46 protein-coding genes, 1 tRNA gene and 2 pseudogenes (1 of these 49 only partly in view) are annotated in these 57404 nt (G+C 73.2%); 32 read left to right on the top strand and 17 right to left on the bottom strand.

Annotation, left to right across the window (positions count from 1 at the left end; translation table 11 throughout):
- Positions 1 to 49 precede the first annotated feature (49 nt).
- A complete protein-coding gene (locus ACIQFU_RS13995) occupies positions 50 to 1072 on the bottom strand; it encodes a Gfo/Idh/MocA family oxidoreductase (RefSeq protein ID WP_402551341.1) in 1023 nt (340 codons plus the stop codon).
- 129 nt (positions 1073 to 1201) lie between these two features.
- Between ACIQFU_RS13995 and ACIQFU_RS13990 the strand changes: the two genes are divergently transcribed.
- The 13 genes and pseudogenes from ACIQFU_RS13990 to ACIQFU_RS13930 all read left to right on the top strand — a co-directional run bounded on the left by ACIQFU_RS13990 (position 1202) and on the right by ACIQFU_RS13930 (position 17842).
- Complete coding sequence (locus ACIQFU_RS13990) at positions 1202 to 1939, top strand: GntR family transcriptional regulator (protein ID WP_402551401.1); 738 nt, start codon at positions 1202 to 1204, stop codon at positions 1937 to 1939.
- 204 nt (positions 1940 to 2143) lie between these two features.
- Entirely contained in the window at positions 2144 to 3148 is a 1005-nt protein-coding gene (locus tag ACIQFU_RS13985; protein WP_402551339.1) for a sugar ABC transporter substrate-binding protein, read from the top strand.
- Positions 3145 to 4185: an ABC transporter permease gene (locus ACIQFU_RS13980; protein ID WP_402551337.1), complete on the top strand. Its 1041-nt coding sequence runs from the start codon at positions 3145 to 3147 to the stop codon at positions 4183 to 4185. Before ACIQFU_RS13985 ends, ACIQFU_RS13980 begins: the two co-directional genes overlap by 4 nt.
- Complete coding sequence (locus ACIQFU_RS13975) at positions 4182 to 4973, top strand: ATP-binding cassette domain-containing protein (protein ID WP_402551335.1); 792 nt, start codon at positions 4182 to 4184, stop codon at positions 4971 to 4973. The genes ACIQFU_RS13980 and ACIQFU_RS13975 overlap by 4 nt, the downstream gene beginning before the upstream one ends.
- Before the next feature lie 140 nt (positions 4974 to 5113).
- On the top strand, positions 5114 to 6262 hold the full coding sequence (locus ACIQFU_RS13970; protein ID WP_402551334.1) for an ROK family glucokinase: 1149 nt from the start codon (positions 5114 to 5116) through the stop codon (positions 6260 to 6262).
- Positions 6259 to 6840 (top strand): sugar kinase, encoded by a 582-nt coding sequence (locus ACIQFU_RS13965; protein WP_402551332.1) that lies wholly within the window; start codon positions 6259 to 6261, stop codon positions 6838 to 6840. Before ACIQFU_RS13970 ends, ACIQFU_RS13965 begins: the two co-directional genes overlap by 4 nt.
- Before the next feature lie 115 nt (positions 6841 to 6955).
- On the top strand, positions 6956 to 9868 hold the full coding sequence (locus ACIQFU_RS13960; RefSeq protein WP_402551330.1) for a DEAD/DEAH box helicase: 2913 nt from the start codon (positions 6956 to 6958) through the stop codon (positions 9866 to 9868).
- 1742 nt (positions 9869 to 11610) lie between these two features.
- Positions 11611 to 12912 (top strand): annotated as a pseudogene (locus ACIQFU_RS13955) (SWIM zinc finger family protein); the annotation flags it as partial.
- A gap of 105 nt (positions 12913 to 13017) precedes the next feature.
- Entirely contained in the window at positions 13018 to 14187 is a 1170-nt protein-coding gene (locus tag ACIQFU_RS13950; RefSeq protein ID WP_402551328.1) for an NAD(P)/FAD-dependent oxidoreductase, read from the top strand.
- Complete coding sequence (locus ACIQFU_RS13945) at positions 14184 to 14438, top strand: (2Fe-2S)-binding protein (protein ID WP_402551326.1); 255 nt, start codon at positions 14184 to 14186, stop codon at positions 14436 to 14438. The genes ACIQFU_RS13950 and ACIQFU_RS13945 overlap by 4 nt, the downstream gene beginning before the upstream one ends.
- Positions 14431 to 15945, top strand: a complete 1515-nt coding sequence (locus ACIQFU_RS13940) for an NAD(P)/FAD-dependent oxidoreductase (RefSeq protein WP_402551324.1) — start codon at positions 14431 to 14433, stop codon at positions 15943 to 15945. Before ACIQFU_RS13945 ends, ACIQFU_RS13940 begins: the two co-directional genes overlap by 8 nt.
- Positions 15942 to 16838 carry a dihydrodipicolinate synthase family protein gene (locus tag ACIQFU_RS13935; protein ID WP_402551323.1) on the top strand — a complete coding sequence of 299 codons (897 nt, stop codon included), beginning with the start codon at positions 15942 to 15944 and terminating at the stop codon, positions 16836 to 16838. The genes ACIQFU_RS13940 and ACIQFU_RS13935 overlap by 4 nt, the downstream gene beginning before the upstream one ends.
- A gap of 2 nt (positions 16839 to 16840) precedes the next feature.
- Positions 16841 to 17842, top strand: a complete 1002-nt coding sequence (locus ACIQFU_RS13930) for a proline racemase family protein (RefSeq protein ID WP_402551321.1) — start codon at positions 16841 to 16843, stop codon at positions 17840 to 17842.
- On the opposite strand, the gene ACIQFU_RS13925 is transcribed toward ACIQFU_RS13930, so the two are convergent.
- Entirely contained in the window at positions 17832 to 18512 is a 681-nt protein-coding gene (locus ACIQFU_RS13925; protein WP_402551319.1) for a GntR family transcriptional regulator, read from the bottom strand. The genes ACIQFU_RS13930 and ACIQFU_RS13925 overlap by 11 nt on opposite strands.
- A gap of 175 nt (positions 18513 to 18687) precedes the next feature.
- On the opposite strand from ACIQFU_RS13925, the gene ACIQFU_RS13920 reads away from it, so the two are divergent.
- Together ACIQFU_RS13920 and ACIQFU_RS13915 are read left to right on the top strand one after the other, a co-directional pair.
- The gene (locus ACIQFU_RS13920; protein WP_402551317.1) at positions 18688 to 20589 is read left to right on the top strand and encodes an ABC transporter ATP-binding protein; all 1902 of its coding nucleotides are present in this window, start codon (positions 18688 to 18690) and stop codon (positions 20587 to 20589) included.
- Positions 20590 to 20716: 127 nt separating this feature from the next.
- Positions 20717 to 21868: an enolase C-terminal domain-like protein gene (locus ACIQFU_RS13915; RefSeq protein ID WP_402551315.1), complete on the top strand. Its 1152-nt coding sequence runs from the start codon at positions 20717 to 20719 to the stop codon at positions 21866 to 21868.
- Positions 21869 to 21917: 49 nt separating this feature from the next.
- On the opposite strand, the gene ACIQFU_RS13910 is transcribed toward ACIQFU_RS13915, so the two are convergent.
- Genes ACIQFU_RS13910 through ACIQFU_RS13895 form a run of 4 tightly spaced genes read right to left on the bottom strand, consistent with a single transcriptional unit; the run spans position 21918 to position 25179 of the window.
- Positions 21918 to 22397, bottom strand: a complete 480-nt coding sequence (locus ACIQFU_RS13910; RefSeq protein WP_402551313.1) for a thioesterase family protein — start codon at positions 22395 to 22397, stop codon at positions 21918 to 21920.
- A complete protein-coding gene (locus ACIQFU_RS13905; protein ID WP_402551312.1) occupies positions 22394 to 23368 on the bottom strand; it encodes a 3-hydroxyacyl-CoA dehydrogenase NAD-binding domain-containing protein in 975 nt (324 codons plus the stop codon). The genes ACIQFU_RS13910 and ACIQFU_RS13905 overlap by 4 nt, the downstream gene beginning before the upstream one ends.
- A gap of 28 nt (positions 23369 to 23396) precedes the next feature.
- A complete protein-coding gene (locus ACIQFU_RS13900) occupies positions 23397 to 24290 on the bottom strand; it encodes a 3-keto-5-aminohexanoate cleavage protein (protein WP_402551311.1) in 894 nt (297 codons plus the stop codon).
- 31 nt (positions 24291 to 24321) lie between these two features.
- Positions 24322 to 25179, bottom strand: coding sequence for a TetR family transcriptional regulator C-terminal domain-containing protein (locus tag ACIQFU_RS13895; RefSeq protein ID WP_402551310.1), 858 nt, complete (start codon positions 25177 to 25179; stop codon positions 24322 to 24324).
- A 232-nt stretch (positions 25180 to 25411) separates the two neighbouring features.
- Here ACIQFU_RS13895 and ACIQFU_RS13890 point away from each other — a divergent pair, with 232 nt between their 5' ends.
- The 3 genes and pseudogenes from ACIQFU_RS13890 to ACIQFU_RS13880 all read left to right on the top strand — a co-directional run.
- The gene (locus ACIQFU_RS13890; protein ID WP_402551308.1) at positions 25412 to 26386 is read left to right on the top strand and encodes a DUF6215 domain-containing protein; all 975 of its coding nucleotides are present in this window, start codon (positions 25412 to 25414) and stop codon (positions 26384 to 26386) included.
- Positions 26387 to 26545: 159 nt separating this feature from the next.
- On the top strand, positions 26546 to 27898 hold the full coding sequence (gene selA, locus ACIQFU_RS13885; RefSeq protein ID WP_402551399.1) for an L-seryl-tRNA(Sec) selenium transferase: 1353 nt from the start codon (positions 26546 to 26548) through the stop codon (positions 27896 to 27898).
- A 4-nt stretch (positions 27899 to 27902) separates the two neighbouring features.
- Positions 27903 to 29669, top strand: a pseudogene (locus ACIQFU_RS13880) (SelB C-terminal domain-containing protein); the annotation flags it as partial.
- Between the two features lie 35 nt (positions 29670 to 29704).
- Here the strand turns inward: ACIQFU_RS13880 and ACIQFU_RS13875 are convergent.
- Positions 29705 to 29797 (bottom strand) — tRNA-Sec (locus tag ACIQFU_RS13875).
- A 75-nt stretch (positions 29798 to 29872) separates the two neighbouring features.
- Here ACIQFU_RS13875 and selD point away from each other — a divergent pair.
- A complete protein-coding gene (gene selD / locus ACIQFU_RS13870) occupies positions 29873 to 30898 on the top strand; it encodes a selenide, water dikinase SelD (protein ID WP_402551306.1) in 1026 nt (341 codons plus the stop codon).
- A 9-nt stretch (positions 30899 to 30907) separates the two neighbouring features.
- Here selD and fdh read toward each other — a convergent pair whose 3' ends face one another.
- From fdh to ACIQFU_RS13850, 4 genes are all read right to left on the bottom strand, one after another.
- Positions 30908 to 34168 carry a formate dehydrogenase gene (gene fdh / locus ACIQFU_RS13865; protein WP_402551304.1) on the bottom strand — a complete coding sequence of 1087 codons (3261 nt, stop codon included), beginning with the start codon at positions 34166 to 34168 and terminating at the stop codon, positions 30908 to 30910.
- Between the two features lie 77 nt (positions 34169 to 34245).
- Positions 34246 to 35256, bottom strand: a complete 1011-nt coding sequence (gene nrfD / locus ACIQFU_RS13860) for an NrfD/PsrC family molybdoenzyme membrane anchor subunit (protein ID WP_402551303.1) — start codon at positions 35254 to 35256, stop codon at positions 34246 to 34248.
- Entirely contained in the window at positions 35253 to 36287 is a 1035-nt protein-coding gene (locus ACIQFU_RS13855) for a 4Fe-4S dicluster domain-containing protein (protein WP_402551302.1), read from the bottom strand. Before ACIQFU_RS13855 ends, nrfD begins: the two co-directional genes overlap by 4 nt.
- Positions 36288 to 36358: 71 nt before the next feature.
- Positions 36359 to 36913 carry an RNA polymerase sigma factor gene (locus ACIQFU_RS13850; protein ID WP_402551301.1) on the bottom strand — a complete coding sequence of 185 codons (555 nt, stop codon included), beginning with the start codon at positions 36911 to 36913 and terminating at the stop codon, positions 36359 to 36361.
- Positions 36914 to 36966: 53 nt separating this feature from the next.
- Between ACIQFU_RS13850 and ACIQFU_RS13845 the strand changes: the two genes are divergently transcribed.
- Both ACIQFU_RS13845 and ACIQFU_RS13840 read left to right on the top strand, forming a co-directional pair.
- On the top strand, positions 36967 to 38355 hold the full coding sequence (locus ACIQFU_RS13845) for a serine/threonine-protein kinase (RefSeq protein WP_402551300.1): 1389 nt from the start codon (positions 36967 to 36969) through the stop codon (positions 38353 to 38355).
- Positions 38356 to 38510: 155 nt separating this feature from the next.
- Positions 38511 to 39227: a DUF4232 domain-containing protein gene (locus ACIQFU_RS13840; RefSeq protein WP_402551298.1), complete on the top strand. Its 717-nt coding sequence runs from the start codon at positions 38511 to 38513 to the stop codon at positions 39225 to 39227.
- 184 nt (positions 39228 to 39411) lie between these two features.
- Here ACIQFU_RS13840 and ACIQFU_RS13835 read toward each other — a convergent pair whose 3' ends face one another.
- Complete coding sequence (locus ACIQFU_RS13835; RefSeq protein WP_402551297.1) at positions 39412 to 40476, bottom strand: GNAT family N-acetyltransferase; 1065 nt, start codon at positions 40474 to 40476, stop codon at positions 39412 to 39414.
- Positions 40477 to 40506: 30 nt separating this feature from the next.
- Here ACIQFU_RS13835 and ACIQFU_RS13830 point away from each other — a divergent pair, with 30 nt between their 5' ends.
- The 5 genes from ACIQFU_RS13830 (at position 40507) to ACIQFU_RS13810 (ending at position 44609) form a co-directional block, all read left to right on the top strand.
- Entirely contained in the window at positions 40507 to 40983 is a 477-nt protein-coding gene (locus ACIQFU_RS13830; protein ID WP_402551296.1) for a MarR family winged helix-turn-helix transcriptional regulator, read from the top strand.
- A 277-nt stretch (positions 40984 to 41260) separates the two neighbouring features.
- On the top strand, positions 41261 to 42616 hold the full coding sequence (locus tag ACIQFU_RS13825; RefSeq protein WP_402551294.1) for an alpha/beta fold hydrolase: 1356 nt from the start codon (positions 41261 to 41263) through the stop codon (positions 42614 to 42616).
- A gap of 43 nt (positions 42617 to 42659) precedes the next feature.
- Positions 42660 to 43295: an MBL fold metallo-hydrolase gene (locus ACIQFU_RS13820; protein ID WP_402551292.1), complete on the top strand. Its 636-nt coding sequence runs from the start codon at positions 42660 to 42662 to the stop codon at positions 43293 to 43295.
- 54 nt (positions 43296 to 43349) lie between these two features.
- Positions 43350 to 44129 (top strand): exodeoxyribonuclease III, encoded by a 780-nt coding sequence (locus ACIQFU_RS13815; protein ID WP_402551290.1) that lies wholly within the window; start codon positions 43350 to 43352, stop codon positions 44127 to 44129.
- Positions 44130 to 44201: 72 nt separating this feature from the next.
- On the top strand, positions 44202 to 44609 hold the full coding sequence (locus ACIQFU_RS13810; RefSeq protein WP_402551289.1) for a DUF6278 family protein: 408 nt from the start codon (positions 44202 to 44204) through the stop codon (positions 44607 to 44609).
- Between the two features lie 266 nt (positions 44610 to 44875).
- On the opposite strand, the gene ACIQFU_RS13805 is transcribed toward ACIQFU_RS13810, so the two are convergent.
- Complete coding sequence (locus ACIQFU_RS13805) at positions 44876 to 46483, bottom strand: amidase family protein (protein WP_402551287.1); 1608 nt, start codon at positions 46481 to 46483, stop codon at positions 44876 to 44878.
- Positions 46484 to 46723: 240 nt separating this feature from the next.
- Here ACIQFU_RS13805 and ACIQFU_RS13800 point away from each other — a divergent pair, with 240 nt between their 5' ends.
- Positions 46724 to 47464, top strand: a complete 741-nt coding sequence (locus ACIQFU_RS13800) for a lytic polysaccharide monooxygenase (RefSeq protein ID WP_402551397.1) — start codon at positions 46724 to 46726, stop codon at positions 47462 to 47464.
- Between the two features lie 77 nt (positions 47465 to 47541).
- Here ACIQFU_RS13800 and ACIQFU_RS13795 read toward each other — a convergent pair whose 3' ends face one another.
- A complete protein-coding gene (locus tag ACIQFU_RS13795) occupies positions 47542 to 47844 on the bottom strand; it encodes a hypothetical protein (RefSeq protein WP_402551285.1) in 303 nt (100 codons plus the stop codon).
- Between the two features lie 122 nt (positions 47845 to 47966).
- A complete protein-coding gene (locus tag ACIQFU_RS13790; RefSeq protein ID WP_402551283.1) occupies positions 47967 to 48728 on the bottom strand; it encodes a hypothetical protein in 762 nt (253 codons plus the stop codon).
- Between the two features lie 152 nt (positions 48729 to 48880).
- Here ACIQFU_RS13790 and ggt point away from each other — a divergent pair, with 152 nt between their 5' ends.
- Complete coding sequence (ggt, locus tag ACIQFU_RS13785; RefSeq protein WP_402551281.1) at positions 48881 to 50710, top strand: gamma-glutamyltransferase; 1830 nt, start codon at positions 48881 to 48883, stop codon at positions 50708 to 50710.
- On the opposite strand, the gene ACIQFU_RS13780 is transcribed toward ggt, so the two are convergent.
- Positions 50711 to 53239 carry an ATP-dependent Clp protease ATP-binding subunit gene (locus ACIQFU_RS13780; RefSeq protein WP_402551279.1) on the bottom strand — a complete coding sequence of 843 codons (2529 nt, stop codon included), beginning with the start codon at positions 53237 to 53239 and terminating at the stop codon, positions 50711 to 50713.
- A gap of 165 nt (positions 53240 to 53404) precedes the next feature.
- Positions 53405 to 54181 (bottom strand): type I methionyl aminopeptidase, encoded by a 777-nt coding sequence (map, locus tag ACIQFU_RS13775; RefSeq protein WP_402551277.1) that lies wholly within the window; start codon positions 54179 to 54181, stop codon positions 53405 to 53407.
- A gap of 63 nt (positions 54182 to 54244) precedes the next feature.
- Here map and ACIQFU_RS13770 point away from each other — a divergent pair, with 63 nt between their 5' ends.
- The 4 genes from ACIQFU_RS13770 to ACIQFU_RS13755 all read left to right on the top strand — a co-directional run.
- Positions 54245 to 54496 carry a helix-turn-helix domain-containing protein gene (locus ACIQFU_RS13770; protein WP_402551275.1) on the top strand — a complete coding sequence of 84 codons (252 nt, stop codon included), beginning with the start codon at positions 54245 to 54247 and terminating at the stop codon, positions 54494 to 54496.
- Positions 54497 to 54652: 156 nt separating this feature from the next.
- Positions 54653 to 55495 carry a nitrilase-related carbon-nitrogen hydrolase gene (locus ACIQFU_RS13765; RefSeq protein ID WP_402551273.1) on the top strand — a complete coding sequence of 281 codons (843 nt, stop codon included), beginning with the start codon at positions 54653 to 54655 and terminating at the stop codon, positions 55493 to 55495.
- Positions 55492 to 56775 carry an aspartate aminotransferase family protein gene (locus tag ACIQFU_RS13760; protein ID WP_402551271.1) on the top strand — a complete coding sequence of 428 codons (1284 nt, stop codon included), beginning with the start codon at positions 55492 to 55494 and terminating at the stop codon, positions 56773 to 56775. The genes ACIQFU_RS13765 and ACIQFU_RS13760 overlap by 4 nt, the downstream gene beginning before the upstream one ends.
- Positions 56776 to 56806: 31 nt before the next feature.
- Positions 56807 to 57404 carry the start of a PucR family transcriptional regulator gene (locus tag ACIQFU_RS13755; RefSeq protein WP_402551270.1) on the top strand. Its footprint extends 1055 nt past the window's final position, so 598 of the gene's 1653 nt are visible here — the first part of the coding sequence; the start codon lies at positions 56807 to 56809; its stop codon lies off the right edge, out of view.

Genomic DNA, 57404 nt, shown 5'->3' with positions numbered 1-57404 from the left:
CCCGCGAGACGAGGAGAGAGGGCCCCGACGGCCCGTGCCGTGCCCTTCGCTACCCCCGCACGGGGGCCGTGGCCCCGGGCACCTCCGCCAGCCGTACGGGCCGGCGTTCGCGGCGGGAGATGTCGCAGGCCTCCGCGATGCGCAGGGCCTGGAGGGCCTCGCGGCCGTCACAGGGGTTGGCCCGCTCGCCGCGCACGACCTGCACGAACGTGGTCAGCTCGGCCTCGTAGGCGGGGCCGAAGCGCTCCACGAAGCCGGTCCACGGCTTGTCCGCGGCCGGGGGTCCGGTCGGCTCGGTGGACGCGATCGGCGTACGGTCGTCCAGGCCCACGACGATCTGGTCCAGCTCCCCGGCCAGCTCCATGCGGACGTCGTACCCCGCCCCGTTCAGCCGCGTCGCCGTCACCGTGGCCAGGGTCCCGTCGTCCAGGGTGAGCAGCGCGGCGCCGGTGTCCACGTCGTCCGCCGCGCGGAACATCGGCCCACCGGCGTCGGACCCGGCGGCGTACACGTCGACGACCTCCCGCCCGGTCACCCAGCGCAGCACGTCGAAGTCGTGGATGAGCGTGTCCCGGTAGAGCCCGCCGGACTGCGGCAGGTACTCGGCCGGGGGAGGCGTCTGGTCGCTCGTCACCGCGCGGACGGTGTGCAGGCGGCCGAGCCGCCCCGAGCGCACCGCCTCCCGGGCCCCCGTGTAGCCGGTGTCGAAGCGGCGCTGGAAGCCCATCTGGAGGATCGTCCCCGCGGCCTCCACCTCGGCGATCGCCTGTAACGTGCCCGGCAGGTCCAGCGCGATGGGTTTCTCGCAGAACACCGGGAGCCCCGAGCGGGCCGCCCGGCCGATCAGTTCCGCGTGGGCCGGCGTCGCCGTGGTGATCACCACCGCGTCCACGCCCCACTGGAAGATCTCGTCCACTCCCGGTGCCGCCGTCTCGCCCAGCCGGTGGGCCAGGTCCTGGGCCCGCGTGATGTCGGCGTCCGTGAGGATCAGTGATCCGACGTCGCGGTGGCGGCTGAGCGTGTTGGCGTGAACGGTGCCGATGCGGCCCGTACCGATGACCCCGATGCGCATGGAATCAAAGTGGGCTCACAGCCCGCGCCCTGTCAATCCGTATGTCCGGACAATCGAACCGCGCAACTTCCCGTCACCTGCGCACGGAGCTACGCTCGGCGCGTGCCGAAACCAGAAGTGGATCCGACCGTGGCGCTGGACCTCAGCGTGGATCGCGGCAGCCCCGTGCCGCTGTACTTCCAGCTGTCGCAGCAGCTGGAGGCGTCGATCGAGCACGGCGCGCTGACCCCCGGCAGCCTGCTCGGCAACGAGATCGAGCTGGCCGCGCGGCTCGGTCTGTCCCGGCCCACCGTCCGCCAGGCCATCCAGTCTCTGGTCGACAAGGGCCTGCTCGTGCGCCGCCGGGGAGTCGGCACCCAGGTCGTGCACAGCAAGGTCCGGCGCCCGCTGGAGCTCAGCAGCCTCTTCGACGACCTGGAGGCGGCAGGACAGCGCCCGGCCACGAAGGTCCTGGTCAACACCGTCGTCCCCGCGACCGCAGCGGTCGCCGCCGCGCTCGGCGTGGCCGAGGAGAGCGAGGTGCACCGCGTCGAACGGCTGCGGCTGACGCACGGGGAGCCGATGGCGTACATGTGCAACTACCTGCCGCCCGGCCTCCTCGACCTGGACACCGCACAGCTGGAGGCCACCGGCCTCTACCGGCTGATGCGCGCCGCCGGGATCACCCTGCACAGCGCCCGTCAGACCATCGGCGCCCGCGCCGCCACCGACGGCGAGGCCGAGCGGCTCGGCGAGGAGCCGGGCGCCCCGCTGCTCACCATGGAGCGCGCCACCTTCGACGACACGGGACGCGCGGTCGAGTTCGGCACCCACACCTACCGGCCGTCACGCTACTCCTTCGAGTTCCAGCTGCTCGTGCGGTCCTGATCGGGGCTGCCCGGCGGCGCCCACCGGCGGCGCCCGCCGTGCGGGTTCGTCGCAATGTCCGGACAATGTGACCGTCGGCCGATCCCCGGAGGCGAGCGCTCCGCTTGTGTGTCGGACAATGGGGCGTTTGGGGTTTCCAGAACCCGGCCGGGGCCTGGAGTGCCCCGCACGCACAGCACGGCACAGCAAGAAGGGCACGGCCTCGTGGCACGGTTTCGGACATGGGTGGGCATCGCGCTGGCAGGGGCACTGTCGGTGTCCCTGGCCGGCTGCAGCAGTACCGGCGGCAAGCGCGCCGAGGACGCCCGCAAGGCCGCGTCGGCGGAGGGCAGGGCGGCGGTGAACACCCCGCGCTGGACCTTCGCGATGATCACCCACTCGGGCGACGGAGACACCTTCTGGGACATCGTCCAGAGCGGCGCCGAGCAGGCCGCCGTCAAGGACAACATCAACTTCCTGTACTCCCACGACGACGAGGCCCAGCAGCAGGCCCAGCTCGTGGACGCCGCCATCGACAAGAAGGTCGACGGCATCGTCGTCACGCTCGCCAAGCCCGACGCGATGAAGTCCGCCCTCGCCCGCGCGCACAAGGCGGGCATCCCGGTGATCACGGTGAACTCCGGCTCCGAGGAGTCCAAGCAGTTCGGCGCCCTCACCCACGTCGGCCAGGACGAGACCGTCGCCGGCGAGGCCGTGGGCGAGGAGCTCGACGAGCGGGGCCGCAAGCAGGCGATCTGCGTGCTCCACGAGCAGGGCAACGTCGGCCACGAGCAGCGCTGCGACGGAGTGGAGAAGACCTTCGACGGCAAGGTCCAGCGGCTCTACGTCAACGGCACCAGCATGCCGGACGTGCAGTCCGCCATCGAGGCCAAGCTCCAGACCGACAAGTCCGTCGACGCCGTGGTCACCCTCGGCGCCCCCTACGCCGACACCGCCGTCAAGGCCAAGCAGGGCGCGGGCAGCAAGGCCGAGATCGACACCTTCGACCTCAACGCCAAGGTGGCCGCCGGACTGGAGGACGGCACCCTCGGCTTCGCCGTCGACCAGCAGCCCTACCTCCAGGGCTACGAGGCCGTCGACCTGCTGTGGCTGTACAAGTACAACGCCGACGTCCTCGGCGGCGGCCGCCCGGTGCTCACCGGCCCGCAGATCATCACCAAGGACGACGCCGCCGCGCTCGCCGAGTACACGAAGCGGGGCACGCGATGAACGCCACACAGGTCAAGGAGGCCGACGAACGGCTGCTGCGGACCTCTGCCCTGCGCAAACTCATGGGCCGCCCCGAGCTGGGTTCCGTCGTCGGCGCGGTCGCCGTCTTCGTCTTCTTCGCGTTCTTCGCCGACAGCTTCCTGCGCGCCTCCAGCCTCAGCACGGTGCTCTACGCCGCCTCCACGATCGGCATCATGGCCGTCCCGGTGGCGCTGCTGATGATCGGCGGCGAGTTCGACCTGTCCGCGGGCGTCATGGTCACCTCGTCGGCCCTGGTGTCGTCGATGTTCAGCTACCAGACGACCGCCGACGTCTGGGTCGGCGTCGGCGTGTCGCTGCTGGTCACCCTGGCGATCGGCGCCTTCAACGGCTTCATGCTCACCCGCACCAAGCTCCCCAGCTTCATCATCACGCTCGGCACGTTCCTCATGCTGACCGGCCTGAACCTGGGCTTCACCAAGCTCATCGACGGCACCGTGTCCACCAAGTCCATCGCCGACATGGAGGGCTTCCCCTCCGCCCACGACGTCTTCGCCTCGACGATCACCGTCGGCGGCGTCGGCTTCAAGGTGACCATCCTGTGGTGGCTCGCCTTGGTCGCCGTCGCCAGCTGGATCCTGCTGCGCACCCGCGCCGGCAACTGGATCTTCGCGGTCGGCGGCAACCAGGACGCCGCGCGCGCGGTGGGCGTCCCGGTCACCAGGACCAAGATCGGCCTCTACATGGGCGTGGGTTTGGGGGCCTGGATCTCCGGCCAGCACCTGCTCTTCTCCTACGACGTCGTCCAGTCCGGCGAGGGCGTCGGCAACGAGCTGATCTACATCATCGCGGCCGTCATCGGCGGCTGCCTGATCACCGGCGGCTACGGCAGCGCCGTCGGGTCCGCGGTCGGCGCGTTCATCTTCGGCATGACCAGCAAGGGCATCGTCTTCGCCGAGTGGAACCCCGACTGGTTCAAGTTCTTCCTCGGAGCGATGCTGCTCCTCGCGACCCTGCTCAACGCCTGGGTCCGCAAGCGCGCGGAGGCCGCCAAGTGACCGGGACCCAGAGCCGTACGGCGCTCGTCGAACTGTCCGACGTCAGCAAGAACTACGGCAACGTACGCGCCCTCGAAGGCGTGTCCCTGGAGGTCCACGCCGGGGAGATCACCTGCGTCCTGGGCGACAACGGGGCGGGCAAGTCCACCCTCATCAAGATCGTCGCCGGACTGCACCAGCACGACGGCGGCACCCTCGCCCTCGACGGCGAGGAGACCCGTCTGTCCTCCCCGCGCGAGGCCCTGGACCGCGGCATCGCCACCGTCTACCAGGACCTGGCCGTCGTCCCGCTCATGCCGGTCTGGCGCAACTTCTTCCTCGGCTCCGAGCCGCGCAAGGGCGTCGCCCCGTTCAAACGCATGGACGTCGAGCACATGCGCCGCACCACCCACGCGGAACTCCTGCGCATGGGCATCGACCTGCGCGACGTCGACCAGCCCATCGGCACCCTCTCCGGCGGCGAACGCCAGTGCGTGGCCATCGCCCGCGCGGTGTACTTCGGCGCGAAGGTGCTGGTCCTGGACGAACCGACGGCGGCGCTGGGCGTGAAGCAGTCGGGTGTGGTCCTGAAGTACGTGGCGGCGGCACGTGACCAGGGCCTGGGTGTCGTGCTGATCACCCACAACCCACACCACGCGTACCTGGTGGGCGACCGGTTCGTGCTGCTGAAGAGGGGCACGATGGTCGGCAACCACGAGCGGGAGGACATCACGCTGGACGAGCTGACGACGCAGATGGCAGGCGGAACGGAGCTGGACGATCTACGCCACGAACTGGAACGCCGCTAGGGGCGCGGGGCTGTGCTGATTTGCGGCTCCGCCGCGCGGGCGCGACCAGCCACAACGCACCCGCACTCGGCGAACAAGGTCACCACCCCGCCCCTGTCCCATTCGGCACCCAGCGTGAGCGTGCGGCACAATCGCACCCGATGAGCACCTACCGCGACTTCACCGCCCCCATCGGCTCCCGCCGCGCCCCCGTCCTGCGCACCGTGGGCACGAGGGAACGCCGCTCGCACCTCACGGCACCCCGCGTGCCCACGGTCGGCATCGACATCGGCGGCACGAAGGTCATGGCGGGTGTCGTCGACGCCGACGGCAACATCCTGGAGAAGCTCCGCACGGAGACCCCGGACAAGTCCAAGAGCCCCAAGGTCGTCGAGGACACGATCGTCGAACTGGTCCTGGACCTCTCCGACCGGCACGACGTGCACGCCGTGGGCATCGGCGCGGCCGGCTGGGTCGACGCCGACCGCAACCGCGTGCTGTTCGCCCCCCACCTGTCCTGGCGCAACGAACCGCTGCGCGACCGCATCGCCGGCCGGCTCGCCGTGCCCGTCCTGGTGGACAACGACGCCAACACCGCCGCCTGGGCCGAGTGGCGCTTCGGCGCCGGCCGCGGCGAGGACCACCTCGTCATGATCACCCTGGGCACCGGCATCGGCGGCGCGATCCTGGAGGACGGACAGGTCAAGCGCGGCAAGTACGGCGTCGCCGGCGAGTTCGGGCACATGCAGGTCGTCCCTGGCGGACACCGCTGCCCGTGCGGCAACCGCGGCTGCTGGGAGCAGTACAGCTCGGGGAACGCCCTGGTCAGGGAGGCTCGCGAACTGGCCGCCGCCGACTCGCCGGTGGCGTACGGGATCATCGAGCACGTCAAGGGCAGCATCGGCGACATCACCGGCCCGATGATCACCGAGCTGGCGCGCGACGGCGACGCCATGTGCGTCGAGCTGCTCCAGGACATCGGGCAGTGGCTCGGCGTCGGCATCGCCAATCTCGCCGCCGCCCTCGACCCGTCCTGCTTCGTGATCGGCGGCGGGGTCAGCGCCGCCGACGACCTGCTGATCGGCCCCGCGCGCGACGCCTTCAAGCGCCAGCTCACCGGCCGCGGCTACCGCCCCGAGGCCCGTATCGTCCGCGCCCAGCTCGGGCCCGAGGCCGGCATGGTGGGTGCCGCCGACCTGTCCCGGCTGGTCGCCCGCCGCTTCCGCCGCGCCAAGCGGCGCCGCGTGGAACGCTACGAGCGCTACGAACGGTACGCCGAGGCCCGCCGCTCGGCCGGGGAGTCGTCGTGACGGAGACCCTGCCGCAGCAGGCGGCGTCCCCGGAGGAGCCCGGACCGCCGGGCGAGGACCGCCGGCACATGATCCGCCGCCGGGCGCTCACGCTGATCATCATCGTGCTGCTCATCGGCGTCCCGGCCGGCTACCTCGCCATCTCCGCCGGCCAGAGCCGCGACAGCGGCCGGGACAAGGAGGCGAAGTACGCGGCGACCGGCATGACCGACGGCTGGCCGTCCAAGTTGCAGCGCCGCATCTACGAGGTGCCCGTCCCGGTCCCGTCCGACGAGGTCGCGTACTACGAGACGAACAACTGGAAGACCAGCCGGCTCTACGTCCAGTTCGAGACCACCGGCGCCGGTCTCGACGTCTTCCTGGCGGGGCTGGGCGTCGACCGGGACGCACTGAAGAAGGACAAGATCGCGATCAGCGACCGCGCCCAGCGGGTCACCGGCTGGGAGTTCGGCGGGTCCGGCTCCTGGTGGGGCGTTGTCAACGAGCAGGCGGACCCGGCGCCGACCCAGGACGTCGTCGTGAACATGGACAACCCGGACTACCCGATGGTCTACGTCGTCTCGCACACCGTTCCGTAGCGCCGCCGGGGCCCGGCGGCAGGCCGCTGGGGCCGATGGCAGAGCCGATTGTCAGAGCCCGCCCGTAGAGTCGAAGACATCCGATCTGGCAGACGGGCGGGAGGTGACAGGACGTATGGGCGACACGGCCTTGGCGGAGGCGGTGCGGGCCGAGGAGCCGGCGGCGTCCGTTCCGGCCCGGCTCGCGGCCGTCTTCCTGCCCGCACCGCTCCCGCGCGAGGGACGGATCGCCTTCTGGGACCCCGACGGTGGGCCGGCCGACGGCGACCGGCTCGTGGAGGGCGAGCGGTCCGTGGACGGCGAGCGGCGCGTCGAGCCGACGGAGCTGACCGTCGTGCGGCCCCACGGCTCCGGGGTGCGCCGCGGGACCACGTCCGCCGTCTCGCTGCCGCTCGCCGAGGCGCTGCCCCTCCTGGTGCGGGCCCGGCACGACCCGGCCGCCCACCCGGCCACCGCCTGCTGGGGCGCGGCGGCCCTGCACGCCCTGCGGCTCACCGTGCGCGGCCGGCTGCTGCCCGGCCTGACCGCGACCGGGCACGACGCCTGGCGGGCCGGCCCGCTCGACCCCGACGACGTCGCGCACCTGAGGGCCGTGGCCGCCGCCCTGCCCCCGGAGGGCCACGCGGTCCCGCTCGACGGCCCGGGAGCGATCCGGCTGCCGGAGCCGGAAGCGCTGATCCGCGCCTTCCTGGACGCGGTCGCCGACACCCTGCCCCGTACGCCGGCCGCGCCCCACGCCTCGGGCCGCCCGTTCGCCGCCCGCGAGGCCCAGCGCCTGACCGACGCCCACGACTGGGCGGCGGAGGTCGCCGCGGGCATGGACGCGGGCGTGCGGATCTCGCTGCGCCTCGACCTGTCCGCGTACGACCTGTTCGACCGGGACGCGGACTCCGGCGCGGGCGGGGACGGCGACGCGGCGGTGCGCAACGCGGGCGCGGCGGTCGTCCAGGTGCACAGCCTCGCCGACCCCACCCTCGTGGCCGACGCCGCGGACCTGTGGTCGGGGACGGCCGACGCGTCGTTCGGTCCCCGCGCGCGTGTGGACGCCGCTCTCGCGGTGCGGCGCGCGGCGCGGGTCTGGCCGCCGGTGGACCGGCTCACCGAGCAGGACGTCCCCGACGTACTCGCCCTGTCCGAGGAGGAGGTCACCGACCTGCTGGGCGTGGCGGCCGGCCGGCTCGCCGCCGCGGGTGTCGCCGTGCACTGGCCCCGCGACCTGGCCCAGGACCTCACCGCGACCGCGGTGGTCAGGACCGCGCCCGGTTCGGCGACCGACGGCACGGGCTTCTTCGAGAGCGAGGACCTGCTCCAGTTCCGCTGGCAGCTGGCGATCGGCGGCGACCCGCTCACCGAGGCCGAGATGGACACCCTCGCGGAGGCCCACCGCCCGGTCGTCCGGCTCCGCGACCGGTGGGTGCTGGTCGACCCGGCGCTCGTCCGCCGGGCCCGCAAGCGCGACCTCGGCCTGCTCGACCCGGTCGACGCCCTCTCCGTCGCCCTCACCGGCAGCGCCGATGCCGACGGCGAGACCGTCGACGTGGTGCCCGTCGGCGCGCTGGCCGCCCTGCGCGACCGGCTCACGGCGGGCGTGCGCCCCGCCGAGCCTCCGCCCGGCCTGCACGCAACCCTCCGCGACTACCAGCTGCGCGGCCTGGCCTGGCTCGACCTGATGACCTCGCTCGGCCTCGGCGGCTGCCTCGCCGACGACATGGGCCTCGGCAAGACCGTCACCGTCATCGCCCTGCACCTGAAGCGGGCCCACACCGAACCGACCCTGGTCGTCTGCCCGGCCTCCCTCCTGGGCAACTGGCAGCGGGAGATCGAGCGGTTCGCCCCCGGCGTCCCCGTCCGCCGCTTCCACGGCCCCGACCGCACCCTCGACGACCTGACCGGCGGCTTCGTCCTCACCACCTACGGCACGATGCGGTCCGCCGCCACGACCCTGGCCGAGCGGCCCTGGGGCATGGTCGTCGCGGACGAGGCCCAGCACGTGAAGAACCCGTACTCGGCGACGGCGAAGGCCCTGCGCACGATTCCGTCCCCGGCGCGGGTGGCCCTGACCGGCACACCCGTGGAGAACAACCTCTCCGAGCTGTGGGCACTGCTCGACTGGACCACCCCCGGACTGCTCGGCCCCCTGAAGTCCTTCCGCTCCCGGCACGCGCGCGCGGTGGAGAACGGCGAGGACGACCGGGCCGTGGAGCGCCTCGCCCGGCTCATCCGCCCCTTCCTGCTGCGCCGCAGGAAGTCCGACCCGGGCATCGTCCCGGAGCTGCCGCCGAAGACCGAGACGGACCACCCCGTTCCGCTCACCCGCGAACAGGCCGCGCTCTACGAGGCGGTGGTGCGCGAGTCGATGCTCGCCATCGAGGAGGCCGAGGGCATGGGCCGCCGCGGCCTCGTCCTCAAGCTGCTGACCTCGCTCAAGCAGATCTGCGACCACCCCGCGCTGTTCCTGAAGGAGGAGCACCCGGCGGGCGGGACCGACCGGATGACCGCCCGCTCGGGCAAACTCGCCCTGCTGGACGAGCTGCTGGACACCGTGCTCGCGGAGGACGGCTCGGCACTGGTCTTCACGCAGTACGTGGGCATGGCCCGCCTCATCACCTCGCACCTGGCCGCCCGCGCGGTCCCGGTCGACCTGCTGCACGGGGGCACGCCGGTGCCGGAGCGCGAGCGGATGGTGGACCGCTTCCAGAGCGGGGCGACCCCCGTCCTCGTCCTGTCCCTGAAGGCCGCCGGCACCGGACTCAACCTCACCCGCGCCGGCCACGTCGTGCACTTCGACCGCTGGTGGAACCCGGCCGTGGAGGAACAGGCCACCGACCGCGCCTACCGCATCGGCCAGACCCAGCCGGTCCAGGTCCACCGGCTCATCACCGAGGGTACGGTCGAGGACCGCATCGCCGAGATGCTCCAGTCCAAGAGGGCCCTGGCCGACGCGATCCTCGGCTCCGGCGAGTCGGCCCTCACCGAGCTGACCTCGCGCGAGCTGTCCGACCTCGTCTCCCTGCGGAGGCCGTCATGACCCCCCGGCCCGCCGACCAGGCCCGCCGCGCCCTGCGGGAGGCGCGCGAGCGCGGCGAGGGAGCGGGCGCGGACGGGGAGCGCGGGGCGGCGGCGCCGTCCGCGCACCCCGAGCCCCGCCCCGGGGACATCGCCCGCGCCGCGCTGCGCAGCGCACGGACCGCACGGACCGCACGGCGTGCCGGGGCGGGCACCCCCGTGGACGGCTCCGACGCCCTCGATGTCCCCGGCGCTCCGTCGCGCCCGGAAGATCCCGGGGACCCGGCGGATTCGACAGGTCGGGGAGATTCCTCGGGGGGTGGGGTTCCGGAGGCCGGCGGGGCGCCGAAAGCCGCGGACGGGAACGCGGACAGGTCCGACGGCACGACCGGGCCGGCCGGCCTCCCCGGCTCCGCCGACGGGGGCGACGGCCGACCGGGCGACGCGGCACGCGAGGCGCTGCGGGCGGCTCGCCGGCAGGCGAAGGCGGAGGCCGCGAGCGGGCGCGCGTCGGGCAGGAGCGCGGCGAGCGCACGGCGGACGTCCCGTCCGGCGGCCGGTCGGCGCCGGACGGGCGGCGCGGGCACCGCCGACGCCCGCGCCCGCGCCGTACGGGATTTCGTCGCGGACGCTTTCCGGCTGCCCCCGGAGACGGACCCGCCCGGGGACGCCCCGGCCGCCGGCGAGGCTCCGCCCGCGGGGGAGGCTCAGCCCGCTGGAGAGGCCCCGGCTGCCGAGAGGCCGGCCGGTGGTCTCGCCGGCGCATCCCGGGAGGACACGTACCGGGAGCCGGGCATGTCGCCCGGCGCGGATCCCTTCATCGGGCCCGCCGTCTCTCCCGACGCCGGGGACTCGGCGAGTGCCGAGGGCGGGACAGCCGGCTCCGCGTGGTCGGGGCCGGTCGGGGGCGCGGCGAATGTCGAGGACGGGTCCACTGCCCCCGGACGGTCGGGACGTGCTGGGCGCGCGGCGATCGCCGGGGGTGGGGCACCCGGCTTCGGTGAGTCGGGGCGCGTTGGGGGCGCGGCGAATGTCGAGGGCGGGTCTGCTGCCCTCGGACGGTCGGGACGTGCTGGGCGCGCGGCGATCGCCGGGGGTGGGGCACCCGGCTTCGGTGAGTCGGGGCGCGTTGAGGGCGCGGCGAATAGCGAGGACGGGTCGGCCGGCTCCGGGAGACCGGGGCGTGTCGGGGACACAGCAAGCACCGAGGATGCGGCACCTGGCGCCGGCCGGCCGGGGGGTGCCCTGCACCTGGCGGGCCTCGATGGTCCGGCGTCGGGCGTGGGGGAGTCGGGGGGTGCTCCGCATGCGGCGGGTTCTGGTGGTTTGCCGTTCGGTATCGAGGAGTTGGGGGGTGCCCCGCGCGCGGCGGGCTCTGGTGGTTTGCCGTTGGGCGTGGGGGAGTCGGGGGGTGCTCCGCATGCGGCGGGTTCTGGTGGTTTGCCGTTCGGTCCCGAAGAGTCGGGGGGTGCCCCGCGCGTGGCGGGCTTCGAGGGTTCGCCGACCGGTGTCGAGGAGTCCGAACACGCCCCGCGCGCGGCGGGCTCCGGTGGTTCGGCGTCGGGACTGGGGGAGTCCGAACACGCCCCGCGCGCGGCGGGCTCCGGTGGTCCGCCGTCCGGCCCCGGGGAGCCTGGACACGCCCCGCACGACGCGGCCCCCGAGCGCCCGGGGTCCGGCCCCGGTCGGCCGGGACACTCGCGGCATCCACGAGATGCGGCGCACCCGTCGGCGGCGCGAGGCCGGGACGTCGCACGCTCCGCACCGCCCGCGCAACCCCGTACCCCCCGCTCGATGGCGGCCCCGGACCGTGACGGCGAACTGCGGCGCACCTTCCCCGCGCTCCCGTCCCGGAAGTCCGCGGACGAGGGTCTCGCCGGGACGTGGTGGGGCAACGCGTGGGTGACCGCGCTGGAGGAGGGCGCCCTGGACGCCGCGAGGCTGGGACGCGGGCGCGGATACGCCGAGCGGGGTCACGTGGACGCCATCACCGTGACGCCCGGGCTGGTCCTCGCCTACGTACAGGGCAACCGCGCCCGGCCGTACCGCGTGCAGGTGCGGCTGCGGACGCTCGGCGACGCCGACTGGGACCGGTTCCTGGACGCCGCCGTCGAACGGCCCGGACACATCGCCGCCCTCCTCGACAAGGAACTCCCCCACTCCCTGGCCGACCTCGCGGACCGGGGCGTCCCGCTGCTCCCCGGCCCCGGCGACCTCAGCCCGCAGTGCAGCTGCCCCGACTCCGGGCACCCCTGCAAGCACGCCGCCGCCCTCTGCTACCAGACGGCACGTCTGCTCGACGCCGACCCCTTCGTGCTCCTGCTGCTGCGCGGCCGGGGCGAACGCGAGCTGCTCGACGCCCTGTCCCGGCGCAACGCGGCCCGCGCGGCCCGCGCCGCCCAGGACCGGGGCCCGGCGCCGCTGCCCGGAGTCCGGGCCGGTGAGGCACTGGCCCGGCGCACCCTGCCGCCCCTCCCGGCGCCGCTGCCCGCGCCCCCGCACCCCGAACAGCCACCGGCCTACCCGGCCGCCCCCGGCGGTCCCGACCCGTTCGCCCTGGACCAGCTCGCCACCGACGCGGCCGCCCGCGCCCACGCCCTGCTCACCACCGGGCGCGACCTCGTCGGCGGGCTGACGCTGTGGCAGGACGCAGTCCGTCTCGCCGCGGCGCGCCCCGGTTCAGGACTCACCGCGGGCACCCGCGCGCTCTACGCGTCCCTCGTCTCGGCCACCGGGCGGGACACGGCGGAGCTGGCGCGGGCCGTGGCCGCCTGGCGGCAGGGCGGGCCGGACGGCCTCGACGTCCTGGAGGAGCCGTGGGACCCGCCGGCCGGCCGTTTCGACCGCGCCCGCCCCCTGCTGCTCGCCGCCGACCTCCCCGCCTTCCGTCCCTGGCGCAACCGCCTCACCCACCCCCGGGGCCATGTCCAGCTCAGACTCGGCCGGTCGGGCCTCTGGTACGCCTACGAGTCGGAGCCCGGCCGCGAGGACTGGTGGCCGCGCGGCACCCCCGACCTCGACCCGGTCGGCGCCCTGACCGGCCTGGGCACCCGAGTCGATCTCTGACTCCCCGGTACGAAGGGGGCGTTGTCTTCCGTCGACCGGATGGATAGCCTCACCCATGGCATGTGACATTGCACAGAGTGGTGTGGCGCATGGAGGAGGAGCCGGTTGACCCTCAAGGTCGTCGTCGTGGGCGCGGGAGTCGTCGGCGCCGCCTGTGCCTTCCACGCCGCCTCGGCGGGCCTGGACGTCACGGTCACCGACCGCGGACCCGTCGGCGCCGGGACGACGAGCCGCGGAGAGGGCAACGTCCTCCTCTCCGACAAGGAACCCGGCCCCGAACTCGTCCTGGCGCAGCTGAGCCGCACCCTGTGGGAGGAGGCAGGGCGGGAGCTCGGCCCCGACTCCCTCGAACTCGAGCCCAAGGGCGGCCTGGTCGTCGCGAGCAGTGCCGAAAGCCTCACCGCGCTCGGCGAGTTCGCCGCCCGGCAGGAGGCGGCCGGCGTCCGCGTCGAGCCGGTCGACCGGGTGCGGGACCTGGAACCCCACCTCGCGCCCGGGATCCCCGGAGGCGTCCACTACCCGCAGGACGCGCAGGTGCAGCCGGTGCTGGCGGCGGCCGCGCTGCTGCGAGCCGCCGTACGGCGCGGCGCGCGCTTCCACACGGGCGAGGTCGCCGGCGCGGTGACCGGCCGGGACGGCCACGTCACCGGCGTACGGACGAGCGCCGGTGACGCACTGCCCGCCGACGCCGTCGTCAACGCCGCCGGCACCTGGGGCGGCGAGGTCGGCCGGCGTCTCGGCGCGCCGATCGAGGTGCTGCCGCGCCGCGGCTTCGTCCTGGTGACCGAACCGCTGCCGCCGATGGTCCGGCACAAGGTCTACTCCGCCGACTACGTAGCCAATGTCGCCTCCTCCGACGCCGGACTGGAGACCTCCTGCGTCGTGGAGGGCACCCGCGGCGGCACGATCCTCGTCGGCGCCAGCAGGGAACGCGTCGGCTTCGACACGACGATGAACACCGCAGTGGTCACCAGGCTCGCCGCGCAGGCGTGCCGGCTCTTCCCCTTCCTGCGCGGAGCCCATCTGATGCGCGCCTACCGCGGATTCCGTCCGTACTGCCCCGATCATCTGCCCGTCGTCGGCCCCGACCCGCGGGCGCCGGGCGTCGTCCACGCCTGCGGGCACGAGGGTGCGGGCATCGGCCTCGCCGCCGCGACCGGCGCGCTGGTGACGGCCCACCTGCTCGGCCGCCCCTGGCGCGGCGCCGATCCGGCCGCGCACACCGGTCTTCTCCCCGACCGCTTCCTCACCACCCCCGGAGGTGCGCCCCAGTGAGCGAGATCGCCGTCGACGGCGAACCCCTGCCGTTCGTCGAGGGACAGACCGTCGCCGCGGCCCTCGTCGCCGTCGGCCGGGTCGCCTGGCGCACCACCCGCGTCGGGCACCGTCCGCGCGGCGTCTTCTGCGGCATCGGCGTCTGCTTCGACTGCCTCGTGACGATCGACGGAGCCGGCGGGCAGCGCGCCTGCATGGTGCGCGCCCGGCCGGGCATGACCGTCACGACGCGGGAGGACGACGATGAGTGAGCCGGCGGACCTCCTCGTCGTCGGCGCGGGCCCGGCCGGCCTGGCCGCGGCGGCCACCGCGCTGGCCGGCGGACTGCGCGTCGTACTGGTGGACTCCGGAGCCGCCGTCGGCGGCCAGTTCTGGCGGCACCCGCCGGAGCACGCGCGGGCCGCCCTTCCCACCGGGGACCTGCACCACGGACTGGGTGAATACCGCGCCCTGTGCGAGGCGTTGCCGGCGCACCGCGCGGCGGGCCGGCTCGACCTGCGCCTGGAACACCACGCGTGGTCCGCCGTCCGCGAGGAGAACGGTTTCGCCCTCCACGTGGCCGACCGCCGCGACGCGCCGCGGGAGACCGCGGCCGTCCTGCGCGCGCCGAGGCTTCTCGTGGCCACCGGCGCCTACGACCGTCAACTGCCCTTCCCCGGTTGGGACCTGCCCGGCGTCCTGACCGTCGGCGGTCTGCAGGCACTGCTCAAGGGCGGCGGGGTCGCCGCCGGGAGCCGCGTGGCACTGGGCGGCACCGGACCGTTCCTGCTGCCGGTGGCCGCCGCTCTCGCCGCGCGCGGCGTCGAGGTCGTCGCGGTGTGCGAGGCGGCCCGACCGCGGGCCTGGCTGCGACACCCCGGACCACTGCTGCGCAACCCGGGCAAGTGGGCGGAGGGAGCCGGGTACGCCGCCACGCTCGCGCGCCACCGCGTCCCGGTCCGTACGCGCACGGCGATCGTCGGCGCGGACGGAGACGAACGCGTGACGTCGGTGCGGATCGCCTCCCTGACACCGGACGGCAGCCCGCGCCCGGGTACGGAGCGACGCGTCGAGGCCGATGCCGTCGGTGTCGGCTGGGGCTTCGCACCCCAGCTCGACCTGCTCGTGCCCCTCGGCTGCGCCCTCGCGGACTCGGCCGACGGCAACGCGGTGGTCGCCGTCGACGGGGGGCAGCGCACCACCGTCGCCGGTCTCTACGCCGCGGGGGAGACCTGCGGTGTGGGCGGTGCGGCGCTCGCCGTGCACGAGGGCCGGCTGGCCGCGTACTCGGTGCTCGCCGACTCGGGCGCCGGCTCGGGCGTTGGCTCCGGCGCCGCATCCCGGGCGGTGAACGGGCGCCTGGCCGCGGTGCGTTCGGCGGCGGCCAGGCAACGCGCCTTCGCCCGGGCGGTGGCGCTGGCCCACCCGATTCCTCCCGCGTGGTCCGCGTGGCTCACCGACGAGACCGTCGTGTGCCGCTGCGAGGAGGTGACCGCGGGAGCCGTCCGGGCCGCCCGCGCCGACGGCGCGCACGACCACCGGCAGGTCAAGCAGCTGACCCGGGCCGGCATGGGCTGGTGCCAGGGGCGGATGTGCGGACCCGCCGTGCACTGCCTCACGGCGCGGGGGCGGGCCTACGAGCCCGCCGAACGACTCGTCGCGACGCCCGTCACCCTCGGCGCGCTCGCCGACCTCGACCAAGAGCCGACGGCGCCGGCAGCACCCACGGCACCCACAGCACCGAAGGACAACGGCGAAACCGACAAGGAGTGTTCATGAGCGAGACCCGCAAGCCCTGGCACGGCGTCATCGTGGCGACCAGCCTGCCGTTCCACGACGACCTCTCGGTCGACTTCGGCGCCTACGGCGAGAGCGTCGCCCACCTCGCCGAGCAGGGCATGCACGGTGTCGCGCCCAACGGCTCGCTGGGCGAGTACCAGACCCTCACCCACGAGGAGCGCGACCGCGTCGTGGAGACGGCCGTCGCGAACGCCCCCGAGGGGTTCACCGTCATGCCGGGCGTCGGCGCCTACGGCGGCAGGGAGGCCAGGCGGCACGCGCAGTTCGCCAAGGACGCGGGCTGCCAGGCGGTCATGTGCCTGCCGCCCAACGCCTACCGCGCCGACGACCGCGCGGTCCTCGAGCACTTCGAACTGGTCGCCTCGGCCGGTCTGCCCGTCACCGCGTACAACAACCCCATCGACACCAAGGTGGACCTGCGCCCCGACCTGCTGGCCAAGCTGCACGCCGAAGGATTCGTCGTGGGGGTCAAGGAGTTCTCCGGCGACGTCCGGCGCTGTTACGAGATCGCCGAACTGGCCCCCGGCCTCGACCTCATGATCGGCACCGACGACACCGTCCTGGAGGTGGCCCTGGCCGGCGCCAAGGGCTGGGTCGCCGGATACCCGCAGGTCTTCCCCCGCGCCTGCCTCGCGCTGTACGAGGCGTCCGTCGGGGGCGACCTGGAGACGGCCCTGCCGCTCTACCGCCGACTGCACCCGGTGCTGCGGTGGGACAGCAAGACGGAGTTCGTCCAGGCCATCAAGCTCGGCCAGGAGCTGACCGGTCGCCGCGGCGGTGTCTGCCGGCCGCCGCGACAGCCGCTGGGCCCGGAGACGGAGGCCGCCGTGCGCGCCGCCACCCAGGCCCTCGTCGACACCGGGGTGAACTGACGATGCGCTCGACGGTCTGCTACCACGCCGTCGACTCGCACACCGAGGGCATGCCCACCCGCGTGATCACCGGAGGAGTGGGCGTCCTCCCCGGCGCGACGATGTTCGAGCGACGGCAGCGCTTCGTCGCCGAACGCGACCACCTGCGTACCCTCCTCATGTGCGAACCGCGCGGGCACGCCTCGATGTCCGGGGCGATCCTGCAGCCGCCGACCCGTCCCGACGCCGACTACGGCGTGCTCTTCATCGAGGTCTCCGGCTGCCTGCCGATGTGCGGGCACGGGACCATCGGCGTCGCGACGGTCCTCGTCGAGACCGGCATGGTCGAGGTGACCGAGCCGGAGACCGTCGTCCGGCTGGACACACCGGCCGGACTCGTCACGGCCCGGGTGCGGGTGCGCGAGGGCCACGCCGAGTCGGTGACCCTGGAGAACGTGGCGTCGTACTGTCACGCACTCGACCAGGCCGTCGACGTCCCCGGCCACGGACAGGTGCGTTACGACATCGCCTACGGCGGCAACTTCTACGCCTTCGTCCGCACCGACGACCTCGGCATCCCCTTCGAGCGGGCACACAAGCAGCGGCTGCTCGACGCCGGTCTGGCCGTCATGGACGCGATCAACAAGCAGAACCCGGTGTCCCACCCGGAGCACCCGCAGATCGACGTCTGCCACCACGTCTACCTCGAAGCCCCGGGATCGACCGCGGAGCACTCCCGGCACGCCATGGCGATCCACCCGGGATGGTTCGACAGGTCGCCCTGCGGCACGGGCACCAGCGCCCGGATGGCACAGCTGCACGCCCGCGGTCTGCTGCCGGCCGGCCGGGACTTCGTCAACGAGTCGTTCATCGGCTCCCGGTTCGTCGGCCGGATCCTGGGGGAGACGACGGTCGGGGAGCGCCCGGCCGTCCTGCCCTCCGTCACCGGCCGCGCCTGGATCACCGGCACCGCGCAGTACCTGCTCGATCCCACGGACCCCTACCCGGCGGGCTTCACCCTCTGAGGGACGGGGCGGCGCCGTCCGCCCACAGGGTGCGCACATGCGCGAGATGCCGTCGCATGCACTCCTCGGCCTCGCCGCCGCGACCGGCCACCATCAGGTCGAGCAGTTCGACGTGCTCCTGGGCGGAAGCGACCAGCCGCCCCGTCTCGTTCAGACTGCCCAGCCCGAACAGGCGCGAACGCTTGCGCAGGTCGGCCACCACCTCGACGAGATGCTGGTTGCCGGCCAGGGCCAGCAGCTCCAGGTGGAACCGGTGATCGGCTTCGAGGTACTTGAGGACGTCGTGCTCCCTGGCCGCGGTGACGATCTGCTGCGCCAGCGGCCGCAGCGCCTCCAACTGCCGCGCGGTCGCGGTCGCGGCGACGCGTGCCACGGTGGGCACCTCGATCAGGGTGCGGATCTCGGTGAACTCGTCGAGGTCCCGTTCGGTCATCTCCGTGACGCGGAACCCCTTGTTGCGCACCGCCTCGACCAGGCCCTCCCTGGCCAGGTCCAGCATGGCCTCGCGCACCGGAGTGGCGGACACGCCCAGTTCGGCGGCCAGGGTGGGGGCGGAGTAGACGACGCCGGGACGCAGGTCGCCCGCGATGAGAGCGGCCCGGAGCGCGTTGGCGACCTGGTCGCGCAGATGGGTCTGGACGGAGATCGCCTGGGACTTGAGATGCGGCATCCGTGCTCCTGCGTCCGACCGGCAAACGGGGCCTCACCATACAATGTCACGTTGCGCAGACGGCCGGAGCGGTGCGCGCCCGCCCATGTCCGGTTCTCGACGGTCCGCCTTAAATGCCTGGACTGTGAACCCCGTTCGACGGGAGACTTCCGACTTCCGAACCACCGGGAGTGTGATGGGGACAACGGATACACGGGGACCGGCGCCGGGCAGGAGCGCGGTCGTCCTGGCGCTGCGCCACTACGGCCAGGAACTGCTGCGACTGCGCAGGCTCGCGCTGCCCGCACTGCTGCTGCCGGCCGTGGGCAACATCGGAATCCGCTACGTCGCGCCTCTGCTGATCGCCAAGCTGGCCGGGCAGGCGGCCGACGACGGCGGTCCGACCCTCGGCCGGGCGCTGCCGTACGTGCTGGGTTTCGGCGTGACGCTGCTGCTCGCCGAGGCCGTGTGGCGGGTCGGGCAGCACTGCCTGAACCGGGTGGACGCGCTCGGCATGGAGCACCTGTACGTGCGCGGCATGGACGAACTCCTCGCCAAGGACGCAGCGTTCTTCCACGACAACTTCGCCGGCTCACTGACCAAACGCGTGCTCAGCTTCGGCAAGCGCTTCGAGGACTTCGTCGACACGGTGACGTACCGGATCGTGGGCAGCCTCGTCCCCCTGGTCTTCGGCGCCGTCGTGCTGTGGGCCTACGAACCGATGCTCGTCGTCGGCCTGTTCGTGATGATCGCGCTGACGGTGACGGCGGCGACACCGCTGATCCGCCGCCGGCAGCGGCTCGTCGACGACCGGGAGGCGGCGATCGCCCGGGTCTCCGGCCATGTCGCCGACAGCCTCATGAACATGGAGACCGTCCGGGCGTTCGCGGCCGAGCGGCGGGAGGGCGGCGAACACCGCAGCCGGGTCGCGGAGTCCCGGCGCCTGACGCTGAGGTCGTGGGACTACGGCAACCTGCGCGTCGACACCCTGATCGCGCCCATGTCCGTACTGACCAACGTGCTGGGCCTGCTGATCGTCCTCGCCTTCGGCGGTCCGGGCCTGGGGGTCGAGGAGCTCGTCGTCGCCTTCACCTACTACTCCAACGCCACCCAGATCATGTTCGAGTTCAACCAGATCTACCGGCGTCTCGAAAGCTCCATGACCGAGGCCGCGCAGTTCACCGAGCTGCTCCTCGACCCGCCCACCGTGCTGGACGCCGACGAACCCGAACCGCTCGCGCCGCGGGACACCGGCGTCCGCTTCGAGGCCGTGACCTTCGCCCACACGGGGGCCGAGCCGATCTTCCGGGGACTCGACCTGGACGTGCCCGCGGGTGCGCGGATCGGCCTGGTCGGCAGGTCGGGCGGCGGCAAGACCACGCTCACCCGGCTCCTGCTGCGGATGTCGGACATCGACCGCGGACGCGTCCTGATCGGCGGCCAGGACATCAGCCGCCTGCGCCAGACCGACCTGCGCTCCCTGATCGCCTACGTCCCGCAGGAACCGGCCATGTTCCACCGCAGCCTGCGGGACAACATCGCCTTCGCCCGGCCGGACGCCACCGACGAGGAGATCCACGCGGCCGCCGCGGCCGCACACGTCACGGAGTTCGCCGAGCAGCTCCCCGACGGTTTCGCCACGCTGGTGGGGGAGCGGGGAGTGAAACTCTCGGGCGGTCAGCGCCAGCGCGTCGCCCTCGCCCGGGCCATCCTGCGCGACGCCCCGATCCTGCTGCTCGACGAGGCGACCAGCGCGCTGGACTCGGAGAGCGAACTCCTCGTCCAGGACGCCCTGTGGCGGCTGATGGACGGCCGTACGGCCCTCGTGGTCGCCCACCGCCTGAGCACCGTCGCCGGCATGGACCGCCTCGTCGTCCTCGACCGCGGACGCGTCGTCGAGCAGGGAAGCCACGAGAAGCTGCTCGCGGCGGACGGCGCCTACGCCCGGCTGTGGCGGCACCAGTCGGGAGGCTTCCTCGGCGAGAGCACGGAGTCGGCGCCCCGCGACCCTGTTGCCAAGGCCGGTCCCGGAGGCCCGGCCGCGGACCCCCGCCCCGGCGATCCGCACGGACCGGCCGACCCGGTGCCGGTGCCGTGACGGTCGCCCGGGGCGCGCACCGCGACCCCGGCCGGCCGGGCAACCGAACGAGTGAGCGCCGTCCGGTTTGCCGGCGGTCGGGGAAGGCACTCCGAGAGTGTCCCTCCCACCCGCTCAGGAGAGCCCCATGACCCAGGTCGCCGACTCCGTCGACGCGTGCACGGTCGACGCGGTCGACGTGCACGCCTTCGAGATCCCCACCGACGGCCCCGACGGCAGGGAGCAGGACGGCACCCTGGAGTGGGACGCCACGACCCTCGTCCTCGTCCGGGTGCACGCGGGCGGCAGGACCGGCCTCGGCTACACCTACGGCGACGTCTCCGCCGCCACGTTCGCGCAGTCGAAGCTGGCCCCGGTGATCGAGGGCGCGAGCATCGCCGCACCGGCGGCGCTGAGCCACCGGATGGCCGCGCGGATCCGCAACGCGGGCCGTCCCGGCGTCGGGGCCATGGCCCTGTCCGCCGTCGACGTGGCGCTGTGGGACCTCAAGGCGCGACTGCTGGACCTCCCCCTGGTCCACCTCCTGCCGGCCCACCACGACCGGGTGCCCGTCTACGGCAGCGGCGGCTTCACCAACTACTCCCTGGACCGGCTCACCGGCCAGCTCACCGGATGGGTCGCACAGGGCATCCCCCGCGTCAAGCTGAAGACGTCCCGGCAGCCGGAGCGCGACGCCGAACGCCTCACCGCCGTACGCGAGGCGATCGGCGCCGCACCGGAGCTGTTCGCCGACGCCAACGGCGCCCTCGGCCGCAAGGAGGCCCTGTACTGGGCGCAGCGGTTCCACGACGAGTGGGATGTCCGCTGGTTCGAGGAGCCCGTCGGCTCAGCGGACCTGGAGGGCCTGCGGATGCTGCGCGAGCGGGGTCCGGCACGGCTGGAGATCGCCGCGGGGGAGTACGCGTTCACCGCCCAGGACTTCGCCAACCTCGTGGACGGCGCCAGCGGTCCGGCCGTCGACTGCCTCCAGGCCGACGTCACCCGCTGCGGCGGCATCACCGGCGTGCTGGAGATCGCCGGTCTCTCGGGCGTCCGGCACGTCGACCTGTCCGCGCACTGCGCCCCGGCGATCTCCGCCCACGCCTTCTGCGCCGTGCGCCGGCTGCGGCACCTGGAGTACTTCCACGACCACGTGCGCGTCGAGCGGCTGCTGTTCGACGGCATCCTGTCGCCCGACGGCGGCGCCCTGCGCCCCGACACCGGCCGTGCGGGACTCGGCCTCGACGTCAAGTGGTCCGACGCGGAGCCCTACCGCGTCCTCGGTACGCGACCGGCCTGACCGGTGCCCGCCGCAGCCCCGACGTGCCGTGTCAGGACGACGCGTCGGGTCAGGAGACGGCGGCGACGGATCGTCCCGCCCAGTCCGGAGCGGGTTCGGTCAGCTCCGCGAGGCGGCGCCGGACCGCCTCCGGGAACTCGGCGGCCCGGCCCGCCCGCCGGTCGACGTGGACCGCGAGCAGTTCGGTCGTCGCCACCGGGGCCGCGCCGGGCGCCGGTTCCGCCTGCGGTTCGGCCACCACGTACATCTCGTGCGCGAAGCGCGCCTTGCGGGCGGCCGCGCCCAGCACCCTGGTGCGGAGCGCCAGATGGGCGGCCTCGGGCACGTCCCGGAGGAAACGGATGTGGGACTCGACCGTGTAGAGGGAGCAGCCGGTGGACTCGCGGTAGCCGGAGTCCAGGCCGGTCCCGAGCATCAGCGCGTCCGTGGCGTGGCCGAAGACGAGGACGTAGAACGCCTCGCTCATATGGCCGTTGTAGTCGATCCACTCCGGGCGGACCGTGCTGTGGAACAGCGGAAGCCCGGTCATCGGGAGGAGCCCTTCTCGCGGTCCAGGCGGCCGGTGGCGCGCAGTACGTCGATGACCCCGCGGTCGCGTTCGGCCACCAGGTCCGCCATGGAGCGGCCGTCCGCCGCCTCGTCGCAGCCCGCCACCACGGCGTCGTACAACTCCTTGTCCAGCTCGGGTGCTTCCAGCCGCGTCCACGGCGACTTCAGGGACGGGCCGAAGTGGTCCAGCATGTGCGCCATGCCGCCCTCGCCGCCCGCGAGCGCGAACGTCAGCATCGGGCCCATCACCGCCCAGCGAAGTCCCGGTCCCTCGGTGATCGACAGGTCTATGTCCCGGACCGTCGCCTCGCCGTTCGCGACCATGTGCAGCGCCTCGCGCCACAGGGCCTCCTGGAGGCGGTTCGCGATGAAGCCGGGCACCTCGTTGTCCATCGTGATGACGGACTTGCCCGCGACCTCGTAGAAGCGGGCGGCCCGGGCGACCGCTTCGGCGCCGGTGCGCTCGCCGCCGGCGACCTCCACGAGCGGGATGAGGTAGGGCGGGTTGAACGGGTGGCCGACGACCAGGCGCGAGGGGTCCGCGGCCGACGTCTGCATGTCGGTCATCGGATAGCCGGAGGTCGAGGAGGCGATGACGACGCCGGGCGGTGTCGCCGCGTCCAGCCGGGCCAGCAGATCACGCTTGAGGTCGAGTTTCTCGGGCGCGCTCTCCTGTACGAACTCGGCGTCCGCCACGGCCTGTTCGAGGGTGTCGGCCACGGTCAGCCGGTCGGTGGAGGCGCCCTCGGCCAGGCCGAGGGAGGTGAGGGCCGGCCATGCCGCGTCGACCAGGCGGCGCAGCCTGTGCCCGGCGTCGGGCGCGGGGTCCCAGGCGGTCACGTCGTAGCCGCGCGCCAGGAAGTGGGCGACCCAGCCGCCGCCGATGACGCCGGCGCCGACACAGGCGACACGGCGGACGTTCTCGGGCGAGGTCGTCTCGGGTGAGGTCATGAGAGGAATCCTTCGTCGTCGCGGCGGGTCACTTGCGCGGCTTGAGGCCGAGGGTGGCGCGGGCCTCGTCCGGGGTCGCGACACGTGCGCCGATCGACTCGGTGATGGTCACGGCCCGCTCGACGAGCTGGGCGTTGGTCGCCTTGTTGCCCTTGCCCAGGTACAGGTTGTCCTCCAGGCCCACGCGGACGTGGCCGCCCAGCAGGATCGCCTGCGCGACCCACGGCATCTGCATCCGGCCGAGCGCGAAACTCGCCCAACGCGCCCCGTCCGGCAGCATGTTGACCATCGACTGGAGCACTCCGGGGTCCGCGGGCGCGCCCCACGGGATGCCCATGCACAGCTGGAACACGGTCGGGTCGTCCAGCAGGCCCTCCGCGAGGAGTTGCTTGGCGAACCAGAGCTGACCCGTGTCGAAGATCTCCAGCTCGGGCCGCACGCCCAGCTCCTGGATGCGCCGCGCGCCCGCGCGCAGCATGTCGGGTGTCGAGACGTAGAGGTTCGAGCCGTCGCCGAAGTTGAGCGAGCCGCAGTCCAGTGTGCAGATGTCGGGAAGCAGGTCCTCGACGTGCGGAAGGCGTTCCAGACCGCCGACGAGGTCGGTGCCGGGCAGGTGGGTGAGCGGGTCGTCCGGGTCGACGACCAGATCGCCGCCCATGCCGGCGGTGAGGTTGATGACGACGTCGGTGCCGGTCTCCTTCACGCGTTCGACGACTTCCCGGTACAGCTTCGGGTCGCGAGAGGGAGCGCCGGTCTCCGGGTCGCGTACGTGGATGTGGACCACGGCCGCCCCGGCGGCGGCCGCCTCCACGGCGTTCCTCGCTATCTGCTCCGGGGTGACGGGGACGTGGGGGCTCTTGCGGACGGTGTCGCCGGCGCCGGTGAGCGCACAGGTGATGACGACGTTCTCGGTCATGGGCATACGGGGATCTCCGAATCGCGGCGGCCCCGGGTCACGGAGCCAGGATCGTGTGGGTCACGTGGGTGGTCAGCGCCGCGTGCATGGCCTCCGCGGCACTGTCGGACGACGGCCCGCTCACCGAGAGGACGTGCGTGGCCAGGCCGTCGATCAGCGCGGTCAGCGTCAGCGCGGCGGCCTGCGGATCGACCCCGGCGCGGAACACGCCCTGGTCGACGCCTCTGCGTACGACGTCGGCGACGGTCTCCCGCCACTGCCGGTAGTACTCGGAGTGCAGCCGGCCCACCGCCGTGGAGCGCGCGGCCTCGGCCCACAGGTCGAGCCAGACCGCCCACTGGCGGCGCTGCTGCGTGGTGCGCGGCGTCTGCAGCGCGACGAGCTGGCGCAGCTCCGTCGCGGCGTCGTCCGCCTCGGCGAGGAGGGCGGCGCGGCGGGCGGTGTCCTCGTCCATGCACCAGCGCACGGCCGCCTCCAGCAGTTCGGCGCGGCCCGGGAAGTGGTAGTGGATCGCGGCACTGCTGGTGGCGCAGGCGCGGGCGATGTCGGCGACCCGCACCGCGTGGAAACCGTGCTCCGCGATCAGCCGCACCGTCTCGCGGACGATCTGCAGCGGTCGCCCGCCCTCCACGCCGGCCGCCGGCACCGCGGTCCTCTCGCGGGACCGGGTGCCGAGCAGCCGGCCCGCGTCGACCCGGCCCTCGTCGGCGATCCTCGCCAGCTCCGCGGCAGTGAAGCGGCGGGTGCCGCTCAGCGAACGCGAGAGCTTGGACGGATCCATCACGACACGGCGGGCGAACTCGCGCTGGCTGACGCCCGCGGCCGCGATGACCTCGCGGACGCGGGCGGCGGTGTCGACGGCCGGTGCGCCGTCGAGGGCGTCGTCGGTTTCCACGGGCCACGACCCTAGGCATGTGTTGCGGAAAACTCAACACCCGATCGCAGATAACCTGCTGATGAACAGCATATTGAGATGTCTGACTGGTGTGCCAGTCAGGTCCGCGACGGTCGGGAGGGACTGCCGACGCGGAAGCGGTCGCACGCCCGTTCCATCACGGTTGAGTACCGAGCCCGGAACTATGGCTTCCGTCACAGCTGTCGTGATCATGTCCTGGTGGGATCACCGAATGCTCGGTTTCATCGTCCGGCTCCTGCCCTTCTGGGTCCGCGAGCCCCTGCTCATCGCGTTCGGGTCTCTCGCCGGCGTACGCCTCGGGTATCTCGCCCTCAGCGAGAAGGACTGGGTCCTGGCCGGGATCGGCGCGGCGTTCCTGGTGGGCACCGCGGTGCACATCCGCACGGTGCTGCTGGCCCTGCGCGCCCGCCGGCACCCCGCTCCGGCCGCCGCCGGAGCCGGGGCGATCCCGGCCGCCCCGGCCCCGGCCGCCCCGGCCGTGCGAAAGAAGGAGCCCAACGCGTGGGGCCAGGCCTTCGCGGCCGTCGCCGTGGTCGCGGCACTCGCGGCCGCGGCGTGGCTGGGTCCGAAGCTGCTGCCCTCCGAGGCCCACGGTGCGCCGCATGCCGTCCCGTGTCCGGGCGGGCAGGAGACGGAGCTGCCGAGCGCCTACAAGGAGACCTCCCGGGTGGTGACCGGCGCGGAACTGTGCGAGGCGCTCAACACGCCCGATCTGGCCCGGCTCCTCGGCACACCGGCGGAGACCGCGACCGGGGTGTCCGCCTCCAGCAACACCGCTCTCCTGACCGACGGGAAGGTCGCCCAGCCGGAGGCCGAGGTCGAGTTCGACACGTACACCGTGCACGTCTCCGTCACCTACAACGACCTGTCGGTCGCCCAGTACGTGAAACTGATGGAGTACGGCGACGAGATCGACGTCAGGAAGCTCGAGGTCCTCGGCCGGCCCGCGGTCCTGTCCTCGGACCACACCATGAAGATCGAGATCGATCTCGGCGGCGGAGGATCCGGCGGACCGGTCGGACCGGGCCCCCTGGCCCGGACGCTGGCCGTGGCCCTCGACGCGAAGGACCGCGGCGGCTACTGCGAGGTCACCGTGTGGAGCACGTCCGAAGCCCTCCCGGACGACGACGTCCTCCTCGACATCACGCAGAAGCTCCTCCCGGCCGTCACCGAGCGCAAGGTGTGACAAGACGCTCGCCGGTACGTCCGCGCCGTCGTCCGGCGTGTCCCGGAACCCTCGCGGGGCACTGGGGGAACGATGCATGTTCCCGGGCAGTGCGCAGCCGGGCCGGAGCGGAGGACACACGTGGAACAGCGGGACGCGGCCGAGCGGTACGGCGAGAGCGTGGCGGCGGACCCGGGCGGTGCCGCGGAGGCCGGTGAAGCGGCGCACGCCGTACCGGACGCGCGGCGGCGCATCCCGCGCACCGACGCACTGCTGCGCGACCCCCGCCTCCTGGACGCGGCGGACCGGCTCGGTCCGGAGCGGGTCAAGTCGGCGGTCCGCGACGCACAGCGGCAGGCGAGGGAGGGTGCCGTACCCCCGGACGGGGTGGCCGACGCGGCGATCGCCCTCCTGCCGCGGACGGCGTGCGGACTCCGTCCGGTGATCAACGCGACGGGGGTGCTGCTCCACACGAACCTCGGCCGGGCGCCGCTGTCCGCCGCCGCCCGGCAGGCGGTACAGGACGCCGCCGGTCCCACCGACGTCGAACTGGACCTGGAGACCGGCGTACGGGCCCGTCGCGGCCGGACCGCGCTGGCCGCGCTGCGGGCCCGGGTACCGTCCGCCGCCGCGGTGCACGTCGTCAACAACGGAGCCGCCGCGCTGGTACTCGCCGCCACCGCACTGGCCGCCGGCAAGGAAATCGTGGTCGGCCGCGGGGAGATGGTGGAGATCGGGGACGGCTTCCGGCTGCCCGACCTCCTGGTATCCACCGGGGCCCGGCTGCGCGAGGTCGGCACGACCAACCGCACGACCGCCGAGGACTACGCCCGGGCCATCGGCCCCGAGACGGCCTTCGTCCTGAAGGTGCACCCCTCCAACTTCCGCATCACGGGATTCACCCGCGCCGCCGGCATCGCCGAACTGGCACCCCTCGGCGTCCCGGTGGTCGCCGACATCGGGTCGGGTCTGCCGGCCCCGCATCCGCGGCTGCCGGAGGAACCGGACGCCCGGAGCCAACTGGAGGCCGGAGCAGCCCTGGTGACCGCCAGCGGGGACAAACTGCTGGGCGGACCCCAGTGCGGACTGGTCCTCGGCCGGGAGGACCTGGTCCGCACCCTGTCCCGGCATCCGCTCGCCCGGGCGCTGCGGGTCGACAAACTGACCCTGGCCGCGCTGGAGGCCACGTTGACCGGCCCGAGGACGCCCACCGAACAGGCCCTGGACGCCGACCCGCAGGAGCTGTCCCGACGTGCCGAGCGGCTGGCCGCCGAGTTGCGGGCGGACGGCGTCGACGCGCGGGCGGTCGGCAGCCGGGCCACCGTGGGCGGGGGCGGCGCACCCGGCGTGACGCTGCCGAGCGCGGCGCTGTCGCTGCCCGAGCCGTACGCCGGCGCCCTGCGCAGGGGAGCCGTTCCCGTGGTCGGACGGCTGGACGGGGGACGGTGCCTGCTGGACCTGGGGTCGGTACCGGCCGAGGACGACCGGCGGCTGGCCGGGGCCGTGCGCCGCGCCGGCACCGACGGGAGGTAGGCAGATGCGGGTACTGGCCACCGCCGGGCACGTCGACCACGGCAAGTCCGCCCTGGTCCGGGCCCTGACGGGCATGGAGCCCGACCGCTACGAGGAGGAGCGGCGCCGCGGACTCACGCTCGACCTCGGCTTCGTCTGGACCCGGCTGGAGCCGGACGCCCTGGGCGGGCCCGACGGGGAGCACCTCGCCTTCGTCGACGTACCGGGCCACGAGCGGTTCGTCTCCACCATGCTGGCGGGCGTCGGCCCGGTGCCGGGCGTTCTCTTCGTGGTCGCCGCCGACCAGGGATGGCAGCAGCAGTCCCAGGAGCACCTGGAGATCCTGGACGCGCTCGGCGTCCTGCACGCCGTGCTCGCCGTGACCCGCAGCGACCTGGCCGACCCAGGACCGGTGCGGGCGGACGCCGTCGAGCGGCTGGCCGCCACCTCGCTGGGCACCGTGCCGTCCGTGGCGGTCAGCGCCGTGACGGGCACGGGACTGGACGGACTGCGCGGCGAACTCGCCCGGCTGAGCGCCGCGTTGCCCGTCCCGCCCGCCGACGCCGACGTACGGCTGTGGCTGGACCGCGCCTTCACCGTGCGCGGCCACGGCACGGTCGTCACCGGCACCCTGGGGGCGGGCACCCTGCGCGTCGGCGACCGGCTCGTGACGGGAGACGGCACGAGCACCCTGCGGGTACGCGGACTGCAGTGCCTGCACGAGGAGCGGACGTCGGTCGGCGGCGTGGCACGGGTGGCGGTCAACCTCCACGGCGGCGCCGGCGTCCCGCTCGGCCGGGGCCAGGTACTGCTCACCCCCGGCCGCTGGCCGCACACCACCGTCGCCGACGTCCGGGTGCACGCGACGCCGGTGGCCGACCTCCCGCGGACGCTCACCCTGCACATCGGGACCGCCGCCGTGCCGGTGACCGTCCGGCCGCTGGGCGAGGACACCGCCCGGCTGACCCTGACCCGCGGAATCCCGCTGCGGGTCGGCGACCGGGCCGTCCTGCGGGAGGCGGGCGGACGCCGCGCCCCGTGCGGCCTGACCGTGCTGGACGTGGCACCGCCGCGGCTGACGCGGCGCGGGGCGGCCCGGACCAGGGCGGCCGAGCTGACGGCCATGACCGGCCGGCCGGACGGCACCGCGGAACTGCGCCGACGCCGGCTCGTCCGCCGGCCGGAGCTGGAGGCCATGGGAATCACCGCTCCCGCCCCGCCCGTCACCGGCGACTGGCTGGCCGACCCCGCGCACTGGGCCGCACTGCGCGCCCGTCTGGCGGCGGAGGTGGCCCGGCACGCCGAGCAGCACCCGCTGGACCCTGGGCTCCCCACCGAAGCGGCCAGGCACCTGCTCGGCCTGCCGGACCGCGCCCTCGTCCAGGCCCTCGTCGACACGCCGGGCGAGCCGGTACTGAGCCACCGTCAAGGGCGCCTGCACGGGCCCGGCGGCACGCGGCCGTCGCTGCCGCCGCCGGTCCGCAGCGCCGTCGACGCCCTGGAGAAGGACCTGCGCCGGTCGCCGTACCGCGCGCCCGAGGCAGGCCGGCTCGCCGAACTGGGGCTGGACCACAGGACACTGGCCGCCGCCGTCGCGGCCGGGGCGCTGCTGCGCATCGCCGAGGGCGTCGTGCTGCTGCCCGGCGCGGACACGGACGCCGCCGCCGTACTCCGCTCGCTGCCCCAGCCGTTCACACTGAGCGAGGCACGCCGCGCCCTCGACACCACGCGCCGGGTCGCCGTACCCCTGCTGGAGCTGCTGGACCGACGCGGACACACCGAGCGCGTGGACGGCCGGCGCCGGCGCTGCCGGGAGACCGCGGGGAGCGGAGGCGGACGGGAATCGAACCCGCCTGTCCGAGATCCTCGGACACCTCGGTTTTGAAGACCGGGAGGGCCACCAGGCACCCACACGCCTCCACCGCCCGGCCAGGCTACAGGAACGCTGTGTTCCGCAGACGACCGAACCGAACCACCCCACCGGAGGGACCAGCCATGACGACCGTCCGTGAAACCCCCGTACGGCTCACCCAGTTCGCGTACGGCGGTGGCTGTGCCTGCAAGATCCCGCCGGGGGAACTGGAGGACGTGCTCGGCGGCCTCACCCCCTCCGGGACGGCCCCGGCCGACGCCTCCCTGCTCGTCGGGCTGGCCACGGGCGACGACGCCGCGGTGGTCACCCTGCCCGCGGCGGGCGGCGCCCCGGCCCAGGCGGTGGTCTCCACGGCGGACTTCTTCACGCCGGTCGTCGACGACGCCTACGACTGGGGCCGCATCGCCGCGGCCAACGCCCTGTCGGACGTCTACGCCATGGGCGGCCGGCCGCTGGTCGCCGTGAACCTGCTGGCCTGGCCCCGCGACGTGCTGCCGTTCGACCTCGCGCGCGAGGTGCTGCGCGGCGGACTGGACGTCGCCTCCGAGGCCGGCTGCCACGTGGGCGGCGGACACAGCGTCGACGACCCGGAGCCCAAGTACGGCATGGCCGTCACCGGCGTCGCGGACCCGGAGCGGCTGCTGCGCAACGACACGGGCCGCGCCGGGCTGCCGCTGTCGCTCACCAAGCCCCTCGGCCTCGGCGTCCTCAACAACCGGCACAAGGCCACCGGCGAGCGGTTCGAGCAGGCCGTGGCGACGATGGTGGCGCTCAACCGGGACGCGTCCGAGGCGGCCCTGGCGGCCGGGGCCACCTGCGCCACCGACGTCACCGGCTTCGGCCTGCTGGGCCACCTGCACAAGCTCGCCCGCGCCTCCGGGGTCACCGCCGTGCTCGACACCGCCGCCGTGCCCTGCCTCGACGGAGCCCGGGAGGCCGTCCGGGACGGGTACGTCAGCGGTGGCACCCGGCGCAACCTGGAGTGGGTGGCCCCGTTCACCGACTTCGGCGACGCCGACGCCGACACCCGGCTGCTCCTCGCCGACGCGCAGACCTCCGGCGGGCTGCTGGTGGCGGGCGAGGTGCCGGGCGCCCCCGTCATCGGGGAACTGGTGCCGAAGGGCGCGCACTCCGTCGTCCTGGGGTGAGCGGAGGGCTCACGGCTCGGTGCCGGTGTCCTCGTCGATGCCGGCCCGCGTCCGGTAGTCCCGCACCAGCTCCAGTGCGGCCGGTCCCCTCGGGCGGCGGCCCGCCCTGATGTCGACGGCGAACGCCTTGGCCTCCTGGATGTGGCTGTTCGGGTCCAGGGACAGGTGCAGCAGCTCGTTCGCCGCGTCGCCGGTGGCGTAGCCGTTGGGGCCCCAGTGGTAGGGCAGGCCGACCTGGTGCAGCCGCCGGCCCTGCACGGTGAGCGGCGCCATGCGGTCGGTGACCAGGACCCGCGCCTCGACCACGCCCCGGGCGCTGACGATCGTCGCCCAGCCGGTGTGCTCCAGCCCGCGCGCGGCGGCCAGCTCGGGGGAGACCTCGCAGAAGAACTCCGGCTGGAGCTCGGCGAGATAGGGCTGCCAGCGGGACATGCCGCCCGCGGTGTGATGCTCGGTGAGCCGGTAGGTGGTGGCGACGTAGGGGAAGACCCCGGAGCCGGGCTCGGTGCCGCTGGGCTGGTAGCGGTTGTCCGGGTGCGGCGGCAGCAAGTGGCGTACGGGGTTGCGCTGTTGGGTGTACAGCAGGTTCGGGAAGGGCGAGTCCTGCGGCTCGTAGTGCGTGGGCAGCGGGCCGTCGGTGAGACCGGACGGCACGTACAGCCACGCCTTGCCGTCCGCCTGCATGATGAACGGGTCGTTCCCGGCCAGGGCCGCCGGTCCCCTGGCGTCCGGCGGCGGCACGTGGTCGGGGGCCTTGTCCGGCTTGAAGTCGGGGACGTCGTGGCCCGTCCAGGAGCCCTCGTCCGCGTCCCACCACACCAGGGCCTTGCGCTCGCTCCACGGCCGGCCCTCCGGGTCCGCCGAGGCGCGGTTGTAGAGGATGCGCCGGTTGGCGGGCCAGGCCCAGCCCCACTCCTTCGCGACCCAGTCCTGCTCCCGGCCCGGCTTGCGGCGGGCCGCCTGATTGACACCGTCCTTGTAGACCCCGCAGTAGATCCAGCAACCGCAGACCGTCGACCCGTCGTCGCTCAGCTCCTCGTACGAGGACAGCGGGTCGCCGTCGGCGTCGCGGCCGTTGATCTCGGCCAGGACGGCCTCCGCGTCCGGTTCGGCGTGCTCGCCCTTCACGGGATAGTCCCAGGTCAGGTCGAGCAGTGGCCGGTCCATCTCGTCGGTGGACGCCGCGAGCTTCTCCCGGACGATCCGCCCGAGGTGGTAGGTGAACCAGAGGTCGCTGCGGGCCTCGCCGGGCGGCTCGACGGCCTGGTGGTGCCACTGCAGCAGACGCTGGGTGTTGGTGAAGCTGCCGTCCTTCTCGGTGTGCGCGGCGGCCGGCAGGAAGAACACCTCGGTGCCGATGTCCTCGGTGCGCATCTCGCCCGTCTCGATCTCCGGACCGTCCTTCCACCAGGTGGCCGACTCGATGAGGGAGAAGTCCCGCACGACCAGCCAGTCCAGGTTGGCCATCCCCAGGCGCTGCAGCTTGGCGTTGGCCGAGCCGACGGCGGGGTTCTCGCCCATGAGGAAGTAGCCCTTGCAGACGCCCTCCAGCTGGGCCATCACCGTCTCGTAGGTGGAGTGCGAACCGGTCAGCCGCGGGAGGTAGTCGAAGCAGAAGTCGTTGGCGTCGGTGGCCGCCTCACCCCAGTACGCCTTGAGGAGGCTGACGAGGTAGGAGCGCATGTTGCCCCAGTAGCCCTTGCGGGCCGCCTCCGCCTCGACGAAGGCGCCGAGGTCCTGCTGCTGGTGGGCGTGCGGCATGGGGATGTAGCCCGGCAGCAGGTTGAACAGCGTCGGGATGTCCGTGGAGCCCTGGATGGAGGCGTGGCCGCGCAGGGCGAGGATGCCGCCGCCCGGCCGGCCGATGTTGCCCAGCAGGCTCTGCAGGACCGAGGCGGCACGGATGTACTGCACGCCCACCGTGTGCTGGGTCCAGCCGACCGCGTAGGCGAACGCCGTCGTCCGCTCCCGCCCCGAGTTCTCCGTCACCAGCTCGCACACCTGGCGGAAGACGTCCTGCGGCACGCCGCAGACCTGCTCGACCACCTCGGGCGTGTAACGGGCGTAGTGCCTCTTGAGCACCTGGAAGACGCAGCGCGGGTGGGTCAGGGTCTCGTCCCGCTCCGGTTCGCCCTCGCCGATGTCGGCACCGCCCGAGCCGTGCGCCTCGCCGCGGGCGGCCTCCGTCACGCTGCTGCCGCCCCCGGTCCGCTTGTCGTACTCCAGGTCGCGCTCGCCCGACGCCGCCTGCATCTCCGTGCCCTCGTACTGCCAGCTGCCGTTGTCGTAGCTGCGGCTGTCGGGGTCGAGACCGGAGAAGACGCCGTCCAGGTCCTCCGTGTCGCGGAAGTCCTCCCGCAGGACGACCGGCCCGTTGGTGTAGGCGACCACGTAGTCGCGGAAGTAGGCGTCGGTCCGCAGGACGTGGTTGATGATCCCGCCCAGGAAGGCGATGTCCGATCCGGCGCGCAGCGGCACGTGGACGTCGGCCAGGGCGCTGGTGCGGGTGAAGCGCGGGTCGACGTGGATCACCTTCGCGCCCCGGGCCTTCGCCTCCATCACCCACTGGAACCCGACCGGATGGCACTCGGCCATGTTCGAGCCCTGGATCACGATGCAGTCGGAGTGCTGCAGATCCTGCTGGAAGGTGGTCGCGCCGCCGCGGCCGAACGAGGTTCCCAGACTGGGAACGGTGGAGGAGTGTCAAACACGCGCCTGATTCTCGATCTGCACCGCGCCCATGGCGGTGAACAGCTTCTTGATCAGGTAGTTCTCCTCGTTGTCCAGCGTCGCCCCGCCGAGACTGGCGACACCGAGGGTGCGCCGGGTGCGGGTCTCGTCGACCTCCCACTGCCAGCCCGAGCGCCGCGCCGCGATCACCCGGTCGGCGATCATGTCCATCGCCGTGTCCAGGTCCAGCCGCTCCCACTCGCCGCCGTGCGGGCGGCGGTACAGGACGTGGTGCTCGCGGGCACCGCCGGTGGTGAGCTGGAGGCTGGCCGAGCCCTTGGGGCAGAGGCGGCCGCGGGAGATCGGGGAGTCGGGATCGCCCTCGATCTGGGTGACGCGGTCTCCCTCGACGTAGACGTTCTGTCCGCAGCCCACCGCGCAGTAGGGGCAGATCGACTTGACGACCCGGTCGGCGGAGGCGACCCGCGGGGTCAGACGCGCGCTGGTCCCGCTCTTGGCGGCGGCCCCGCGGCCCAGGGGATCGGTCCCCTTCAGCTGGCGGTAGACCGGCCAGGAGTCGATCCAGGTACGTACGCCCATCACCCCTGCCCTTCCCTCGGAGCCGTAGCGCGGCAGCGCCCTCGCGTCGGCCGTGCGAGTGCCCCGCTCCGCCCGGGTCAATCACCCGTGAGCCGTTCCCGCTGGGGCAGGACCGTGTACTTGGGGTCCTCGGCGGAGGCGACCCCGGCGTGGAAGACACCGAACCGCAGGGCGGCGGAACCGGTGAGGAGGGCCGCACCCGCGAGTGCGGCGACCGCCCGGCCGCGCCCGCCGGCACCCGCCCCGAGCACGGCGCCCACGGAGGTGAGCGTCTCGGCCGCGCGGAGCAGCGTGCGTGCTCTGCCCTTCTCGAAGGGCTCCGCGGTCAGCCCCATGCGCCGCTTCATCACCCGGAACGACCCGAGCTCGAGAAGGGCGCCCAGCACGGCCATGCGCCGCGCGGGGCCCGTCTGACCGGCCGGCGCGCAGACCAGGGCCAGCCCCGCGGCGGCGGTGGCCCCGGACCCGGCGAAGACGTACGGCAGCTCGCGGTGCCCCTCGTGCCAGGACGGCACGGCCGTGTCGGAGACCAGCACGGCGGTGTAGGTGGCGACCGCGGGGCCCAGTACGGCGGCGGACGCCGTGGCGGCCGTGCCCACCAGGCGGTACCTGCCGGTGACGTCGGCGGCGGCAGCGGCGATCGTGAGCGGCGCGTAACCGGCCAGCAGCCACGACCCCACGCTCATCGGGGACGTCGGCTTGAAGACGCGGAGCATGTTGAGGAAGCGGGCGGGGCGGCCCAGGTCGTGCACCAGCGCGGCCAGGGACAGCGAGACGGCGCCCGCCGCCCCCAGCCCGGCCGTCCGGGCGAGCGCGGGCCGGGCGGTGGCGCGGGCGCCGGCGGCCAGCAGCGAGGAGGCGCCCGCGAGCCCGCCCAGGTACAGGTAGCCCGCGATGTCCAGGGCCTTCCACGTCGGCCTGTTCAGGATCGGCCTGCCGTAGTACGAGGAGAACTCGGCGTCGGGCACCATCGCCCGCTCGCCCCGGCCCCTGCGCCGCCGGCGGCGCCCGGCCTGGGCGCCGGTGAGGGCGTCGCGGCCGGGGCGGGCGCCCTCCACGCCGTCCCGGGTGACGTCGGAACCGGTCATCGCGGCCTCCTGGCGAAGCTGACGGCGGCGAGCGCGGCGAGCGAGGCGGCGGCCGTCGCCGCGTGCCGCCACATGGCGGGCAGGTCGCGGGTGGTGACGACCGGGTCGGGCGGCAGGCCGTACACCTCGGGTTCGTCCAGCAGCAGGAAGAAGGCGCCGTCGCCGCCGACCCCGTCGTCCGGGTCGGCGCCGTACAGGCGGGCGTCCTCGACCCCGGCGGAGTGCAGCCGGGCGACCCGGTCCGCGGCCCGCTCGCGCAGCTCGTCCAGCGGGCCGAACTGGATGGAGTCGGTCGGGCAGGCCTTGGCGCAGGCGGGTTCCATGCCGACGCCGAGCCGGTCGTAGCACAGGGTGCACTTCCAGACCCGCCCGTCGTCGGGACGCTGGTCGATGACCCCGTACGGGCAGGCGGGCACGCAGTAGCCGCAGCCGTTGCAGATGTCCTCCTGGACCACGACCGTGCCGAACTCGGTGCGGAACAGCGAGCCCGTGGGGCACACGTCCAGGCAGGCGGCGTGGGTGCAGTGCTTGCACACGTCCGAGGACATCAGCCAGCGCAGCTCGGTGCGGCCCTCCGGGGCCACGGGAGAGATCTCCCCGGCGGGCGCCGCGGCAGGCGGTCCGTCACCGGGCGGGGGAGCGGTCGAGCCGGGGCCCGGCGAGGAGGGCGAGGTGCCCAGCGCGCCCGCGGCGGCGAAGACGTCGACCGCTTCGTGGCCGACGCCGGGTTCCTGACCGCCCAGCGGCTTGCGCTGCTCGATGAAGGCCACGTGCCGCCAGGTGTCCGCGCCGAGCCCCTGGGTGTTGTCGTAGGACATCCCGGTCAGTTCCAGACCGTCCTCGGGGATCGCGTTCCACTCCTTGCACGCCACCTCGCACGCCTTGCACCCGATGCACACGGAGGTGTCCGTGAAGAACCCCATACGGGGCGGGGCATCCGGATACCCCGCGGCACGCGCCACCTCAGGCTGCGGCCCGGACAACTGGTTCACGCCCGGCCCGGCGGCCGGGACCTCGCTGTCGTCCGTCATCTCCGGGCCTCCTCGTCACGGGCGTGACATGAGTGCCCCGCGGCGTCCGCCCCAAACGGGCGCGGACTCCCTCAGCCCGAGACGTCGCCGAAGTAGGACTTCACCCTCTTGCGTGCCTCGTGCAGCCGCGACTTCACCGTGCCCAGCGGCACGCCCACCCGCTCGGCGACCTCCGCGTACTCCAGCTGGCACAGGTCGCGGTACACCAAGGGCGCCACCAGCTGAGGGTGTTCCCGCTCCAGCCGGTCCAGCGCGTCCAGGAGCAGCAGCCGGGAGCCGGCGATGACGCTGGTGGTGCGTGGGTCGACCTGCTGCGAGTCGTCGATCACCGCGGGCTGCTCGGCGGACCGCCGCTTCAGCTCGCGGTACTTCTGCCGGGAGCAGTTGGCGACGACCGTGTACAGCCAGGTGCTGAACCGGCTTCTGCCCTCGAAGGTCCCGATCTTCCGTGCCACCTGAAGGAGCGCGTCCTGGGCCGCCTCCTCGGCGTCCTCCCTGCACGGCAGGAAGCGCCCGCAGCGCCGGACCACCTCCGGGCGGATGCCCACCAGCAGTTCGTCCAGGGAAGCGGCGTCACCGGCCGCGGCGCGCCTGGCCAGCTCCTCCGTGCGGGGCGCGTCGTGCACAGTGCTCCTCTCCCTCGGGCTCGGGCCGATACGGGGCAATGCATGATAGGCACATGCTTTCCTCCGACCGGATCGGGCGCTATCGGCTGGACCGACGCCTGGGCACGGGAGCCTTCGGCACCGTGTGGCTGGCCCACGACGACCAGCTGCAGGCACCGGTGGCCGTCAAGGTCCTCGCCGAGAACTGGTCGGAGCGGCTCGACGTCCGGGAGCGCTTCCTCTCCGAGGCCCGGATGCTCCGCAAAGTGCGTTCCGCCCACGTGGTGCAGGTGTACGACATCGGGGAGCTCCCCGACGGCCGTCCCTACTTCGTCATGGAATACGGCGACGACGGGACCCTCGACGACCTCGCCGACGGTTCCCTGGGCCTGCCGGAGGTGCTGCGCCTGACCGCGCTGGCCGCACGCGGGGCCGCGGCACTGCACCAGGCGGGCGTCGTGCACCGGGACATCAAGCCGTCCAACATCCTCCTTGCCACGGCACCGGACGGCTCACGGCGGGTACTGCTCGCCGACCTCGGACTGGCCAAGAGCCTCGCCCACGCCTCCGGGCTCACGCTCGCCGCCGGAAGCGCCGGATACCAGCCGCCCGAACAGGCACAGCCCGGCTCCGGCGTCGACGAGCGTGCCGACGTGTACGCCCTCGGCGCCGTCGCCTACCGGCTGCTCACCGGCACGGTTCCCGCGACGCCCGGCCAGGTCGTTCCCGTCGACCGGCTCCGGCCCGGCCTTCCGCCGCGGGTGAGCCACGCGGTGACCCGGGCCCTGGAACCGGAACGAGAGCACCGCTGGCCCACCGCGGAGCGGCTCGCCGAGGAACTGGAGTCGACCGGTGAGCGGCCGGGCCCCGGTGCCTCCCGGCGCCCGCGTGTGCGGGCCGGACGGCGGACACTCCTCCTGGCCGTCGGCGCCGTCGTCCTGGCCGGTGCGGTGGCCGTGACGACGCTGCTCCTCGACCGCGGCAGCGGCTCCGACTCCGGTGTGTCGGTGAGCGACGACACGGGCCGGCTCACCGTCCGCGTCCCCGTCGCCTGGGCCGGCCAGAAGCAGACCGGCGGATGGAACCCCTCCGAGCTGGGGCTTCGCCCGGGACACGAACCCGGCCTGACCGTCGCCGACGACCTGAGCGCGTGGGCGGACCCGGACACCGGGGCGAGTGGGGTGTTCGTCGGACTCGGCGGGCAGGAGGACGTCACCGCGAAGGTGAACGGCATCGCCCACGACGGATGCCGCTACACGGGCGCCCACGCCTTCGACGGCGCCCGCTCCACGGGCCGGGTGCGCACCTGGGCCGACTGCTTCCACGAGGGCGAGACGCTGGTCGAGGCGGCACTCGGTCCGGCCGACGGCGGGGACCGGCCCGAGGCATACGTCCAGATACGGTTGCGGGGCACGTACACCGACGTCACACGGGTGCTGGACTCCGTACGCGTCGGCACGTGAGCACGCCGGCAGCCGGCACCGGCGGGAGGAGTGAGGAAATCAGTTCGGGGTGATCACGAACTTTTCCGCGGGTAGGCGCATCGCACCACCTGACGGCGCACGAGCCGCCACAAGCCCGCACCGAGGGGTGCGGCAAGCGATCAGGGGAGACGGACATGACGCAGACATCGCGGACCCTTCGTACGGCCGTTGCGCTGGCGGGCGCGAGTGCCGCGCTGGTCCTCGGCGGGTGCGGTTCCGCGGACGGCGGCGGCGCGGACACGCCGGAGGCGGTTTCCGGTACCGCCGGCCCCGTGGTCACCGGCACCGACGGCGAGGACTCCGGCGACAGCGCGTCCCCGAACGGCGACGCCGGCCGGGAGACCCACGCATCCGAGCCCGCCACGGCCGACGGGTCCGGCTCCGCTTCCCACCCCGACTCCGACTCCACGAAGTCCACCGGCGGGAAGGCGACCGAGCGCTGCCACACCTCGGAACTGCGCGCCTCCGTGGGACCCAACCACCCCGGGGCCGGGCAGGAGAACTTCGCCGTGGTGTTCACCAACTCCTCTCAGCACACCTGCACGCTGCGCGGCTATCCCGGGGCCGCGTTCGCCGGCTCGGACGGCAAGCAGGTGGGCAGCGACCCGGAACGCACCTCCGGCAGCCCGAGCACCATCACCCTGGAACCCGGTGCGAGCGCCTGGGCCGGGCTGTCCTTCTCCAACCCCGAGATCAGCGGGGCCAAGACGGCCGAGCCCGCTTCCCTCCTGGTCACCCCGCCCAACGAGCGCGACTCACTGACCCTGCGCTGGACGGGGGGCGAGGTGCCGGTGTCCGGCAACGCCTCCAAGGCGTCCGTGTCGGTGCTCGCGCGCGGAACGGGGGCCTGACGCGGTCCCGGTGACGCCGGAGGCCGGGGACACCCGGAGCACCATGAACCCGCGGGAGACGAGCGCCGACGGGGCGACGGGTACCGGCCGATCCCACGCGCCTCGGCCCGCTACGGGCCACCGGTCCGGTGCCTCGGGCGCGGATCCGGGTGGTTGAAACCGGGCGATGCGGGCCCCGAAGTGCTCAGGCAGGGACAGTCTTGGCGAGGTGGACCACACCGGCGTCCGCTTCCACGCGAAGCGGAGCGTACCCCTGACTCTCGTAGAGGGCGAGGTTCCGGCTGCTGGCGGCGCCGGTGGACAGGACGATGCGCCGGCAGCCCTCACCGGCTGACTCGGCCATGCGGAGCAGCCATCGGCCCAGACCCCGTCCGCGCAGGTCGGGGACGACGGCGAGCCGCCCCACGTGCAGGTCGGCGCCGCTGCGACGCGTTCGTACCATTCCGAGAAGCCGACCGTCCTGCCACAGGCCCGTCGCATGCCAGCCGGCCAGCCATGCGCGCACCTGGTGGGGCGACTCGTGCAGGGCCGGCAGCGCGAGGGTGCTGTTGGCGACCGCCTCCTCGGCCCAGCAGCAGCGCTGCAGCACCGTTACCTCCGGCGCGTCGTCCGGGGCGAGGCGCCGTGCGTACGAGCCCGCGACGGGTCCTGCCACCGCGCTCACGCGCTCGCGCTCGCGAAGCGGGGCCAGGGCGTGAGCGACCCGCACCAGTTCCGCGAGCAGCCCCTCGGCGGCGTCACCGAGGGGCGCTCCGGGCTGGAAGCGGTCCTCTCGCATCGCGTCCGCGATCCGGATCGCGACGGTGGAGCCCAGGGGGACGAGGCGAAGGGTGGTCATCACCTGCTTGGCGTGCTGCACCGCTCGGGTGCCCGCCGAGGTGTTGCCGTAGCTGACGAACCCGACCGGCTTCCAGGCCCACTCGGGGCCAAGGTAATCCAGCGCGTTCTTCAGGGTCGCGGGCATCCCGTAGTTGTACTCCGGCGTCACGACGACGAAGCCGTCGGCCTCATCGACGATCGCGCTCCACCGGCGCGTGTGTTCGCGGTGGTAGACGCCGGTCGAGGGGTGCTCCTCCTCGTCCAGGAAGGGCAGCCGCAGATCGCCGAGGGCCAGCGGCGTCAGGGTCGCGTCCAGCGTGAGGGCGCTCGGTGCGAGCGTCTCGGTCAGCCACGTGCCGACTGCCGGGCCGAGCGCGCCGGGACGAGTACTGCAGACCAGTACGAGAACGCGCGTTCTTTTCGTTGACATGGAAACGAAGCTAGCTGGTAAGTTGATTACATGTCAACGAAAAGGTCGGATGCCGCTACCCGCTGGCTCGGTCCAGAAGAGGAGCACGCCTGGAGGACATACCGCCGTATGGTGACCGTCGTGCAGGCCCGCACCACACAGGACCTGGCCGAACTCGGGTTGTCCGAGCCCGACTACGAGGTGCTCAGCACCCTGTCCGAGCGCACCGACGGCACCGGTACCCTCCGTGAGCAGGCCGCCAAGATGGAGTGGTCCCGAAGCCGTTTGTCCCGCCACGCCACCCGCATGGAGGCACGTGGACTCATCCGCCGCGCACCGGACCCGGCTGACGGCAGAGGTTGCCTCCTGGTTCTCACCGAGATGGGACTGGACACTCTCCGGCGAGCCGCTCCCACTCATGTCGCGTCAGTACGGCGCCACTTCGTCGACCAGCTCGACCCCCAAGAGCTCACGGTTCTCCGCCGCATCGCCGCCAAACTCGCCGGCGAGCCGGAGGATCTCCCGTAGGGGGCGGCCCCGGGCAGCGGGGCGGCCCCGATCGTCGGCCGCAAAAGCGTGTAGTGACTGCGATCGAGCGGGCAGGCCGGCCGGTCCGCACACGCGACCGGTCCTCCTTCTTCGTCCGCGGCGTACCGCGGACGCCGCACCAGGAGGGCAAGACCCGACGCGAGATCATCCGATGCCCCGGGCGACATGCCGCCCGCGAGGTCTTCGACCTGGTCAGGATGGCATCCACCGATCCCGCGTTACAGGGGCGTCCGTGAGACGTGAGAGGGTCTGGGGCGTGAGTGAGACAGCACCGAACACCCTGCAATACCGCTTCGACGGGCCGGAAGAGGCCCCGGTCCTGATCCTCGGTCCCTCACTGGGCACCACATGGCACATGTGGGACCGGCAGGTGCCCGAACTGACCCAGCACTGGCGGGTCTTCCGTTTCGACCTGCCCGGACACGGAGGCGCACCGGCCCACCCGGCGGGGTCCGTCGCCGAACTCACCACGCGTCTGCTGGCCACCCTCGACGGACTCGGCGTACAGCGCTTCGGCTACGCGGGCTGCGCGTTCGGCGGTGCCGTCGGGATCGAGCTGGCCCTGCGCCACCCCGAGCGCCTCGCCTCCCTCGCGCTGATCGCCGCCTCGCCCCGCTTCGGTACGGCCGACGAGTTCCGCCAGCGCGGTGTGATCGTGCGCACCAACGGGCTCGACCCCATCGCCCGCAGCTCCCCGGAGCGCTGGTTCACCGGTGGATACGCCGCCGCGCAGCCCGCGATCACCGAGTGGGCGGTGCAGATGGTGCGGACCACCGACCCGGGCTGCTACATCTCCGCCTGCGAGGCCCTCGCAGCCTTCGACGTGCGCGGCGAACTCGGCCGGGTCGGCGTCCCGACCCTGGTCCTCGTCGGCTCCGACGACCAGGTCACCGGCCCCGCGGAGGCCCGCACCCTGGTCGCCGGTATCCCCGACGCCCGCCTCGCCGTCGTCCCGGGCGCCTCACACCTGGTCCCGGTCGAGCAGCCCGCGGCCGTCACCGACCTGCTGGTGCGGCACTTCACCACCGCCTGGCAGGCCGTCCACGACGCCGCCTCCACCGGACAGATCCCCGTCCCGGCCCCGGTCCACCCCGCCGCGCACCCCGTTCCGGCCGCCCCGGTACCCGGACCCGCCGGGCCCCTTCAGCCGGTGCCGGCTCCGCCGCCGCAGGCCGCGCCCATCGCCGAGATCGCCCCGGCCCCCGCCGTGCCGCCGCAGGCGCAGGGGAGGCCGGACCCGTACGACGCGGGTCTCAAGGTGCGCCGCGAGGTCCTCGGCGACGGGCACGTCGACCAGGTGCTCGCGGAGGCGGACGAGTTCTCGGGGGACTTCCAGGACCTCCTGACCCGGTACGCGTGGGGAGAGGTCTGGGACCGGCCGGGCCTGGACCGGCGCTCGCGCAGCTGCGTCACCCTGACCGCCCTCGTCGCCGGCGGCCACCTGGACGAGCTGGCGCCCCACCTCAGGGCCGCCCTGCGCAACGGCCTCACCCCGGGCGAGATCAAGGAAGTACTGCTCCAGGCGGCCGTCTACTGCGGCGTACCGGCCGCGAACGGCGCGTTCCGGGTGGCCCAGCAGGTGATCCGCGAGGAGACGACACCGCCCGAGTGAGTCCCTCGGGCGGGGAGCGGGCGCGCGGCGGCAGGATGGAGTCATGAAGCTCACCAAGAAGTCGCACGCCTGCGTCCGCCTGGAGAAGGACGGGCAGACACTCGTCCTGGACCCCGGCGGGTTCACCGAGGAGGACGCCGCCCTCGGCGCGGACGCGATCCTCGTCACCCACGAGCACCCGGACCACTTCGACGAGCTGCGGCTGCGGGCCGCGATGGAGGACAATCCGGCCGCCGCGATCTGGACGCTCGAGTCGGTCGCGGAGAAGATCTCGGCGGCGTTCCCGGGCCGCGTCCACACCGTCGGCCACGGCGACACCTTCACCGCCGCCGGCTTCGACGTGCAGGTCCACGGCGAGTTGCACGCGGTGATCCACCCGGACATCCCGCGCGTCACCAACGTCGGCTTCCTCGTGGACGGCGGCAAGGTCTTCCACCCCGGCGACGCCCTCACCGTCCCCGACCACCCCGTCGAGACGTTGATGCTGCCGGTCATGGCCCCCTGGAACAAGATCGCCGAAGTGATCGAGTACGTCCGCGAGGTCAAGCCGCAGCGCGCCTACGACGTCCACGACGCGCTCCTGACCGACCTCGCCCGCCCGATCTACGACCGCCAGATCGGCGAGCTGGGCGGCACCGAGCACCTGCGGCTGACGCCCGGCGACTCGGCGCGGCTCTGAGGCCCCTCCCGGGCCGGGACCGCGTTGTCGGTGCCGCCGGGTAGGTTGTGGGACATGCGCATCGCGACCTGGAACGTGAACTCGATCACCGCCCGCCTGCCGAGGCTGCTGGCCTGGCTGGAGAGCAGCGGCACCGACGTGCTGTGCCTCCAGGAGGCCAAGGTCGCCGAGGCGCAGTTCCCCTTCGACGAGCTGCGCGAGGCGGGCTACGAGGCGGCGGTCCACGCCACCGGCCGGTGGAACGGGGTGGCGGTGCTCTCCCGCGTGGGCCTCGACGACGTGGTCAAGGGCCTGCCCGGCGACCCGGGCTACGAGGGCGTCCAGGAGCCGCGCGCCATCTCCGCCACCTGCGGTCCGGCCCGCGTCTGGTCGGTGTACGTGCCCAACGGCCGCGAGGTGGAGCACCCGCACTACGCCTACAAGCTCCAGTGGTTCGAGGCCCTGCGCGCCGCCGTCGGGAGCGACGCCTCCGGCGACCGCCCCTTCGCCGTGATGGGTGACTACAACGTCGCGCCGACGGACGACGACGTCTACGACCGCGCCGCCTTCGAAGGCGCCACCCACGTCACACCCGCTGAGCGCGCCGCCCTCGCCTCGCTGCGCGGCGCCGGTCTGTCCGACGTGGTTCCGCGCCCGCTGAAGTACGACCACCCCTACACGTACTGGGACTACCGCCAGCTCTGCTTCCCGAAGAACCGCGGCATGCGCATCGACCTGGTGTACGGCAACGAACCCTTCGCCAAGGCGGTCACCGACTCCTACGTCGACCGCGAGGAGCGCAAGGGCAAGGGGGCCTCGGACCACGCGCCGGTCGTGGTGGACCTCGACCTGTAGCCCCGCACGCCGGGTGCGCACGGCCCGCGTGCCCTGTGGTGCACATGGCGGTACGAATGACAGTCTGGAGGTATGAACTTCCCCTTCCTGGGCAAGCGGCGCGAAGAATCCCGGGTGCACGACGCGGAGGGCATCGGTGAACTGCTCGCCGACTGCGACCTGCTGCGCTCGCAGGCGCTGCGGGAGGGGGTCCGGCTGGACGACTCCGCGCTCTCCCTGGAACAGCTGGACCAGGTGCTGCCGCGCTGGCGCAGCGACGAGGAGATCCTGACCTGGCTCGGCAACGACGCCGGTCTGTACCTGGGCACCGTGATCGTGCGCACCGTGCCCGGCGCCGTCTGGACCATCCGGTCCGACGGGCAGCCGGTCGTCCGGCTCGCCTCCGGCCGGGAGTTCGACGTGGTGGCCAACGGGCACGCCTGGGCGGAGGACGGCGTTCCCGAACTCTCGCAGCTGTACGGCGAAGTCGCCGAGACGTGAGCCGAAGCCGGAATCGCACTCCCACGCCAGGGGGCCGTCCGACGTAACCTGCCTTAAATAGGGGTAATGACCGAAAGGTGCGTGTCGGCGGCATTTACGATGTTTGTGTCGATACGTTGCAGTGGTCGGAGCGGACACGAACGCACGGGGGGCCTACGCAGAGTGCAGCCGGAGATCACTGCTCGCGGGCGAGGAGAAGGTCAGCTGCACACCGGCGAGCGACGTCGTCGAGGCACCGCTCGACGACGTGCCGCCCGCCGGTCCGCTCAGTGGGAGGTGCCGGACGGCGCCGAGGGCAGGTACCCGGGCGCCCGCCACGCGCCCAGCCGGTGCTCCACCGCCGCACCCAGGGACAGCAGTTCGGCGTCCTGCCGGTCCCCGGCCATGAGGAGCAGCCCGACCGGCAGTTCGCCGACGAACCCGGCGGGGACGGACAGCGAGGGGTACCCGGCCACGGCGGCGGGGGTGGAGGAGGGGATCACGTCGTTGTCGCCCCGCGCACAGTCGGTGGTCCACGCGGGCGGGTTCGCCGGGGAGGCGATGGCGTCCAGGCCGTGCGCGGCCATCACCTCGTCGATGGACCGCCGGGACAGACCGGTCAGCTCCGCGCGCGTCGCCAGGTACTCCGGATCGGTGGTGGGCGGTGCGGCCAGTGCCTGCTCGAACAGTTCCTGACCGGCGAAGCAGGTCTGCTCCCGCGGGTGCGTGCGGTTGAACTCGATCAGCTCGGCCAGGTCCCGCGGCCCGCCACGGGTGGCGAGGTAGGCGTCGATGTCCCGGTGGAACTCGCTCAGCAGTGCCGGGAACTCGAGTTCGGCCAGTCGCTCCTGATACGGCATGTCCACCTCGACGACCTCGGCCCCCGCCGCGCTCAACTGCTCGGCCGTGCGGGTCATGAGGGCGTCCACCTCGGCGCCGAGCGACGGCAGCCGCCACAGGCCGATCCGCTTGCCGCGCAGCGTGCCGGGCCGGCCGGCCGCGTCGGTGAGGCTCGGCGCGCCGTCGCCGCGCACGGTGTCACGGCCGCTGAGCACGGAGAGGGTGAGCGCGGTGTCGATCACGTTGCGCGCCATCGGGCCCGCCGTGTCCTGCTCGGCGGAGATCGGCACAACGCCCGACTGGCTGACCACTCCGAGGCTGGGTTTGAGACCGACCACGCCGTTCATCCCGGCGGGGCAGACGATGGAGCCGTCCGTCTCGGTCCCGATCGCCACCTGGGCCAGCGACGCGGCGAGCGCCGCGGCCGAACCGGAGGAAGACCCACAGGGGTTGCGGTCCAGGACGTACGGGTTGTTCGTCTGGCCGCCCACCGCCGACCACCCCGACGTCGGCTTCGCCGCGCGGAAGTTGGCCCATTCGGACAGGTTGGCCTTGCCGAGGATCACCGCACCGGCCGCCCGCAGCCTCTTCACCAGGTCGGCGTCGGTGGCCGGTGGCTTCCCGGCCAGGGCCAGGGACCCGGCGGTCGTCGGCATGTCGCGGGTGTTCACGTTGTCCTTGAGCAGAACGGGGATGCCGTCCAGTGGGCCGCGGGACTTGCCGAGGCGATGCCTGAGGTCACTGGCGGCCGCCTGGCGCAGGGCCGTCGGGCTGGTGCGCAGCACCGCGTTGATCCTCGGGTCGACGGCCTTGATCCGCCGCAGATAGGCGAGGGTCAGCCGGAGCGAGGACAGGGAGCCGCGGTTCATGCGTGCCTGCAGTTCGGGGATGGTCACCGTGTCGAGGTTCACTCCGCGGACGAGCGTGGACCCGGCGGATCGCGCCGAGTCGCCGGGCCCGGATTCGGCGGCTCGAACCCGTTGACCGGGCGCCGCCGCCACGAGGGGGACCACGACCAGGATTGCGGTCAGGGCCGCCATGCTTCTCTTCTTCATGGCGGACAGCCCACTACACGGGGCCGTGCGGCACAAGGGGCCGCCGGAGGCCCGAAGTCGCCCTAAATGCCCGCTGGTTGACCGTGCCGGTCCTCTTGACGGCCCCCGCTCCTCCACTAAGGTCTAGACCTGCACGCGCAGGTCTAGACCTGCGGTGCGAGGTTGCCTCATCGGCAACGTCGTACGCACGCCGGGGCAGGCTGGTTCGACGGTACCGAAGGGAAACGTGATGTCATGCGCATGAAAAGGCGGAGGGAAAGAAGGGTGGCCGCGGCCGTCGGAGTGCTGGTCGCTCCGGTGGTGGCCGTGAGCCTGCCGGCGCCCACGGCGAGCGCCCACGGCTGGGTGGTCTCGCCGGGCAGCCGGCAGGACCAGTGCGCCGCCCGTGTGGTGGACTGCGGTCCGATCAAGTGGGAGCCGGCGAGCGTCGAGGGTCCGAAGGGGCTGCGCAACTGCAGCGGCGGGGACTCCCGGTGGGCCGACCTGGACGACGACGGCAAGGGCTGGCGGGTCACGCCGATCGGCTCCACGCACACCTTCACCTGGAGCATCGAGGCACGGCACGCCACCAGCAACTGGCAGTACTTCATCGGCGACCGGAAGATCGCCCAGTTCGACGGGCACGGCGCCCTGCCACCCGCGTCGGTCAGTCACCAGTTGGACTTCGGCGGGTTCACCGGCCGGCAGAAGGTGCTCGCCGTCTGGAACATCGCGGACACCGCGAACGCCTTCTACTCGTGCATCGACGTCAACATCGGCGGTGGAAGCGACGGAGGTGGAGACGACGGCGGTGGAAACGACGGCGGCGGAGACGAGCCGGGCGACTGCGTCGCGTCGGCCTGGAACGCCGGGAGCGTCTACAACGGCGGAGAGACCGTGGCTCACGGCGGCCACACCTGGCGTGCCAAGTGGTGGGTGACGGGTGAGGAGCCCGGCACCACCGGCGAGTGGGGCGTCTGGGAAGACCTCGGCGCCTGCTGAACCGGATTGCTGAAGCACCTGCCGAGGCGCCTGCCGAACCGTCGCGCACCGCCCGGTCGCAGCCGGCCGTCTAACGCCTACGGCCGGCCCCAGGCGAGTCCCTCCAGCTCCTCGATGCCGTGGTTGAACTCGACCATCAGCGTGAGGAACTGCCGGGTGCGTTCGTCGTCCCACCCCGCCGCCTCGATCAGCCGCGCTGCGCCGGCCCGGCTGATGGCCCGGTCGGCCTCCAGCTCCAGCCGGGTGAGCAGCACATAGGCCGACCGGTCGAGGCTCTGACCGATGCGTGGACCGCGGGACGCGATGAAGTGCCTCGACAGCAGGGTAAATTCGCGTTCCAGGTCGTTCGGGCGCCGGTCCCGCCCGCTCGGCTCGGTCATGCGCGCCGTGCTCCCTTCCGCCGCGGTCGCGATATGCGTGTTACATGCACGCTGCAGTCCGCCGCCTGAGACGCCTGAGCAGAGCGGCACAGATGGGCGGCGTAGAAGGGCGGCGGCGCCGTTCAGGCCCGGTGGGAGCTACGGGAGGAGGCCGGTGCAGGGGTCGGCAGGAAACTGGTCGCGGCCCGCGTGACGTCGCCGACCAGTTCGACGACGTCCGGGCCGTACGCCTGCGAGTTGACGACCTTGAGCAGCAGCACGAAGGAGTTGTTGCCGTGCTTGCGGGCCAGCTTCTCGTGGTGCCGGGCGAGGTAGCGGGTGGCTGCCTGGTTGGTGATCGCGCGCTGGCCGCAGAACAGGAACGCGGGCCGGGCCTCGCGCCGGTCACCGGCGGTGAGGCGGGCCAGGAGTACGTACTCGGTGACGCCCGCCTCCAGGCGGTAGCGCTCGCCGCCGATCTGGAAGGCGCCCCGGTCCGGGCCGGGTTCCGGGTCGACGTTCATCCGCACCCCCGGCAGCATCGCCGCCATGTGGGCGACCATGCGCCGGTTCGAGCCGGGACCGCCCACACAGAACTCCGTACGCTCGCCGAAGCCCTGGCCGACCATGTCCTGGGTGACCACCTGGACGTGCGCGCCGCAGTCCTTGACCAGCGCGGCGAGCTCCAGCAGGGCGAAGACGTCGAAGCGGTGGACCGCCGGTTCGGAGGCGGCGGGGTCCCGGTTGACGACGAGCAGCGACTCGGAACTGTCCGGCAGCCCGAAGAACGCCTGCTTCCGCCTCAGTTTCCGCTTCCACAGGTAGGTGCGGGCGAGCCAGCCCAGCGTGGCGCTGATGCCCGCGGCGACCAGACCCAGGACGATGTTGCGTACGTCGTCAGTCATGGGCGCGCATGCTAGCGGGCGTCCGCGTACCTGTGTTCGACGGGCCGTGGTGTACGGGCTCCGCGGGGGTGCGTCACGCGCTTCCCGTGTGCTCCTGACGCGGCCATGACGATCAACTAAGCTGCCCGAACGGCCTTTCCCTGGAGGTGCGGATGCGTCGCCCTGTCGCACGGAATCTGACGGTCCTGGCGGTCTCGGCCGCCGTGGTGGTCTCGGTGGGAGCGGCGGCGCCGCCCACGCGGCAGAGCGGGCCCGCCGACCGGGGCGGGCCCACCGCCCCCAAGACCCCGGTCGCCGTGGGGTACGGCGGCGCCGTCTCCAGCGTCGACCAGGACGCCTCCGCCGCCGGCGTCGAGGTGCTCCGCAAGGGCGGCAACGCCGTCGACGCCGCCGTGGCCACCGCCGCGGCCCTCGGCGTCACCGAGCCCTACTCCGCAGGCGTCGGGGGCGGCGGCTACTTCGTCTACTACGACGCCGGGTCCCGCACCGTGCGCACCGTCGACGGCCGCGAGACCGCGCCGCTCACCGCCGACGAGAAGCTCTTCACGGAGAACGGCGACCCGCTCGCCTTCGCCGACGCCGTCACCAGCGGCCTGGCCGTCGGCACGCCGGGCACCCCGGCCACCTGGCAGACCGCCCTCGACCGGTGGGGCAGCCGCAAGCTCTCCTCCGTACTGAAGCCCGCCGAGCGCCTCGCCCGGAACGGCTTCACCGTCGACGAGACCTTCCGCTCCCAGACCGCCGCCAACGAACAGCGGTTCCGCTACTTCCCGGACACCGCCGAGCTGTTCCTGCCGGGCGGCGAACTCCCGGCCGTGGGCTCGACGTTCAAGAACCCGGACCTGGCGCGCACCTACCGGGAGCTGGCGCGCAAGGGCGTCGGCGCGATCTACCACGGCGAACTCGGCGAGGACATCGTCGACACCGTCAACAAGCCGCCCGTCGACCCGGACTCCGGCTGGAACGCCCGCCCCGGCGACCTGTCCGCCAAGGATCTCGCCGCCTACCGGGCCAAGATCCAGGCGCCGACCAAGACCTCGTACCGCGGCCTGAACGTCTACTCCATCGCACCGTCCTCATCCGGCGGCACCACGGTCGGCGAGGCCCTCAACATCCTGGAGCGCACCGACCTGTCCGCGGCGGACAAGGCCGGCTACCTGCACCGCTACATCGAGGCCAGCCGCATCGCGTTCGCCGACCGCGGGCGCTGGGTCGGCGACCCCGCCTTCGAGGACGTACCGGCGAAGGAACTGCTGTCGCAGCGGTACGCCGACTCGCGCGCCTGCCTGATCAAGGACGACGCGGTGCTCACCAGCCCGCTCGCCCCCGGTGACCCGAGGCACCCGGCCCGCTGCGGGGGCGGCGGCACGGGCGCGCCGACGACGTACGAGGGCGAGAACACCACGCACCTCACGGTGGCCGACAAGTGGGGCAACGTCGTCGCCTACACGCTCACCATCGAGCAGACCGGCGGCAGCGGCATCACCGTGCCGGGACGCGGCTTCCTGCTCAACAACGAGCTGACCGACTTCTCCTTCGCCCCGGCCGACCCGGCCGTCCACGATCCGAACCTGCCCGGCCCCGGCAAGCGCCCCCGCTCCTCGATCGCGCCGACGATCGTCCTGGACCGCCACCACCGGCCGGTCGTCGCCCTCGGCTCGCCCGGCGGCGCCACCATCATCACCACCGTGCTCCAGACCCTCACCGGCTTCGTCGACCGCGGTCTCCCGCTCGTCGACGCGATCGCCGCACCACGCGCCAGCCAGCGCAACGCCGCCCAGACGGAACTCGAACCCGGCCTCTACGACAGCGGGGTGCGGGCGGAGCTGGAGGCCGTCGGGCACTCCTTCAAGCTCAACCCGGAGATCGGCGCCACGACCGGCGTACAGCGCCTGCCGGACGGGAAGTGGCTGGCCGCCGCCGAGAAGGAACGCCGCGGCGGCGGCTCCGCCATGGTCGTCCGGCCGGTGCGGGAGCGGTAGTCACAGCTCGGGGACGGGCCGCTCGGGCGTGCGGAACGCCAGCCGCCCGTCCTCGACGTCCACCGTGACCCGGCCGCCCTCCGCCACCCGCCCGTCGAGCAGCAGCCGGGACAGCTGGTTGTCGACCTCGCGCTGGATGGTGCGGCGCAACGGACGGGCGCCGTACTCGGGCTGGTAGCCGCGTTCGGCGAGCCAGTCCACGGCGGCGTCGGTGAACTCGACGGTGATGCCCTGCGCGTGCACCATGCGCCGGGTCTGTTCGAGCAGCAGGCTGGTGATCTGCCGCAGCTGCTCGCCGCTGAGCTGGCGGAAGACGACGATCTCGTCGACGCGGTTGAGGAACTCCGGCCGGAAGTGCTCGCGCAGCGGGCGCAGCACCTGCTCGCGCCGGGCCTCCTCGTCCGCCTCCGCGCCGCCCGAGCCGAAGCCGATGCCGGCGCCGCGCCGGGTGATCACGTCGGAGCCCAGGTTGCTGGTCATCACGACGACCGCGTTGGAGAAGTCCACCGTGCGGCCCTGCGAGTCGGTCAGCCGTCCGTCGTCCAGGACCTGGAGGAGGATGTTGAAGACGTCCGGGTGCGCCTTCTCCACCTCGTCGAGCAGCAGCAGCGAGTACGGGTGGCGGCGCACCACCTCGGTGAGCTGACCGGCCTCCTCGTGCCCGACGTAGCCGGGCGGGGCGCCGACCAGGCGGCTGACCGTGTGGCGCTCCTGGTACTCGCTCATGTCGAGACGCACCATCCGGTCCTCGCTGCCGAACAGCGCCTCGGCCAGCGCCCGGGCCAGCTCCGTCTTGCCGACACCGGTCGGGCCGAGGAAGAGGAAGCTGCCGATGGGCCGGTCGGGGCTGGACAGCCCGGCGCGCGAGCGCAGCACGGCGTCGGAGACGACCCGTACCGCCTCGTCCTGGCCGACCACCCGCTCGTGCAGGTGGGACTCCAGTCCCAGCAGGCGGTCCTTCTCCTCCTGGGTGAGGCTGCTGACCGGGATGCCGGTCTGCCGGGAGACCACCTCGGCGATGGACTCGGTGTCCACGACCAGGTCGAGCCCTTCGTCGGCCTGGCCGTCGCCCGTGGCCTCGGCGATCCGCTGCTTCAGCTCCACGACCCGGTCGCGCAGCTGTGTCGCCTGCTCGTACTGCTCGTCCGCGACCGCCTGGTCCTTGTCCCGGACCAGCTGGTCCACCTCGCGCTCCAGGGCCCGTACGTCGGTGCCCTTGGTGCGCGACTGGAGCCGCACCCGGGCGCCCGCCTGGTCGATCAGGTCGATGGCCTTGTCGGGCAGCCGCCGGTCGGTGAGGTAGCGGTCGGACATCTCCACGGCCGCGACCAGCGCCTCGTCGGTGTAGCGGACCTGGTGGTGGGCCTCGTAGCGGTCGCGCAGGCCGCGCAGGATCTCGATGGCGTCGGCGACCGTGGGCTCCGGCACCAGGATCGGCTGGAAACGGCGGGCGAGAGCCGCGTCCTTCTCGATCCTGCGGTACTCCTCCAGCGTGGTGGCGCCCACGATGTGCAGTTCGCCGCGGGCCAGGGCCGGCTTCAGGATGTTCCCGGCGTCCATCGACCCGCCCTCGCCGCCACCGCCGGCGCCGACGACCGTGTGCAGCTCGTCGATGAAGATGATCAGCTGGTCGGAGTGGGCGCGGATCTCGCCCACGATGTTGTTCATCCGCTCCTCGAAGTCGCCCCGGTAGCGGGTTCCGGCGACCACGCCGGTCAGGTCGAGGGCGACCACCCGCCGTCCGGCCAGTACGTCGGGCACGTCGCCGTCGGTGATGCGCTGGGCAAGACCCTCCACGACTGCGGTCTTGCCGACTCCGGCGTCACCGATCAGCACGGGGTTGTTCTTGCCGCGCCGGGAGAGCACCTCGACGGTCTGCTCGATCTCTCCCTCGCGCCCGATCACCGGGTCGATCCGCCCCTGCTGGGCCAGGTCGGTGAGGTCGCGGCCGTACTTGTCGAGGGTAGGCGTGTTGGTGGCCCGGGAGCTCTCGGTGCGGACCTTGGCGCCCTCCGGCGATTCCGTCGGCACGTTGGAGGGCGCGAACCGGGCCGCGTTCAGGATGTGCCCGGCGGCTGAATCCGGATTGGCGGCCAGGGCGCTGAGCACGTGCTCCGGGCCGATGTACCCGGTGCCGGTGGAGCGGGCCAGCTCGTGCGCGTCCAGCAGGGCGCGCTTGACGGCCGGGGTGAGCGAGAGCGACGTGGGCGGCGGGACCTCGCCCGGCGGGTGCTGCACCGGGCCGGTCCGCTCGTCGATCTGGGACGCCAGCGAGTCGGGGTCGGCACCGGCCCGGCTGAGCAGCCCCCGGGTCGGCTCGGTGGAGAGCGCGGCCCGCAGCAGGTGCTCGGTGTCCAGGTCCCGGCTGCCGTGCTCGGCGGCGTACTGGGCGGCGCCGCGCACCAGCTCACGGGCGGGCTGGCTGAGCAGTCGGCCGATGTCGATCTGCCTCGGCCTGGGCCCGCCGAAGAAGCGTGCCAGGAACTCCGCGAACGGGTCGCCCTCCGGGCCCATGTAGCCGCTGGTCATCGTGTACGGACCTCCGCTGCATCGCTGATCGACGTGCCGGGGCCGGGTAACCCGGACGGGGCGCGGTCATGCCCAACATGACACGTTCTGTTCCGGCGGGCATGCCGGGAAGCCGGGCGGGCGGAGCGCCCCGCGAGCGTCCGCGGGGAGGGGCCGCTCAGTGGCTCAGAGCCCGTCCCGCGAGGTCAGCACGCGCGGACCGCTCTCCGTGATCGCCACCGTGTGCTCCACGTGCGCCGCCCGCGAGCCGTCGTTCGTGCGCAGGGTCCAGCCGTCGGGAGCCGCGTGGTAGTCGTCCCGGCCACCGGCGAGCAGCATGGGCTCGATGGCGATGACCATGCCGTGCCGCAGCGGGAGCCCGCGCCCCGGGCGGCCCTCGTTGGGCACCCCCGGGTCCTCGTGCATGTGGCGGCCGATGCCGTGGCCGCCGAAGTCCTCCATGATCCCGTAGCCCGCCGACCGGCACACCGTGCCGACGGCGTGCGCGATGTCGCCGATGCGGCTGCCGACGACGGCCGCCCCGATGCCCGCCGCGAGGGCCCGCTCCGCGGTCCCGATCAGCGCCAGGTCGGCCGCGCGCGGGGTGCCCACGACGAAGCTCAGCGCCGAGTCCCCGGCCCAGCCGTCCAGGAGCGCGCCGCAGTCGACGGAGAGCAGGTCCCCGTCGCGCAGTCGGTAGCCGTCCGGGATGCCGTGCACGATCGCGTCGTTCACCGACGCGCAGATGACGCCCGGGAAGGGCGTCGGCGCGAAGGAGGGCCGGTAGCCGAGGAACGGCGAGCCCGCGCCCGCCTCCCGCAGCACCTCGTGCGCCACCGCGTCCAGCTCCAGCAGCGAGACGCCCACGTCCGCGGCCTGCCGTACGGCGGTCAGGGCCCGCGCGACGACCTGTCCGGCCGCGTGCATGGCGTCGATCGATGAGTCCGTCTTCAGTTCCACCATGCCAATTACTATACCGGTATTTTAATTGGGTCCCGTTCTCGGGTGCGGTATTAGAATGACGCCATGGTGCGCACACCCCTGACCCCCGAAGAGCGTGAGCGCGGCGAGCAGCTCGGCCGCCTGCTCCGCGCGGCCCGCGGCGAGCGGAGCATGACGGCGGTCGCCGCCGAGGCCGGCATCTCCGCCGAGACCCTGCGCAAGATCGAGACCGGCCGGGTGCCCACCCCGGCGTTCTTCACGGTGGCCGCGCTGGCCGGCGCGCTGGGGCTGTCCATGGACGAGCTGGTGGGCAGGTGCGCGCCCGTGCCGGCCTGAGGCACCCGCACTCACCCACAGGAGTGCGAAACGCGATCGACACCGCGCCTGGACGACGATGGTCTTGGCAAGCCCGTCCGGCCAGGCTTACGTTCGTCCCTCTACGGCCTGCTCTACGGGCGTAGAGGCTCTGACGTCGTGTCGAAGGAGCAGCTCATGGCCAACGTCGTACGTGCCGCTCTCGTCCAGGCCACCTGGACCGGCGACACCGAGTCCATGGTGGCGAAACACGAGGAGCACGCCCGCGAGGCCGCCCGGCGGGGTGCCGGGGTCATCGGGTTCCAGGAAGTCTTCAACGCGCCCTACTTCTGCCAGGTCCAGGACCCCCAGCACTACCGCTGGGCCGAACCGGTGCCCGACGGCCCCACCGTCCGCCGCATGCAGGCCCTCGCCCGCGAGACCGGCATGGTGGTCGTCGTCCCCGTCTTCGAGGTCGAGCAGTCCGGCTTCTACTACAACACCGCGGCCGTGATCGACGCCGACGGCACCGTCCTCGGCACCTACCGCAAGCATCACATCCCGCAGGTCAAGGGCTTCTGGGAGAAGTTCTACTTCCGTCCCGGCAATCTCGGCTGGCCGGTCTTCGACACCGCCGTCGGCAAGGTCGGCGTCTACATCTGCTACGACCGGCACTTCCCCGAGGGCTGGCGCCAGCTCGGTCTCGGCGGCGCCCAGCTCGTCTACAACCCGTCCGCCACCCACCGCGGCCTCTCCGCCCACCTCTGGCAGCTCGAACAGCCCGCCGCGGCCGTCGCCAACGAGTACTTCGTCGCCGCCATCAACCGCGTCGGCGTCGAGGAGTACGGCGACAACGACTTCTACGGCACCTCGTACTTCGTCGACCCGCGGGGGCAGTTCGTCGGCGACGTCGCCGGCGACACCGAGGAGGAACTGGTCGTCCGCGACCTGGACTTCGGCCTCATCGACGAGGTCCGGCAGCAGTGGGCCTTCTACCGCGACCGCCGACCCGACGCCTACGAGGGGCTGGTGCGGCCGTGATCCGCGACCTCTTCGCCCGCCACCGCGCCGTCCTGCCCGACTGGCTTGCCCTCTACTACGAGGACCCGCTGGAGATCACCCACGGCGAGGGCCGGCACGTCTGGGACGCGGCCGGAAACAAGTACCTCGACTTCTTCGGCGGCATCCTCACCACGATGACCGCGCACGCCCTGCCCGAGGTGACCAAGGCCGTCGCCGAGCAGGCCGGGCGGATCGTCCACTCATCGACCCTCTACCTCAACCGTCCGATGGTCGAGCTGGCCGAACGCGTCGCACAGCTCTCCGGCATCCCCGACGCCCGCGTCTTCTTCACCACCTCCGGCACCGAGGCCAACGACACCGCCCTGCTGCTCGCCACCGCCCACCGGCGCAGCAACGCGATCCTGGCGATGCGCAACAGCTACCACGGCCGCTCCTTCAGCGCCGTCGGCATCACCGGCAACCGCGGCTGGTCCCCGACCTCGCTGTCCCCGCTCCAGACCCTCTACGTGCACGGCGGCGTCCGCACCCGCGGGCCCTACGCGGACCTGGACGACCGGGACTTCGTCGACGCCTGCGTCGCCGACCTGAGGGACCTGCTCGGCCACACCCGCGCCCCCGCCGCCCTGATCGCCGAACCCGTCCAGGGCGTCGGCGGTTTCACCTCCCCGCCGGACGGCCTGTACGCCGCCTTCCGGGAGGTGCTGCACGAGCGGGGCATCCTGTGGATCTCCGACGAGGTGCAGACCGGCTGGGGCCGCACCGGCGAGCACTTCTGGGGCTGGCAGGCCCACGGGAGGAACGGACCGCCCGACATCCTCACCTTCGCCAAGGGCATCGGCAACGGCATGTCGATCGGCGGCGTCGTCGCCCGCTCCGAGATCATGAACTGCCTGGACGCCAACAGCATCTCCACCTTCGGCGGCACCCAGGTCACCATGGCGGCCGGTCTCGCCAATCTCAACCACCTCCTGGAGCACGACCTCCAGGGCAACGCCCGGCGCGTCGGCGGGCTGCTCATCGAGCGGCTGCGTGCCGTCGCCGCCCAGGTGCCGCACGTACGGGAGGTGCGCGGGCGCGGCCTGATGATCGGCGTCGAACTGACCCGGCCCGGCACCGACGAGGCCGCACCCGAGGCGGCGTCCACCGTCCTGGAGGAGGCCCGCGCGGGCGGGCTGCTCGTCGGCAAGGGCGGCGGACACGGCACCAGCGTCCTGCGCATCGCCCCGCCGATGTCCCTCACCGTCGCGGAGGCCGAGGAGGGCGCCGCGATCCTCGAACGGGCCCTGCGGAGCATCTGACCGCCGGGTGACGAGCCCAGGAGGGGCCGCCATGACCACGACCACCCCGCAGACCCCGGCCCAGCAGCCCTGGGAGCCCGCCCTGTCGGTCCGTCAGGTCCTCGGCCTCGAACGGGTGCAGGCCGGGCAGCCCGAAGTGGTGGCCGGCGCCCACCGGCTCGACCGTCCCGTGCGCTGGGTGCACGTCGCCGAGGCCGCCGACGTCGGCGTGATGCTCAGCGGCGGCGAGATGGTCCTCACCACCGGCGTGCTGCTCGCCGGTGACGAGGACCGCCAGAGCGAGTACGTCCGCTCCCTTGACCGGGCCGAGGCCGCGGCCGTCGTGCTCGGCCTCGGCCGGGCCTTCCCCACGCCGCCCGACGTGATGCGCAGGGCGGCCGAGCGCTGCGGGCTGCCCATGGTCGTCCTGCACCGGCCCTTCCCCTTCGCCGAACTGACCGAGGAAGTGCAGTCCCGGCTGCTGCGCCGCAAGTTCGCCGCCGTCAGCCTCTCCGAGGCCGTGCGCACCGAACTGACCGGACTCATCACCGCGGGCGCCCCCGTGCAGCGCCTGCTCGACGAGGTGGCCCGGCACGCCGGCTGCCCGGTCGTCGTCACCAACCTCGCCCACCGCGTCCTCGCCACGGCGG

Source organism: Streptomyces sp. NPDC093065, from assembly GCF_044754585.1.
GTDB lineage: Bacteria > Actinomycetota > Actinomycetes > Streptomycetales > Streptomycetaceae > Streptomyces.
The sequence above is the reverse complement of the archived record's forward strand: the minus strand, read 5'-3'. Positions and strand labels throughout refer to the sequence as shown.

Coding starts and splice junctions, on each gene's coding strand:
- ACIQFU_RS13845 (WP_402551300.1), top strand. CDS start 36,967: ATGCTTTCCTCCGACCGGATCGGGCGCTATCGGCTGGACCGACGCCTG.
- ACIQFU_RS13980 (WP_402551337.1), top strand. CDS start 3,145: ATGAACGCCACACAGGTCAAGGAGGCCGACGAACGGCTGCTGCGGACC.
- ACIQFU_RS13810 (WP_402551289.1), top strand. CDS start 44,202: ATGAACTTCCCCTTCCTGGGCAAGCGGCGCGAAGAATCCCGGGTGCAC.
- ACIQFU_RS13910 (WP_402551313.1), bottom strand. CDS start 22,397: ATGACCGGGCTTCCGCTGTTCCACAGCACGGTCCGCCCGGAGTGGATC.
- ACIQFU_RS13795 (WP_402551285.1), bottom strand. CDS start 47,844: ATGACCGAGCCGAGCGGGCGGGACCGGCGCCCGAACGACCTGGAACGC.
- selD (WP_402551306.1), top strand. CDS start 29,873: ATGACGACCGTCCGTGAAACCCCCGTACGGCTCACCCAGTTCGCGTAC.
- ACIQFU_RS13930 (WP_402551321.1), top strand. CDS start 16,841: ATGCGCTCGACGGTCTGCTACCACGCCGTCGACTCGCACACCGAGGGC.
- ACIQFU_RS13820 (WP_402551292.1), top strand. CDS start 42,660: ATGAAGCTCACCAAGAAGTCGCACGCCTGCGTCCGCCTGGAGAAGGAC.
- ACIQFU_RS13805 (WP_402551287.1), bottom strand. CDS start 46,483: ATGAAGAAGAGAAGCATGGCGGCCCTGACCGCAATCCTGGTCGTGGTC.
- ACIQFU_RS13995 (WP_402551341.1), bottom strand. CDS start 1,072: ATGCGCATCGGGGTCATCGGTACGGGCCGCATCGGCACCGTTCACGCC.
- ACIQFU_RS13800 (WP_402551397.1), top strand. CDS start 46,724: ATGAAAAGGCGGAGGGAAAGAAGGGTGGCCGCGGCCGTCGGAGTGCTG.
- ACIQFU_RS13960 (WP_402551330.1), top strand. CDS start 6,956: ATGGGCGACACGGCCTTGGCGGAGGCGGTGCGGGCCGAGGAGCCGGCG.
- ACIQFU_RS13890 (WP_402551308.1), top strand. CDS start 25,412: ATGCTCGGTTTCATCGTCCGGCTCCTGCCCTTCTGGGTCCGCGAGCCC.
- ACIQFU_RS13815 (WP_402551290.1), top strand. CDS start 43,350: ATGCGCATCGCGACCTGGAACGTGAACTCGATCACCGCCCGCCTGCCG.
- nrfD (WP_402551303.1), bottom strand. CDS start 35,256: ATGACCGGTTCCGACGTCACCCGGGACGGCGTGGAGGGCGCCCGCCCC.
- ACIQFU_RS13915 (WP_402551315.1), top strand. CDS start 20,717: ATGACCCAGGTCGCCGACTCCGTCGACGCGTGCACGGTCGACGCGGTC.
- ACIQFU_RS13925 (WP_402551319.1), bottom strand. CDS start 18,512: ATGCCGCATCTCAAGTCCCAGGCGATCTCCGTCCAGACCCATCTGCGC.
- ACIQFU_RS13830 (WP_402551296.1), top strand. CDS start 40,507: ATGTCAACGAAAAGGTCGGATGCCGCTACCCGCTGGCTCGGTCCAGAA.
- ACIQFU_RS13835 (WP_402551297.1), bottom strand. CDS start 40,476: ATGTCAACGAAAAGAACGCGCGTTCTCGTACTGGTCTGCAGTACTCGT.
- ACIQFU_RS13905 (WP_402551312.1), bottom strand. CDS start 23,368: ATGACCTCACCCGAGACGACCTCGCCCGAGAACGTCCGCCGTGTCGCC.
- ACIQFU_RS13790 (WP_402551283.1), bottom strand. CDS start 48,728: ATGACTGACGACGTACGCAACATCGTCCTGGGTCTGGTCGCCGCGGGC.
- ACIQFU_RS13920 (WP_402551317.1), top strand. CDS start 18,688: ATGGGGACAACGGATACACGGGGACCGGCGCCGGGCAGGAGCGCGGTC.
- ACIQFU_RS13770 (WP_402551275.1), top strand. CDS start 54,245: ATGGTGCGCACACCCCTGACCCCCGAAGAGCGTGAGCGCGGCGAGCAG.
- ACIQFU_RS13940 (WP_402551324.1), top strand. CDS start 14,431: ATGAGTGAGCCGGCGGACCTCCTCGTCGTCGGCGCGGGCCCGGCCGGC.
- ACIQFU_RS13855 (WP_402551302.1), bottom strand. CDS start 36,287: ATGACGGACGACAGCGAGGTCCCGGCCGCCGGGCCGGGCGTGAACCAG.
- ACIQFU_RS13900 (WP_402551311.1), bottom strand. CDS start 24,290: ATGCCCATGACCGAGAACGTCGTCATCACCTGTGCGCTCACCGGCGCC.
- ACIQFU_RS13765 (WP_402551273.1), top strand. CDS start 54,653: ATGGCCAACGTCGTACGTGCCGCTCTCGTCCAGGCCACCTGGACCGGC.
- ggt (WP_402551281.1), top strand. CDS start 48,881: ATGCGTCGCCCTGTCGCACGGAATCTGACGGTCCTGGCGGTCTCGGCC.
- map (WP_402551277.1), bottom strand. CDS start 54,181: ATGGTGGAACTGAAGACGGACTCATCGATCGACGCCATGCACGCGGCC.
- ACIQFU_RS13780 (WP_402551279.1), bottom strand. CDS start 53,239: ATGACCAGCGGCTACATGGGCCCGGAGGGCGACCCGTTCGCGGAGTTC.
- ACIQFU_RS13970 (WP_402551334.1), top strand. CDS start 5,114: ATGAGCACCTACCGCGACTTCACCGCCCCCATCGGCTCCCGCCGCGCC.
- ACIQFU_RS13935 (WP_402551323.1), top strand. CDS start 15,942: ATGAGCGAGACCCGCAAGCCCTGGCACGGCGTCATCGTGGCGACCAGC.
- ACIQFU_RS13840 (WP_402551298.1), top strand. CDS start 38,511: ATGACGCAGACATCGCGGACCCTTCGTACGGCCGTTGCGCTGGCGGGC.